Annotated in this window: 46 protein-coding genes and 1 pseudogene (1 of these 47 running past the window's edge); 21 read left to right on the top strand and 26 right to left on the bottom strand. The window is 71.5% G+C overall.

Annotation, left to right across the window (positions count from 1 at the left end):
• Positions 1-55: 55 nt before the first annotated feature.
• From ACZ69Q_RS20190 to lipB, 4 genes are all read right to left on the bottom strand, one after another.
• The gene (locus ACZ69Q_RS20190) at positions 56-757 is read right to left on the bottom strand and encodes a DUF4191 domain-containing protein (RefSeq protein WP_471043519.1); all 702 of its coding nucleotides are present in this window, start codon (positions 755-757) and stop codon (positions 56-58) included.
• A 51-nt stretch (positions 758-808) separates the two neighbouring features.
• Positions 809-1,009: an SCO2195 family GlnR-regulated protein gene (locus ACZ69Q_RS20195; RefSeq protein ID WP_471043522.1), complete on the bottom strand. Its 201-nt coding sequence runs from the start codon at positions 1,007-1,009 to the stop codon at positions 809-811.
• A 256-nt stretch (positions 1,010-1,265) separates the two neighbouring features.
• The gene (gene lipA, locus ACZ69Q_RS20200) at positions 1,266-2,231 is read right to left on the bottom strand and encodes a lipoyl synthase (protein ID WP_471043526.1); all 966 of its coding nucleotides are present in this window, start codon (positions 2,229-2,231) and stop codon (positions 1,266-1,268) included.
• Between the two features lie 105 nt (positions 2,232-2,336).
• Positions 2,337-3,134, bottom strand: coding sequence for a lipoyl(octanoyl) transferase LipB (gene lipB / locus ACZ69Q_RS20205; RefSeq protein ID WP_471043528.1), 798 nt, complete (start codon positions 3,132-3,134; stop codon positions 2,337-2,339).
• 279 nt (positions 3,135-3,413) lie between these two features.
• On the opposite strand from lipB, the gene ACZ69Q_RS20210 reads away from it, so the two are divergent.
• Positions 3,414-4,853: a regulator gene (locus ACZ69Q_RS20210; RefSeq protein WP_471043530.1), complete on the top strand. Its 1,440-nt coding sequence runs from the start codon at positions 3,414-3,416 to the stop codon at positions 4,851-4,853.
• Positions 4,854-4,962: 109 nt separating this feature from the next.
• On the opposite strand, the gene ACZ69Q_RS20215 is transcribed toward ACZ69Q_RS20210, so the two are convergent.
• On the bottom strand, positions 4,963-6,345 hold the full coding sequence (locus ACZ69Q_RS20215; RefSeq protein ID WP_471043533.1) for an NAD(P)/FAD-dependent oxidoreductase: 1,383 nt from the start codon (positions 6,343-6,345) through the stop codon (positions 4,963-4,965).
• 171 nt (positions 6,346-6,516) lie between these two features.
• The gene (locus tag ACZ69Q_RS20220; protein WP_471043535.1) at positions 6,517-7,422 is read right to left on the bottom strand and encodes a TIGR01777 family oxidoreductase; all 906 of its coding nucleotides are present in this window, start codon (positions 7,420-7,422) and stop codon (positions 6,517-6,519) included.
• A gap of 70 nt (positions 7,423-7,492) precedes the next feature.
• Here ACZ69Q_RS20220 and ACZ69Q_RS20225 point away from each other — a divergent pair, with 70 nt between their 5' ends.
• Positions 7,493-7,993: a GNAT family N-acetyltransferase gene (locus tag ACZ69Q_RS20225; RefSeq protein WP_471043538.1), complete on the top strand. Its 501-nt coding sequence runs from the start codon at positions 7,493-7,495 to the stop codon at positions 7,991-7,993.
• A 25-nt stretch (positions 7,994-8,018) separates the two neighbouring features.
• Here ACZ69Q_RS20225 and ACZ69Q_RS20230 read toward each other — a convergent pair whose 3' ends face one another.
• Entirely contained in the window at positions 8,019-9,203 is a 1,185-nt protein-coding gene (locus ACZ69Q_RS20230) for a MarP family serine protease (protein WP_471043541.1), read from the bottom strand.
• A 1,276-nt stretch (positions 9,204-10,479) separates the two neighbouring features.
• Here ACZ69Q_RS20230 and ACZ69Q_RS20235 point away from each other — a divergent pair.
• Positions 10,480-11,205 (top strand): peptidoglycan recognition protein family protein, encoded by a 726-nt coding sequence (locus ACZ69Q_RS20235; RefSeq protein ID WP_471043543.1) that lies wholly within the window; start codon positions 10,480-10,482, stop codon positions 11,203-11,205.
• Positions 11,206-11,445: 240 nt separating this feature from the next.
• On the opposite strand, the gene ACZ69Q_RS20240 is transcribed toward ACZ69Q_RS20235, so the two are convergent.
• Positions 11,446-12,585 (bottom strand): lipid II:glycine glycyltransferase FemX, encoded by a 1,140-nt coding sequence (locus ACZ69Q_RS20240; protein ID WP_471043545.1) that lies wholly within the window; start codon positions 12,583-12,585, stop codon positions 11,446-11,448.
• A gap of 206 nt (positions 12,586-12,791) precedes the next feature.
• Between ACZ69Q_RS20240 and ACZ69Q_RS20245 the strand changes: the two genes are divergently transcribed.
• Positions 12,792-12,995: a hypothetical protein gene (locus ACZ69Q_RS20245; RefSeq protein ID WP_471043548.1), complete on the top strand. Its 204-nt coding sequence runs from the start codon at positions 12,792-12,794 to the stop codon at positions 12,993-12,995.
• A gap of 39 nt (positions 12,996-13,034) precedes the next feature.
• Here the strand turns inward: ACZ69Q_RS20245 and ACZ69Q_RS20250 are convergent, their stop codons facing one another.
• The 7 genes from ACZ69Q_RS20250 to ACZ69Q_RS20280 form a co-directional block, all read right to left on the bottom strand.
• Complete coding sequence (locus ACZ69Q_RS20250) at positions 13,035-13,553, bottom strand: DUF4240 domain-containing protein (RefSeq protein ID WP_471043731.1); 519 nt, start codon at positions 13,551-13,553, stop codon at positions 13,035-13,037.
• 64 nt (positions 13,554-13,617) lie between these two features.
• Positions 13,618-14,601, bottom strand: coding sequence for a helix-turn-helix transcriptional regulator (locus tag ACZ69Q_RS20255; protein WP_471043550.1), 984 nt, complete (start codon positions 14,599-14,601; stop codon positions 13,618-13,620).
• A gap of 132 nt (positions 14,602-14,733) precedes the next feature.
• On the bottom strand, positions 14,734-17,436 hold the full coding sequence (aceE, locus tag ACZ69Q_RS20260; protein ID WP_471043552.1) for a pyruvate dehydrogenase (acetyl-transferring), homodimeric type: 2,703 nt from the start codon (positions 17,434-17,436) through the stop codon (positions 14,734-14,736).
• A gap of 286 nt (positions 17,437-17,722) precedes the next feature.
• Complete coding sequence (locus ACZ69Q_RS20265; protein WP_471043554.1) at positions 17,723-18,352, bottom strand: GntR family transcriptional regulator; 630 nt, start codon at positions 18,350-18,352, stop codon at positions 17,723-17,725.
• 284 nt (positions 18,353-18,636) lie between these two features.
• Complete coding sequence (gene sucB, locus ACZ69Q_RS20270; protein WP_471043557.1) at positions 18,637-20,421, bottom strand: 2-oxoglutarate dehydrogenase, E2 component, dihydrolipoamide succinyltransferase; 1,785 nt, start codon at positions 20,419-20,421, stop codon at positions 18,637-18,639.
• Between the two features lie 59 nt (positions 20,422-20,480).
• Positions 20,481-21,869: a dihydrolipoyl dehydrogenase gene (gene lpdA, locus ACZ69Q_RS20275; protein ID WP_471043560.1), complete on the bottom strand. Its 1,389-nt coding sequence runs from the start codon at positions 21,867-21,869 to the stop codon at positions 20,481-20,483.
• Positions 21,870-22,254: 385 nt separating this feature from the next.
• Positions 22,255-23,802: a leucyl aminopeptidase gene (locus ACZ69Q_RS20280; RefSeq protein ID WP_471043562.1), complete on the bottom strand. Its 1,548-nt coding sequence runs from the start codon at positions 23,800-23,802 to the stop codon at positions 22,255-22,257.
• Positions 23,803-24,155: 353 nt separating this feature from the next.
• Between ACZ69Q_RS20280 and ACZ69Q_RS20285 the strand changes: the two genes are divergently transcribed.
• The 4 genes and pseudogenes from ACZ69Q_RS20285 to ACZ69Q_RS20300 all read left to right on the top strand — a co-directional run bounded on the left by ACZ69Q_RS20285 (position 24,156) and on the right by ACZ69Q_RS20300 (position 29,917).
• Positions 24,156-26,189 (top strand): hypothetical protein, encoded by a 2,034-nt coding sequence (locus ACZ69Q_RS20285; RefSeq protein ID WP_471043563.1) that lies wholly within the window; start codon positions 24,156-24,158, stop codon positions 26,187-26,189.
• 115 nt (positions 26,190-26,304) lie between these two features.
• Positions 26,305-27,825 (top strand): annotated as a pseudogene (gene pelF / locus ACZ69Q_RS20290) (GT4 family glycosyltransferase PelF).
• Positions 27,822-29,270 carry a hypothetical protein gene (locus ACZ69Q_RS20295; protein WP_471043565.1) on the top strand — a complete coding sequence of 483 codons (1,449 nt, stop codon included), beginning with the start codon at positions 27,822-27,824 and terminating at the stop codon, positions 29,268-29,270. The pseudogene pelF and the gene ACZ69Q_RS20295 overlap by 4 nt, the downstream one beginning before the upstream one ends.
• A complete protein-coding gene (locus tag ACZ69Q_RS20300; RefSeq protein ID WP_471043566.1) occupies positions 29,267-29,917 on the top strand; it encodes a spherulation-specific family 4 protein in 651 nt (216 codons plus the stop codon). The genes ACZ69Q_RS20295 and ACZ69Q_RS20300 overlap by 4 nt, the downstream gene beginning before the upstream one ends.
• A 21-nt stretch (positions 29,918-29,938) precedes the next feature.
• On the opposite strand, the gene cobS is transcribed toward ACZ69Q_RS20300, so the two are convergent.
• Complete coding sequence (gene cobS, locus ACZ69Q_RS20305) at positions 29,939-30,718, bottom strand: adenosylcobinamide-GDP ribazoletransferase (RefSeq protein WP_471043733.1); 780 nt, start codon at positions 30,716-30,718, stop codon at positions 29,939-29,941.
• A 73-nt stretch (positions 30,719-30,791) separates the two neighbouring features.
• On the opposite strand from cobS, the gene ACZ69Q_RS20310 reads away from it, so the two are divergent.
• The gene (locus ACZ69Q_RS20310; protein ID WP_471043568.1) at positions 30,792-31,556 is read left to right on the top strand and encodes a hypothetical protein; all 765 of its coding nucleotides are present in this window, start codon (positions 30,792-30,794) and stop codon (positions 31,554-31,556) included.
• Here ACZ69Q_RS20310 and ACZ69Q_RS20315 read toward each other — a convergent pair.
• The gene (locus ACZ69Q_RS20315; RefSeq protein WP_471043571.1) at positions 31,496-32,200 is read right to left on the bottom strand and encodes a hypothetical protein; all 705 of its coding nucleotides are present in this window, start codon (positions 32,198-32,200) and stop codon (positions 31,496-31,498) included. The genes ACZ69Q_RS20310 and ACZ69Q_RS20315 overlap by 61 nt on opposite strands.
• Before the next feature lie 77 nt (positions 32,201-32,277).
• Complete coding sequence (gene cobT, locus ACZ69Q_RS20320; RefSeq protein ID WP_471043573.1) at positions 32,278-33,387, bottom strand: nicotinate-nucleotide--dimethylbenzimidazole phosphoribosyltransferase; 1,110 nt, start codon at positions 33,385-33,387, stop codon at positions 32,278-32,280.
• A gap of 214 nt (positions 33,388-33,601) precedes the next feature.
• On the opposite strand from cobT, the gene ACZ69Q_RS20325 reads away from it, so the two are divergent.
• Positions 33,602-34,408 carry a class I SAM-dependent methyltransferase gene (locus ACZ69Q_RS20325; protein ID WP_471043576.1) on the top strand — a complete coding sequence of 269 codons (807 nt, stop codon included), beginning with the start codon at positions 33,602-33,604 and terminating at the stop codon, positions 34,406-34,408.
• A 148-nt stretch (positions 34,409-34,556) separates the two neighbouring features.
• On the opposite strand, the gene ACZ69Q_RS20330 is transcribed toward ACZ69Q_RS20325, so the two are convergent.
• Positions 34,557-35,759, bottom strand: a complete 1,203-nt coding sequence (locus ACZ69Q_RS20330) for a bifunctional adenosylcobinamide kinase/adenosylcobinamide-phosphate guanylyltransferase (protein WP_471043579.1) — start codon at positions 35,757-35,759, stop codon at positions 34,557-34,559.
• A gap of 172 nt (positions 35,760-35,931) precedes the next feature.
• Between ACZ69Q_RS20330 and ACZ69Q_RS20335 the strand changes: the two genes are divergently transcribed.
• Complete coding sequence (locus ACZ69Q_RS20335; RefSeq protein ID WP_471043581.1) at positions 35,932-36,141, top strand: hypothetical protein; 210 nt, start codon at positions 35,932-35,934, stop codon at positions 36,139-36,141.
• A gap of 49 nt (positions 36,142-36,190) precedes the next feature.
• Here the strand turns inward: ACZ69Q_RS20335 and ACZ69Q_RS20340 are convergent, their stop codons facing one another.
• The 3 genes from ACZ69Q_RS20340 to ACZ69Q_RS20350 all read right to left on the bottom strand — a co-directional run bounded on the left by ACZ69Q_RS20340 (position 36,191) and on the right by ACZ69Q_RS20350 (position 38,804).
• The gene (locus ACZ69Q_RS20340; RefSeq protein ID WP_471043583.1) at positions 36,191-37,285 is read right to left on the bottom strand and encodes a S1C family serine protease; all 1,095 of its coding nucleotides are present in this window, start codon (positions 37,283-37,285) and stop codon (positions 36,191-36,193) included.
• A gap of 56 nt (positions 37,286-37,341) precedes the next feature.
• Positions 37,342-38,082 carry a class I SAM-dependent methyltransferase gene (locus ACZ69Q_RS20345; RefSeq protein ID WP_471043586.1) on the bottom strand — a complete coding sequence of 247 codons (741 nt, stop codon included), beginning with the start codon at positions 38,080-38,082 and terminating at the stop codon, positions 37,342-37,344.
• An 83-nt stretch (positions 38,083-38,165) separates the two neighbouring features.
• A complete protein-coding gene (locus ACZ69Q_RS20350) occupies positions 38,166-38,804 on the bottom strand; it encodes a DUF3043 domain-containing protein (RefSeq protein ID WP_471043735.1) in 639 nt (212 codons plus the stop codon).
• A gap of 301 nt (positions 38,805-39,105) precedes the next feature.
• Here ACZ69Q_RS20350 and ACZ69Q_RS20355 point away from each other — a divergent pair, with 301 nt between their 5' ends.
• The 6 genes from ACZ69Q_RS20355 (at position 39,106) to ACZ69Q_RS20380 (ending at position 48,050) form a co-directional block, all read left to right on the top strand.
• Entirely contained in the window at positions 39,106-39,873 is a 768-nt protein-coding gene (locus ACZ69Q_RS20355) for a PspA/IM30 family protein (RefSeq protein ID WP_260609300.1), read from the top strand.
• Positions 39,874-39,915: 42 nt separating this feature from the next.
• Positions 39,916-40,194: a PspA-associated protein PspAA gene (gene pspAA / locus ACZ69Q_RS20360; protein WP_471043739.1), complete on the top strand. Its 279-nt coding sequence runs from the start codon at positions 39,916-39,918 to the stop codon at positions 40,192-40,194.
• 156 nt (positions 40,195-40,350) lie between these two features.
• Entirely contained in the window at positions 40,351-41,568 is a 1,218-nt protein-coding gene (locus tag ACZ69Q_RS20365; RefSeq protein WP_471043588.1) for a sensor histidine kinase, read from the top strand.
• Positions 41,569-41,650: 82 nt separating this feature from the next.
• Positions 41,651-42,331, top strand: a complete 681-nt coding sequence (locus tag ACZ69Q_RS20370; RefSeq protein ID WP_471043590.1) for a response regulator — start codon at positions 41,651-41,653, stop codon at positions 42,329-42,331.
• A 197-nt stretch (positions 42,332-42,528) separates the two neighbouring features.
• The gene (locus ACZ69Q_RS20375) at positions 42,529-45,663 is read left to right on the top strand and encodes an efflux RND transporter permease subunit (protein WP_471043593.1); all 3,135 of its coding nucleotides are present in this window, start codon (positions 42,529-42,531) and stop codon (positions 45,661-45,663) included.
• 128 nt (positions 45,664-45,791) lie between these two features.
• Complete coding sequence (locus ACZ69Q_RS20380; protein WP_471043596.1) at positions 45,792-48,050, top strand: protein kinase domain-containing protein; 2,259 nt, start codon at positions 45,792-45,794, stop codon at positions 48,048-48,050.
• A gap of 21 nt (positions 48,051-48,071) precedes the next feature.
• Here ACZ69Q_RS20380 and nadA read toward each other — a convergent pair whose 3' ends face one another.
• On the bottom strand, positions 48,072-49,256 hold the full coding sequence (gene nadA / locus ACZ69Q_RS20385) for a quinolinate synthase NadA (RefSeq protein WP_471043599.1): 1,185 nt from the start codon (positions 49,254-49,256) through the stop codon (positions 48,072-48,074).
• A 327-nt stretch (positions 49,257-49,583) separates the two neighbouring features.
• On the opposite strand from nadA, the gene ACZ69Q_RS20390 reads away from it, so the two are divergent.
• On the top strand, positions 49,584-49,940 hold the full coding sequence (locus tag ACZ69Q_RS20390) for an iron-sulfur cluster assembly accessory protein (RefSeq protein ID WP_471043602.1): 357 nt from the start codon (positions 49,584-49,586) through the stop codon (positions 49,938-49,940).
• Positions 49,941-50,032: 92 nt separating this feature from the next.
• Here the strand turns inward: ACZ69Q_RS20390 and ACZ69Q_RS20395 are convergent, their stop codons facing one another.
• Positions 50,033-52,000, bottom strand: a complete 1,968-nt coding sequence (locus ACZ69Q_RS20395; RefSeq protein ID WP_471043604.1) for a hypothetical protein — start codon at positions 51,998-52,000, stop codon at positions 50,033-50,035.
• Between the two features lie 180 nt (positions 52,001-52,180).
• Positions 52,181-52,390, bottom strand: coding sequence for a hypothetical protein (locus tag ACZ69Q_RS20400; protein WP_471043607.1), 210 nt, complete (start codon positions 52,388-52,390; stop codon positions 52,181-52,183).
• Between the two features lie 131 nt (positions 52,391-52,521).
• Here ACZ69Q_RS20400 and ACZ69Q_RS20405 point away from each other — a divergent pair, with 131 nt between their 5' ends.
• Positions 52,522-53,496: a carbohydrate kinase family protein gene (locus tag ACZ69Q_RS20405; RefSeq protein ID WP_471043610.1), complete on the top strand. Its 975-nt coding sequence runs from the start codon at positions 52,522-52,524 to the stop codon at positions 53,494-53,496.
• 80 nt (positions 53,497-53,576) lie between these two features.
• Here the strand turns inward: ACZ69Q_RS20405 and ACZ69Q_RS20410 are convergent, their stop codons facing one another.
• Positions 53,577-54,953: an aminotransferase class V-fold PLP-dependent enzyme gene (locus ACZ69Q_RS20410; protein ID WP_471043612.1), complete on the bottom strand. Its 1,377-nt coding sequence runs from the start codon at positions 54,951-54,953 to the stop codon at positions 53,577-53,579.
• A 265-nt stretch (positions 54,954-55,218) separates the two neighbouring features.
• Between ACZ69Q_RS20410 and ctaC the strand changes: the two genes are divergently transcribed.
• Positions 55,219-56,184, top strand: coding sequence for an aa3-type cytochrome oxidase subunit II (ctaC, locus tag ACZ69Q_RS20415; protein WP_471043615.1), 966 nt, complete (start codon positions 55,219-55,221; stop codon positions 56,182-56,184).
• On the top strand, positions 56,181-57,671 hold the 5' portion of the coding sequence (gene ctaD / locus ACZ69Q_RS20420; protein ID WP_471043617.1) for an aa3-type cytochrome oxidase subunit I. It continues 246 nt past the right edge of the window; 1,491 of the gene's 1,737 nt are visible here — the first part of the coding sequence; it begins with the start codon at positions 56,181-56,183; its stop codon lies off the right edge, out of view. Before ctaC ends, ctaD begins: the two co-directional genes overlap by 4 nt.

Here is a 57,671-nt window from a genome sequence, read left to right on the forward strand (position 1 = left end):
CGACGAAGGGGGCGCCCGGTTCACACCGGGCGCCCCCTTTCTCGTACGAGGGTGGTCAGCGAGCCTTCGGCCCGCCCTTCGGCAGCTTCATTCCCTTGGGCATGGGGCCCTTCGGCAACGGCATGTTGGTCATCAGGTCGCCCATGGCCTTGAGCCGGTCGTTGGTGGCGGTCACCTGGGGGCCGGTCAGCACGCGGGGCAGCTTCAGCATGGTGGTCCGCACCTTCTTCAGCGCCACCTGGCCCTCGCCCGTGCCGACCATGATGTCGTGCACCGGCACGTCCGCGACGATGCGGTTCATCTTCTTCTTCTCGGCGGCCAGCAGGCTCTTCACCCGGTTCGGGTTGCCCTCGGCGACCAGGACGATGCCGGCCTTGCCGACCGCCCGGTGCACCACGTCCTGGCTGCGGTTCATCGCCACCGCGGGGGTTGTCGTCCACCCCCGGCCGATGTTGTCCAGCACGGCCGCTGCCGCGCCCGGCTGGCCCTCCATCTGACCGAATGCGGCCCGCTCGGCCCGGCGCCCGAACACGATCGCCGTCGCGAGGAAGGCGAGCAGCAGGCCCAGGATGCCGAGATAGATGGGGTGACCGATCAAGAAACCGATCGCGAGGAAGACACCGAAGGTGACGATTCCGACAGCCGCGAGTACAAGACCGATCTTCTTGTCGGCCCTGCGGGTCATCTTGTAGGTAAGAGCGATCTGCTTGAGTCGCCCGGGGTTCGCAGCGTCCGCTGCCGTGTCCTTCCTCGCCATGCCACGAAGTCTACGTGGCCCTGGAAGCGGCGACGACGGCAGTGCCGGGACTCAGGTGCGGACGGTGGTGACCTGGTCCAGGACGCGCTGCGCCTCGACCCGGTCCTTGGCACGGCGGCGGTCCTCCAGCACGGACGTCCAGGCGTTGCGACGGGCGGTGCGCTGGCCGCTGCTCATCAGCAGCGACTCGACGGCACGCAGTGCAGTGGTGAACGACGGGATGGCGGTGGCGCGAACGGGCGCGGCCTGCATGGTGGAGGTCCCCCCTCGGGATGGCGGCTTTGGTGATTGGTGCACGGGGTGTACAACCAGGGTCACTGATTGGTGTTACCAGGGCGTGACCGACCGGTCAAACACCAATGAAGCCTTAATGCGCCGTCCGGAAAACTTGACGCGGCCCTGATGAGGCCCCCATCTGCGGGGACGTCCAGGGCCGCGTCAATCGGCTTCCGCCGAGGGGCAGTTGCTTGTGCGCAGATTCACATGCGCCGAGTGGCACTCCGTGCCATCAGACGGCCTGGGAAGCGACGTACGCACCACGCTTCTCGACGGCCATCTGATACAGCCGCCCGGCGCGGTAGGAGGAGCGCACCAGCGGGCCGGACATCACGCCGGAGAAGCCGATCTGCTCGGCCTCGTCCTTCAGCTCCACGAACTCGTGCGGCTTGACCCAGCGCTCCACGGGGTGGTGGCGCACGCTCGGGCGCAGGTACTGCGTGATGGTCACGAGCTCGCAGCCGGCGTCGTGGAGCTGCCGGAGAGCCTCGCTGACCTCCTCGCGGGTCTCGCCCATGCCGAGGATCAGGTTGGACTTGGTGACCAGGCCGTAGTCGCGGGCCTCGGTGATGACCTTCAGGGAGCGCTCGTAGCGGAAGCCGGGGCGGATGCGCTTGAAGATCCGCGGCACGGTCTCGACGTTGTGCGCGAAGACCTCGGGGCGGGAGGCGAAGACCTCCGCCAGCAGTTCCGGGACGGCGTTGAAGTCCGGGGCGAGCAGCTCGACCTTGGTGTGGCCGCCCTCGCGGCCGGCGGTCTGCTGGTGGATCTGGCGCACGGTCTCGGCGTACAGCCAGGCGCCGCCGTCCTCCAGGTCGTCGCGGGCGACGCCGGTGATGGTGGCGTAGTTCAGGTCCATGGTGACCACGGACTCACCGACGCGGCGCGGCTCGTCGCGGTCGAGGGCCTCGGGCTTGCCGGTGTCGATCTGGCAGAAGTCGCAGCGCCGGGTGCACTGGTCGCCGCCGATGAGGAAGGTCGCCTCGCGGTCCTCCCAGCACTCGTAGATGTTCGGGCAGCCGGCTTCCTGGCAGACCGTGTGCAGACCCTCGCTTTTCACGAGGCTCTGCATCTTCGTGTACTCGGGACCCATTTTCGCCCGGGTCTTGATCCACTCGGGCTTGCGCTCGATGGGGGTCTGGCTGTTGCGGACCTCCAGGCGCAGCATCTTGCGTCCGTCCGGTGAGACTGCGGACACGTCGGCTCCCTGTGCTTCGATTCGTCGGCGTACACCAGGGTACGCCCGTGTTTACTCAGCCCTGCCGTCAGGCCAACCCCATGACTTCCGGGCTGATTCCCTTCCTCAGGCGGTCGCGGTCTCGATCTCCCGCGGCTTCAGGTCCGCGTTCTCCAGTACGTCCGCCAGGTGCCGCTCGACGACCGGCAGTACCTCGTCGATGGTGACGTCCCGGCCGAGCTCGGCGGCCAGCGAGGCGACCCCCGCGTCCCGGATCCCGCACGGGATGATCCGGTCGAACCACTTGTTGTCCGGGTTCACGTTCAGCGCGAAGCCATGCATGGTCACGCCCTTGGCGACCCGGATCCCGATCGCCGCGATCTTGCGGTCCTCGCGCCGCTGGCCGGCGTTGGAGGGCGCGTACTCGGGGCCGTTCAGACGCGGGTCGAACTCCTCGTCGGTGAGCCGGGGGTCGAAGTCGAGGGCCAGTCCTCCGAGTGCGGGGCGCTGCTCCACCGGGTCGCCGAGCACCCACACACCGCTGCGGCCCTCGACCCGGGTGGTCTCCAGGCCGAACTCCGCGCACGTGCGGATCAGGGCGTCCTCCAGCCGCCGTACATGCGCAACGACGTCCACCGGGCGCGGAAGCTTCTGGATCGGGTAGCCCACGAGCTGGCCCGGGCCGTGCCAGGTGATCTTGCCGCCGCGGTCCACGTCGATGACCGGCGTGCCGTCCAGGGGCCGCTCGTTGTCCGCCGTGCGCCGGCCCGCCGTGTAGACCGGAGGGTGTTCGAGCAGCAGGACCGTGTCGGGGATCTCGTCCTCGAACCGCGCCGCGTGCACCCGGCGCTGCTCGTCCCACGCCTGCTGGTACTCGACGGCGTCCGCACCGAATCCCATGCGGACGAACCGCAACTCACTCACGGCAAGCCTCCCTGGAAGAGCCCAGAACGTCGTAAGGCACAAAGCGTGCCTACGCCACTGTACGACCGGCCCGTTCGAGTGCGATCCCGCGGCCCGCGTCAGCCCGGTAGGGCAATCCTCACACGATCGGATGAATGGGCGCCGAAATGTGCGATCGGCTGCTTACTCTCCGCTACATTCGCGCCGTTCGAGAGGCCAAAATGGCTGCTCACCGGCAATCCGGGCACTCGCCGGCCATATGGCCCCGCGAGGCCCGAAAGGCAGGAGACCGCACCGCAGATGACGGAACGACCCGCGCAGCGCACTCCCAACCGCCAGCTCGCCGCGCTCATCGCAGAAGCGGGATTCTCCAACGCGGGTCTAGCCCGCCGGGTGGACCAGCTCGGCCTCGAACACGGGCTTGATCTGAGATACGACAAGACATCGGTCACCCGCTGGCTGCGCGGACAGCAGCCGCGCGGCACGACCCCCGCCCTGATCGCCGAGGTCTTCACCCGACGCCTGGGCCGCCGGCTCAGCGCCCAGGACCTCGGTCTCGACGCCTGTGCGCCCGTGTACGCCGGGCTGGAGTTCGCCGCGACCCCCGAGGAGGCCGTCGACATCGTCAGCGGCCTGTGGCGCAAGGACTCCGGCAGCCACGCCGAACTGCGCAAGATCGCCTTCACCCCGGCCGGGCTCGTCGTACCCAGCCGGGACTGGCTGATCGGCCGCGCCGACGAGAAGGTCGCCCGCGGCGAGCCGCTGGCCCGCATCCCGGCCCAGGGCCGGCCCGGCGTGGTGCCCCGCCAGCGCACCCAGGCCGAGCGCGGCCCCGGACAGAAGGTCACCGGCGGCGACATCGCCGCCCTGCGCTCGGTCGGCGAGCTGTTCCGCTCCCTCGACGACATGTACGGCGGCGGCCACGCCCGGCAGGCGCTGGTGCGCTACCTGGAGCACGAGTGCGAGCCGATGCTGCGCGGCACCTACGGCGAGCAGACCGGCCGGCGCCTGTTCGCGGCCGCCGCCGACCTGACCCGGCTCGCGGGCTGGACGTCGTACGACATCGCGGCGCACGGACTCGCGCAGCGCTACTTCGTGCAGTCGCTGCGGCTCGCACAGGCCGCCGGGGACCGGCCCTACGGCTCCTACGTCCTCGTCACGATGAGCCGCCAGGCCGTCTACCTCGGGCACGGCCGGGAGGCCGTCCAACTGGCGCGGGTGGCCCAGCAGGGCGTGGGCACGAGCGCGCCGCCGATCGTCCAGGCGCTGCTGCACGCGTGCGAGGCGCGCGGGCACGGCGTACTGGGCGAGGTGCGTGCCTGTACGGCCTCGCTGGTCCGGGCCGAGCGCTCGCTGGAAGCGGCCCGGCCCGGCGACGACGTCCCGTACTGGGCCCGCTTCTTCGACGAGGCACAGCTCGCCGACGAGTTCGGGCACTGCCACCGGGACCTGCAGCAGTTCCGCGCGGCGGCCCAGCACGCCGAGCGGTCCCTGCAACTGCGTGCTCCCGCCTACGCCCGCAGCCGCCTGTTCAGCCGGGTCGTCCTCGCCTCCGCCCGGCTCGGGCTCGGTGAGCTCGACCAGGCCTGTGCGCTGGGCGCGGAAGCCGCGGGCGCCGCGGCGGAGATGCGGTCGGTGCGGGCGGTCGAGTATGTGCGGGACTTCGAGCGGAGGTTGGAGCCGTATCGGGATGCGGCGCCGGTGCGGGGGTATCGGGACAAGGTCGCGGCGTTGGGGTAGGGGGCATCGCCGTAACTCCGACCGGAGGTGTGCCCTCTGCGGCCGTGTTGTGGCTGGTCGCGCAGTTCCCCGCGCCCCCGGAAGAGGGGCGCGGGGGGTCCCCCGAGGCCTATGCCGCTGCCCGTAACGGTTCCGCGCGGTGCAGGGAGCCTGCCGCTCCCAGGTCCGTCAGGATGGCCGCCGCCGCCCTGTGGGCCGAGTGGAGGGCGCCCTGGACCGTGCTGGTGTCGCGGTGGTCGCCGCAGACGTACAGGCCGGCCAGGAGGCGCACGGGGCGGCGCAGGTCGTGCGGCGGGCGCATCGCCGGGACGGCCTCCGGCGTGTGGTGCACGGCGAGCGTCTCCCAGCGTGCCGTGGAGGTGCCGTAGAGACGGGAGAGGTGCATCCGTACGGCCGTGTCGATGTCGGGCGGCGGGGTCCCCAGGACCGTCGAGGAGATCAGGGCCCGGCCCGCCGGTGCGCGGGTCGGGTCGACCTGGCTGATCAGCGCCGTGTGGGCGACCGGACCGCCCCGGTCGGCGTCCAGGAGCAGGGACGCGCCGGTCGCCGGCGGCTCGTCGGTCGTGTGGTGGACGACGGTGATCGGGTGGAAGTCGGGTACCCGCAGGCCCGGCAGCAGCTCGGCGGCGGTCCGCGCGTCCGTCGCCAGCAGCACGGCCCGGCACCGTATCTCGCCGTGCTCGGCGGTGGTCACGGACGTCGTGGCGATGGACGTCACCCGCACCCCGGTGTGCACCGTGCCCGGCGGCAGCGACCGGGCGAGCAGCTCCGGCAGGGCCTCGGCGCCGCCCTCGGGCACACACAGCCGTCCGCTCGCGAAGGCGCGCAGTGCGAGGTCCGCGCACCGGCTGGACGTAGACAGCTCCGGATCGCACAGCAGCGCGGCCAGCAGCGGCCGCAGGAAACCCTCGATCGTCCGCGCCGGAACCCCTCGCTCCGCCAGGGCCCGCCCGGCCGGCAACTCCGGCCGGGCCAGCAGTCGTTCGACCGGAGAGGAGGCGAGCCGGGCGAGCGCGGCACCGAGCCGGGCCTGGTCGACGGCGCTGCCCAGCGGGGCACCCGCGCGCACCCGCGGGATGGAGGTCTGGCCCGGGCCGCCGCGCGCGGCCCCCGACCTGGGGGCGCTTGCCAGGGCGCGCACCGCATGGAGTGCGCCCCTCGCGCGCCTTGCGCCCATGGCGCTCGGCACCGCGCCCGCGCGCTGCCGGCGTCCGTCGCTGTGCAGCAGCACGCCCGGGGCGAAGGGTCGCAGCGCGAGTGCGTCCAGTCCTGGGGTCAGACGTAGTTCGGGGTACGACGTCGACAGGAGTTGGCCGATCCGGTCGAGCCGGAAGCCGTCGACCTTCTCGGTCGACATGCGGCCGCCCGGGTAAGGGGCGGCCTCCAGGACTGCGGTCGTAACTCCTGCGCTGGTCAGCCGGTGCGCCGCGGAGAGTCCGGCTACCCCGGCTCCCACGATGACGACGTCCGCCTGGTACGCGGGCTCAAGCACGTGCCCCTCCTCGAGGTTGCGCGGCCGGTGGAGACGTGATGCCCCCAACAGGCTCCGGGGATACCCGAGTTCGGGACGAGGTTAGGGCCGTGATCGGTCAGGAACAGTCGCGCATCGACAGAGCACGGTCGCACAGTGGTCGCATACGGACCCCGGTGTCCGCCCGGTCTGCTACCCGACGGCCGCCCGGATCGCCCCCTCGATCTCCGGGAACGCGAAGGTGAACCCCGACTCCAGCAGCCGCTTCGGCAGCACCCGCTGACTGCCCAGCACGTCCCCCGCCATCTCGCCGAGCACCGTCCGCAGTACCGGAGCGGGGACCGTGAACAGGGTCGGCCGGCGCAGCACACGGCCCATGGCCTCGGTGATCTCACGGTTCGTCAGCGGCTGCGGCGCCGTCACGTTGAACGGCCCCGACAGACCGTCGGTGTCGATCAGATGCCGGATCGCGGCCACCTCGTCGTGCAGCGAGACGAACGACCAGTACTGCCGCCCGTCGCCCATCCGCCCGCCGAGCCCCGCCCTGAACAGCGGGAACAGCCGACCCCAGGCCCCGCCCTCGCGGGCCACCACCAACCCCGTGCGCGGGAACACCGTCCGTACGCCCGCGTCCTGGGCCGGGGCCGCCGCGCCCTCCCACTCGACGACCAGCGAGGGCAGGAAGCCCTCCCCTGCCGGGGCGCTCTCGTCGACGGCGCGCTCACCGGTCTCGCCGTAGTAGCCGATCGCGCTGCCGCTGACGAAGACCCTCGGCCGCTCCTCGGGCCCCAGCGACGCGATGGCCCGCGCCAGCGCCGCCGTGCCCAGCACCCGGCCGCACCGGATCTTCGCCTTGTAGGCCTCCGTCCAGCGCCGCGAACCCACGTTCGCCCCGGCCAGATTGACGACCGCGGCGCACCCGGCGAGCCCCGCCGCGTCCACCGAGCCGCCCTCCGGATCCCAACGCACCTCGTCCCTGGACCGAGGTGCACGGCGCACCAGCCTCACGACCTCGTGTCCGTCGGCGGTCAGGGAGCGCACGAGTGCCCCGCCGATGAGGCCGGAGGAGCCCGCCACCGCGATTCTTGAAAGTTCCATAACCTCATCCTGCCTCTGACCACATAAAAGCCCGGTCGGGTTCTCGTGTCCCGGACTTAGGGTGGCGCTCATGCCTGAGCCCCACCAGACGCCGTACATACGCATCGCCCTGCCGGACGACGACGAGGAGCTGGCCCTCCTCGACCGTGGCACGTGGTCGCATCTGCACGCGGTCACGCCGCGCCCGCAGCCGCCCTACCCGCCGTTCTTCGACGGGCGCCACGCCCCCGGCGACCATCTCGTCGCCGAACTCGACCGCCGCATCGTCGGCTACGTCCGCCTCGCCTTTGCCACCCCGCTCGCCTCGAACGCGCATGTGCGCCAGATCCAGGGCCTCGCCGTCGCCGACGAGGCACGGGGGCGCGGGGTCGGCCGGGCGCTGATCCGCGCGGTCGTCGAGGAGGCCCGCCGCAGGGGAGCACGCCGGCTCACCCTGCGCGTCCTCGGCCACAACACACCGGCCCGCAAGCTGTACGAGTCCGAGGGGTTCGTGGTCGAAGGCGTGCTGCCCGAGGAGTTCTTCCTGGACGGTCAGTACGTGGATGACGTGATCATGGGACGCGGGCTCTGACGGCGGGGTGCCGGACCGGGCGGGCTCACGAGGTGACGAGCTCGCCCGTGTCCACCGGCTCGGTCGCGTTCGCCGCGCGCCGGGCGTCGGAGGCGACCTCGGCCGCGGTCAGGACGTAGCCCGTCTCGTCGTCGGAGGTGGAGCGGGCGAAGACCACGCCGAACACCTTGCCGTCGGTGGTCAGCAGCGGGCCGCCGGAGTTGCCGGGGCGGACGGTGGAGCGGATCGAGTAGATCTCGCGGGTGACGGTGTCGTCGTTGTAGATGTTCTGGCCCGTCGCCTGCACGCGGTTGGCGACGGTCGCCGCCTGGAGGTTCAGGTCGCCGTCCTCCGGATAGCCCGCCACGACGGCCGAGTCGCCGCGGGTGGCCTCGTCGTCGAACGGCAGGACGGGGGCGCGCAGTTCGGGGACGTACAGCACGGCCACGTCCCGCTCCGGGTCGAAGAGCACCACCCGGGACTCGTACGAGCGCCCGACGCCGCCGACGCGGACGCTCGGCTCGTCGATGCCAGCCACCACGTGGGCGTTGGTCATCACGTGCTGCGGGGTGTAGACGAAGCCGCTGCCCTCGCGGCCCTGGGTGCCCGAGACACCCTCGATCTTGACGGTGCTGAGCTTGGCGGCGTTCGTCGCGGCGGCCGTGACGTTGTCCCCGGAGGGCTTGGCGACCTCGGCCGTCGATTCGTTCTCGAAGGGGTTGAAGACCTGTGGGAAGCCGGCCTCGGTGAGGGCGGAGGTGGCGCGCGAGAACCAGGCCGGGGTGGTTTGCGGCATGGCGTCCTGCACGGTGCCGAGCAGACGGGACTCCCGGATCGCCGAGGTGAGCGCCGGGGAGGAGGAGGCGGCGAGGACGCTGGCCGCCACCCAGGCCACGATCAGCACGGCCACCGAGTTGGCCACGGCCCCGCCGACGCCGTCGGCCACCCGGAGCGGGCCGCGGTCCAGCTCCCGGCGCAGCCGCAGGGCCAGCCGGCCCGCCAGCTCGTGCACCGCCACGGCCGGGACCAGCACCGTGAGCACCGCGGTCACGGTCGCCTGCGTCGTGCCCGGTGTGACCAGGTCCATCACCCACGGCAGGATCCATACGCCGATCACCGCGCCGCCCACGAAACCGGCGAGCGAGACGCAGCCGGCGACCAGGCCGCGGCGGTAGCCGGACGCCGCGTAGGCCAGGATCACCAGCAACAGCAGGATGTCGAGCAGGTCCACAGAGCCGCCTTTCCCTAGGACCTTTTAGTACGCGCGGAAAGCCCCCGTTGATCAGCACACACGCCCGCGCCGCCCGGAACCGGCCACGCCGCGTGCACCTGGAGAAACGCCCCGGACCGGGACGATGGTTCCACTGCGTGTGACACCACACATCGCGGGCGGACCGGATCCGTCGGACAGTAGGACCATGTCTGTCTTCCGACGGGTCACCCGAAGGGTCTTCCGCCGAACACGGGGGAGACGAAGACCTCGCGCCGTACGAATACCGTGGGCTGCGCGGATACGGGGGGTGGGGCGGGCTGCGCGGACAGGGGCCGACGGGGCGGCGGGGAGCGCGGCCGCGCGGGATGAGGCGGCGGGGGTTGTGCGTGGTGCGGCGGGGCCTGCGCGGGCCGGTTCCGACGGGGCCGGAGCGGGTGCGCGGGCCGAGGCGACCGGGGCTGCGCGGGCCGAGGCTTCGGGGGCGGAGAGAGCGTGTGAGAGGGCGCGTGGGTCGGGGGTGGGGCGTGTAGAGCGGGCGGCGCGTGAGGCGGGCGCCGCGCCGGTGCAGGGGCCCGTGGGGGAGCCGGTACCGCACGAGCTGCCTGTGGTGCGGGATCGGGCGGCGGTGTGGGACGGGGCTGCCGAGGGGGCGGGATTTGGCCTGCGGGAGCCGTCCGTCGATCCAGCACGGCCGGGGCATCAGGCGCAGCGGCCGGTCGTGCAGCAGGACGTTGCGGCCGCGCAGGACGGTTCCGCAGCGTCCGCTGTCGGCGCGGCGGCGTCCGGTGCCGGTGCCGAGAGGCGGGCCAGGCGGCGAGTTCTTCGCGGGCGGAGCCGGACCCCGGCTGAAGCCCTTCGTGGCCGGAGCCGGACCCCGGCCGAGAGGGCGACCGGCGCTCAGGGGGCGGCCCAGGATCCGTGTCTGTCCCAGGACCGGAGCAGGGCGACCGGTGCTCAGGGGGCGGCCCTGGATCCGTGTCTGTCCCAGGACCGGAGCAGGGCGACCGGTGCTCAGGGGGCGGCCCAGGATCCGTGTCTGTCCCAGGACCGGAGCGGGGTCCGCGATCAGCGGTCGGCTCATGATCAGCGGCCGGCCCCTGCCCGCCGGTCCTCCCATGCTCGCCGTCGGCTGCGGGCCGAGAGGTGGGTCCGGATCCGGGGGCAGTTCCGTGGCGCGGGGCAGCGACGAGGCGGAACGCAGGGGCGTGCCCGGTTTCGGCCCCTCGTCCGCCGGCGCGGCCCTGCGTGGTGGGAGGGGCGGGTCACGGGAGTGCCGCTCGTGTTGCTGGCCTGTATGCCCGGGCTTGCCGCCGCTGTGGCGTTGCTGCTGTGCGCCCGAGGGGTCGAGCGGAGTGTCGCCGAGGAGGAGCGGCCCGTCGCGGCCCGGCCCGCCGGGGCGGCGTATCACGCGGCTCGGCCGGAGATCGTGCCGAGGTCCGTCTGGCTGGACGGTGAGGTCCGGCGCGCCCAGCCGCCCCCGCGGTACGACGACAAGGTCGTCGCCGTGTTCGTCCATCACACCGACTCGCCCAACGGGTACGACTGCGCCGACGCGCCTCGCATCATCCGCTACCTGTACGCGGGCCAGACCGGCTCCCGGGACTGGGACGACATCGGCTACAACTTCCTCGTCGACCGGTGCGGCACGATCTACGAGGGCCGTGCGGGCGGCGTCGACCGTGCCGTCACCGGCGCCCACACCCAGGGCTTCAACCACCGCACCACCGGCATCGCCGCCCTCGGCACCTTCACCGCCGGCGTGCCCGTCCCCAAGGCCATGACCGACGCCATCGCCGCGATCGCCGCGTGGAAACTGGGGCTCTCCGAGACGGACCCCCGTGCGACGGTCCCGCTGACCTCCAGCAACAACCTCAGCCGCTACTCCGCCGGCACCACCGCCACCCTCCCGGCCGTCGCCGGCCACAACGAGGGCTACATGACGAGCTGCCCCGGCGCCGCCCTCAGCGCCCGCCTCCCGGAGATCAGGGAGACGGCCGCCCGGCTGCAGGGCAGACACTGACCGCGCACCGACGAGTCCCTCACCTGCGCCCGAGCAGTGGCCGCCGATCACATGCCGCTCTCACCCCGACGGGTCCCTCACCTGCGCCCCAGCGGGCGCCGCCGATCACATGCCGCTCTCACCCCGACGGGTCCTCCACCGGCGCCCCCGACCACATGCCGCTCCCGGACCGACGGGACCTTCACCTGCGCCCCTGAAGTCGCAGGCGCCCCCAACCGCGCGTGCCCCGGGCCACGGTCCTCACCGCCGCCCCAGATAAACCCCCACCGCCCGCTGAAGCGCCTTCCCCTGAGTGCCCACCGGGCGTTCCCACTCGCCGAGGTACTCCACCGCCCGGCCGCCCGCCCCCGTCTTGAACAGCAGTCGGCCGAGCAGCCGGTCCTCGGTCAGGCTGGGTGTGATGGAGCGCAGGTCGTACGTCCGTGCCCCCGCCTGCCGGGCGTCACCCAGCATCCGCCACAACAGCGCGCTGCTCGGCCGCAGTTCCCGCCCCCGGCGCCCGGACGCGGCGTAGGAGTGCCAGACCCGGGAGCCGACGCTGATCATGAGCGCAGCGGAGAGCACCTCACCGTCGTACTCGGCGAGGTAGACCCGCACCCGGTCTCCGTCCACGGCGTTCAGTGCCGCCCACAGGCGCTGGAAGTAGACCAGGGGCCGGGCCCGGAACCCGTCGCGTTCGGCGGTCGCTGTGTACAGCCGGTAGAAGTCGGGCAGGTCGGCCGCCGTGCCCCAGGACACCAGGACCCCCGCCCGCTCGGCGATGCGCAGGGACTGCTCCCAGCGCGGCGCCAGGGCGTCCCGCAGATCGTCGATCGAGCGGCCCGCCAGCGGCACCTGGCAGCCGTAGCGCGGCTGTCCGAGGCCGAAACCGCTGCCGCTGCCGTCCGCGCACCGCCGCCACCCGAGCCGCCCCAGCCGCTCCGCGAGGTCCAGCGCGTATCCGTCGATGCCGTCCGCGGGCAGGTCGTGCAGATCGCGTACGTCGGGGTCGGCGACGCCCGCCGCGACGGTGTCCGCCTCCCAGTGCCGTACGACGAGGGGCGGCCCCATCCGCAGCGAGAACGCCCCGCGCCGCTCCACATGGGCGACCAGGGCGTCCAGCCAGCGGTCCACACGCGGCGCCTGCCAGTCGATCCCGGGTCCGTCGGGGAGGTAGGCGAGGCAGCGCCGGGTGCCGGGCAGCGGGCGGTACAGGACGAGCGCCGACGCGATCAGGACCTCCCCGGCGGGCCCGTCCTCGAACCAGCCGACGCTCTCAGCCCGCCAGTCGGGCTTCACATCGCCCCACTCGGGAATCTGGAGATGGCTCGCGTCGGGGTACAGCCGCAGATGGGACAGATGGTCCTCGCGCGTGATCTCCCGTACGTACGGGCTGGTCATGGACTGGATGCTCCTGTTCGGGGCGGCCACCGTAAGCCGCAGATCACGCAACGGGTCAAGAGACGGTGGATGAACCTTCACGACCCGTACGGTGACCTGGGTCACGGTGCGGGAAGAGGCTCACAGCTTTCTCGCAGGCGGCTCACGGATCTCACCGAGACGACCTCCCTATGGTCATGGACACGCACTGACCGGAGGTGGGGATCATGAGCAGCAGCAACAGCGGACGCGGCGGCGGGCGGGTCTGGACGGTCGTCTGCGCGGTCGCGACCGTCGTCCTCGGCCCGGCCGCCGTCACGGCGTCCGCGCTGGACCAGGCCAACAAGGCGCCGATGTACCACGCGGTGAAGGCCGATCAGACGCAGGCGTACATTCCGTCGGACCCCGGCCGCAGAAGGGCCGTGGCCTGAGATACCGGGATTCACGCCCTGAGATTCCAGGGCTCGGGCTCAGTCCTTGAACCGCTCCCACAGTTTCGGGAATCGCTCGGCCAGCACCCGCTCGCTCTCGAAGTCGACCGGGGTGCCCTCCGGTTCCGGGGGCGCGGGCGGGAGGCCGAGGTCGGGGGCGACCGTGCCGGTGAGCTGTTCGTAGGCCTCGTCCGCAGCGTAGCCGAGCTCCTCGCCGTCGCCGTCGAACTCCTCGTCGAAGTCGTCCAGCAGGTCCGCCAGCGAGTCGGGGTCGTGCACCCCGCCCTCGTACACCTCGCGGCCCTGGCCGATCAGCCAGCACCGGAAGAAGTCGAACGCGTCGTCGCTGGCCCCGTCCAGCAGGACCCAGGCGGCACCCCACAGGTCCCAGGTGTACGCGCGGTTGTAGCGGGCCTCGAAGTGACGGGCGAAGTCGAGCACCGCGTCGGGGTCCAGTTGGAGCAGCCGGTCGACGAGCAGGTCGGCCTGCTCCTCGGGGTCACCCTCGGCGCCGTCACGCGCACCGTCCACCAGCTCCCAGAACTCCGTCTCGTCCATCACGGGACAAGCATCGGCCCTGGGAGGGTGGGGCGCACGTGGAGTGTGGCGGATTGTTATGCGCTTACGGCTCATCCGCGTACAGCGATGCCAGCCGTATCGCGTCCCCCGCGAAGCGCTTGCGCAGCGACGAGGGCTCCAGCACCTCGATCTCCGGCCCCAGCGAGGCGAACTGGGTGTGGGCGACCTCCTCGGACTCCACCGGGAGCGTCAGCGTCACCCAGCCGTCCTCGTCCGGGGCGCCCGCCGCCTCCAGCGCCTGCCGCGCGGACTGCGGATCGACGGTGTACGGCAGCCTGCGCACCCCGCCAGGCGAGACCCGGACGACGGCCTCGGCCCGCAGAATGGACCGCGCGAACTGCTCGGCCCGCTCGTCCCAGAACGCCGGCAGGTCGAACTCCTCGTCCCGCTCGAACCGGTCGCCGGTGGCTTCCACGGCCGTGAACCGGTCGATGCGGTACACCCGGTACGACCCGTGCCCGGCGACCCGGGCGCACAGGTACCAGACCCCCGCCTTCAGCACGAGCCCGTACGGCTCCAGCTCGCGTTCGGCCTCGCCCTCCTCCGCACGCCGGTACCGGGCCACGATCCGCCGGTCGTCCCACACCGCGTCCGCGACGGCGGGCAGCAGCTCGGGGGTCTTCGGTTCCCTGAACCAGTTCGGGGCGTCCAGATGGAAGCGCTGGGCGGCCGTACGGGAGGCGTCGCGGACGGAGGGCATCAGGGCGGCCGACACCTTCAGCCGGGCGGCGGATGCGGCGTCCTCCAGCCCCATCTCCCGCAGCGCTCCCGGCACCCCGGACAAGAACAGCGCCTCGGCCTCACTGCGCCCGAGCCCCGTCAGCCGGGTCCGGTACCCGCCGATCAGCCGGTACCCGCCGGCCCGCCCCCGGTCCGCGTACACCGGGACACCGGCCTCCGACAGCGCCTGCGCGTCCCGCGTGACGGTCCGTTCGGACACCTCCAGCTCACGCGCGAGTTCGGCGGCGGTCATGGAGGGCCGGGACTGGAGCAGCAGGACCATCTTGATGAGCCGGGCAGCACGCATAGGGCCATCATGGTGCGTGTCCGGGTGCGGAGTGGCTTTTGGGGGCGCGGGGAACTGCGCGAAAAGCCCCCACCGGTCCGCAGTCGACGAACGACCGGGAACCGGTGAGGGCCGCAGACCCTTCAGGCCGTACTACAGCCCGTACTTCTCCCGGGCTTCCTTCACCGCCGTCGCCTTGACCTCGCCCCGCTTCGCGAGCTGGGCCAGGGCCGCCACGACGATCGACTCGGCGTCGACACCGAAGTGGCGGCGGGCCGCCTCGCGGGTGTCGGAGAGGCCGAAGCCGTCGGCGCCGAGGGAGGAGTAGTCCTGCTCGACCCACTGCGCGATCTGGTCCGGGACCTGGCGCATGTAGTCGGAGACCGCCAGCACCGGGCCCTCGGCGCCCTGGAGCGCCTGACGGACGTACGGGACGCGCTCCTCGCCGCGCAGCAGGGCGGCGTCCGCCTCCAGGGCGTCGCGGCGCAGCTCCGTCCAGGACGTCGCAGACCAGACGTCGGCGGCCACGCCCCACTCCTCGGCGAGCAGCTTCTGCGCCTGGAGCGTCCAGTGGATCGCCGTACCGGAGCCCAGAAGCTGGATGCGCGGGGCGTTCGCGACCGGGGTGAGGCCGGCCGACTCCGCCGTGTTGAAGCGGTACAGGCCCTTGACGATGCCCTGGTCGACCCCGTCCGCCGCCGGCTTCGCGGGCTGCGGCATCGGCTCGTTGTAGACGGTCAGGTAGTAGAAGACGTTCGGGTCCTCGCCCGGTGCCGCCTCGCCGTACATCCGGCGCAGACCGTCCTTGACGATCGCCGCGACCTCGTAGGCGAAGGCCGGGTCGTACGTCAGCGCGGCCGGGTTCGTCGCGGCGATCACCGGCGAGTGACCGTCGGCGTGCTGCAGGCCCTCGCCCGTCAGCGTCGTACGGCCCGCCGTGGCGCCGACGAGGAAGCCGCGGCCGAGCTGGTCGCCGAGCTGCCACATCTGGTCGGCCGTGCGCTGCCAGCCGAACATCGAGTAGAAGATGTAGAACGGGATCATCGCCTCGCCGTGCGTCGCGTACGCGGTGGACGCGGCGATGAAGTCGGCCATCGAACCGGCCTCGGTGATCCCCTCGTTGAGGATCTGGCCGTTCTTGGCCTCCTTGTAGTACATGAGCTGGTCACGGTCGACCGGCTCGTACGTCTGGCCCTTGGGGGAGTAGATCCCGAGGGACGGGAAGAGCGACTCCATACCGAAGGTGCGCGCCTCGTCGGGGACGATCGGCACCCAGCGCTTGCCCGTTTCCTTGTCGCGGACCAGGTCCTTGATCAGGCGGACGAAGGCCATGGTGGTGGCCACGTTCTGCGAGCCGGAGCCCTTGTCGAAGGAGGCGAACGCCTTCTCCGCGGGGGCGGGCAGCGGGGCGGAGGCGTACATGCGGCGGGCCGGGGCCGGGCCGCCGAGGGCCGCGCGGCGCTCCTGGAGGTAGCGGACCTCGGGGGAGTCGGCGCCCGGGTGGCCGTAGGGGACCTGGCCGTCGACGAACTGGCTGTCCGAGATCGGCAGCTCCAGCAGGTCACGCATCGTCTTGAACTCGTCCACCGTCAGCTTCTTCATCTGGTGGTTGGCGTTCTTCGACGCGAAGCCCTCACCGAGGGTGTGGCCCTTGACCGTCTGGGCCAGGATGACCGTCGGCGCGCCCTTGAACTCCACGGCGGCCTTGTAGGCGGCGTAGACCTTGCGCGCCTCGTGGCCACCGCGGGAGAGGTGGAAGCACTCGAGGATCTTGTCGTCGCTCAGCAGCTTCGCCATCTCGACGAGCGCCGGGTCCTTGCCGAAGAAGTCCTCGCGGATGTAGGCGGCGTCGCGGGTCTGGTACGTCTGCACCTGCGCGTCGGGTACCTCGCGCAGCCGGCGCAGGAGCGCGCCGGTGGTGTCGAGCTGGAACAGCTCGTCCCACGCCGTGCCCCACAGCGTCTTGACGACGTTCCAGCCGGCGCCGCGGAACTGCGCCTCCAGCTCCTGCACGATCTTGAAGTTCGCGCGGACCGGGCCGTCGAGGCGCTGGAGGTTGCAGTTGATGACGAAGGTCAGGTTGTCCAGGCCCTCGCGGGAGGCAAGTGCGAGTGCCGCCGTGGACTCCGGCTCGTCCATCTCGCCGTCGCCGAGGAAGGCCCAGACGTGGGAGTTCGAGACGTCCTTGATGCCGCGCGCCGTGAGGTAGCGGTTGAAACGCGCCTGGTAGATCGCCGACAGCGGGCCGAGGCCCATCGACACCGTCGGGAACTCCCACAGCCAGGGCAGCCGGCGCGGGTGCGGGTACGACGGCAGGCCGCCGCCGCCCGCCTCCTGGCGGAAGTTGTCGAGGTGCTGCTCGGTGAGGCGGCCGTCGAGGAAGGCGCGGGCGTAGATGCCGGGGGAGGCGTGGCCCTGGATGTAGAGCTGGTCGCCGGACCCGTCGGCCTCCTTGCCCTTGAAGAAGTGGTTGAAGCCGGTCTCGTAGAGCCAGGCGGCGGAGGCGAAGGTGGCGATGTGGCCGCCGACGCCGTACTTGGATCCGCGGGTCACCATCGCGGCCGCGTTCCAGCGGTTCCACGCGGTGATACGGCGCTCCATCGCCTCGTCACCGGGCACGGACGGCTCGGCGGCGGTCGGGATGGTGTTGACGTAGTCGGTCTCGAGGAGCTTCGGCAGCGCGATGCCGCCCGCCTCGGCCCGCTCCAGCGTGCGGCGCATCAGGTATGCGGCGCGGTGCGGACCGGCCGCCTTGGCGACCGCGTCCAGCGAGGCCTGCCATTCGGCGGTCTCCTCCGGATCACGGTCGGGGAGCTGGTCGAGCGCGCTCGGCTGGATGGCTTTGGGGTCGGTCATGTCGCCGCCTTCCTCAGTCGAAGGGGGTTCCCTCATCGGCAGGGTTCGGGGGTGCCCTAGGTCTTTGGCAGGACAGGGCGAGGGCCTCGGTGTGGTGACACCATGCGGCTGCCGCCGCTTGGCCCGTCGGCGACAATAACTCGCTGATCGATGATCGATCAAAGGGTTGAGGGCGAAAACCTCTTGATCACGAGAAAGTCGGCACGCGGTGCCTTTCGGGCAGGCACCGGGTGCCTCGATTTTCCAGGGTTTTCGCAGGTGGGGCTACGTTTGAGCGGGGCCGCGCTCAGGACTCGTGCCGCGGGGCACAGCCGAGCACATGCGCCTTGACGATCTCGGCGATCCTCGGGTCCCGGCGCCGGAAGGCCGCCACCAGCTCCTCGTGCTCCTCCGCGTACGACTGCTGCACGGTCCCCAGCCAGCGGATGGACAGGGCGGTGAAGACCTCGATGCCCAGGCCCTCCCAGGTGTGCAGCAGCACGGAGTTGCCCGCCGCGCGGACCATCTCGCGGTGGAAGGCGACCGTGTGCCGTACCTGGGCCGTGCCGTCGGCGTTGCGGTCGGCCTCGTACAGGGCGGTGACGTGCGGGTCGAGGGCGGAGCAGTTCTCCGCGAGGCGGTCGGCCGCGAGCTCAGCGGCGATGGCCTCCAGGCCGGCCCGGACCGGGTAGCTCTCCTCCAGGTCGGCGGCGGTCAGACTGCGGACGCGTACGCCCTTGTTCGGCGCCGACTCGATCAGGCGCAGGGACTCCAGCTCGCGCAGGGCCTCCCGTACGGGGGTCTGGCTGACCTCCAGCTCGGTGGCGATGCGTCGCTCGACGATCCGCTCTCCCGGCTGCCAGCGCCCGCTGATGATCCCCTCCAGGATGTGCTCGCGGATCTGTTCGCGCAGCGAGTGGATGACGGGGGCGGTCATGAGGGCTCCTTTGGGCGCGTTGACGTTTAGACAATACGGCCGTAGCGCTCCGCTGGGAGGGCCGACAGGGGGGCTTTGGTGCAGGTGAGACGAGACTTACACGGCGTGGGCGGACAGGGGCGCCCAGTAGCTCGGTGCGCTGTGTCGTCGGGCGGCTGCGGGTTCGTCGTGGCTCGTCGCGCAGTTCCCCGCGCCCCTGAGGGGGTTGCGGCCGGCCTGCGTCGAAAAGCCGACGCCCCGTCCGGAGGGGCTCCGGACGGGGCGTCGTACCTGCTGATCGGCGATTACAGGCCGAGCTCGACCTCGAACTCGCCTGCCTCCAGGATCGCCTTGACCGCCGTCAGGTAACGGGCCGCGTCGGCGCCGTCCACCAGGCGGTGGTCGTAGGAGAGGGTCAGGTAGGTCATGTCGCGGACGCCGATGACCGTGCCCTCCGGGGTCTCGATGACCGCCGGGCGCTTGACCGTGGCACCGATGCCGAGGATCGCGACCTGGCCCGGCGGCACGATGATCGTGTCGAAGAGCGCACCGCGCGAACCGGTGTTGGAGATGGTGAAGGTCGCGCCGGACAGCTCGTCGGGCGTGATCTTGTTGGCGCGGACCTTGCCGGCCAGGTCGGCCGTGGCCTTGGCGATGCCGGCGATGTTCAGGTCGCCCGCACCCTTGATGACCGGGGTCATCAGGCCCTTCTCCGAGTCCACCGCGATCCCGACGTTCTCGGAGTCGAAGTAGGTGATCGTGCCCTCGGCCTCGTTGATCTTGGCGTTGATGACCGGGTGGGCCTTCAGCGCCTGGGCCGCCGCCTTCACGAAGAACGGCATCGGGGAGAGCTTGACGCCCTCGCGCGCGGCGAACGAGTCCTTGGCCTGCGTGCGCAGACGCATCAGGCGGGTCACGTCGACCTCGACGACCGAGGAGAGCTGCGCCTGCTCGTGCAGCGCCTTGACCATGTTGTCGCCGATGACCTTGCGGATGCGCGGCATCTTGACGGTCTGGCCGCGGAGGGGGGAGACCTCCAGGGCCGGCGCCTTCTTGGCGGCCGGGGCAGCGGCGGCAGCGGGCGCCGGAGCGGCGGCCGCGGCCTTCGCGGCCTCGGCGGCGGCGATGACGTCCTGCTTGCGGATACGGCCGCCGACGCCGGTGCCCTTGACGGCGGCCAGGTCGACGCCGTTCTCGGCGGCGAGCTTGCGCACCAGCGGGGTGACGTAGGCGCCCTCGTCGGTCGCCTGGGCGGCGACCGGTGCGGCCGGAGCCGGGGTGACCGGGGCCGGCGCGGGGGCCGGAGCCGCGGGGGCGACCGGAGCCGGAGCGGCAGCGGCGGGCGCGGCCGGGGCGGCGGGGGCAGCCGGAGCCGCGGGAGCGGCCGGGGCGGCAGCCGGGGCGGCCGGAGCCGGGGCAGCGGCGGCGGGGGCCGGAGCCGCCGGGGCCGGGGCGGCCGCCGGAGCGGCACCCGCGACACCGATGACGGCCAGCTTGGCGCCGACCTCGGCCGTCTCGTCCTCGCCGACCACGATCTCCAGCAGCGTGCCGGAGGCGGGGGCGGGGATCTCGGTGTCGACCTTGTCCGTCGACACCTCCAGCAGCGGCTCGTCGGCCTCGACGCTGTCACCGACCGACTTCAGCCAGCGGGTGACGGTGCCCTCGGTGACGGACTCGCCGAGCGCGGGCAGGACCACGTCCGTGCCGGACGCGCCACCGGCCGGAGCGGCGGGGGCGGCGGCAGCGGGAGCCGGGGCGGCCGGGGCCTCGGCGACCGGCGCCGGGGCGGGCTCGGCGGCCGGGGCCGGAGCCTCGGCGGCGGCCGGGGCCGGAGCGGCAGCGGGCGCGCCCGTGCCGTCGTCGATGACGGCCAGCTCGGCGCCGACCTCAACGGTCTCGTCCTCGGCGACCTTGATGGAGGCCAGGACACCGGCGGCGGGCGAAGGGATCTCGGTGTCGACCTTGTCGGTCGACACCTCGAGCAGCGGCTCGTCGGCCTCGACGCGCTCGCCCTCGGCCTTCAGCCAGCGGGTGACAGTGCCCTCGGTGACGCTCTCGCCGAGCGCCGGAAGGGTTACGGAAACCGCCATGGTTTCGGTTGCTCCTTACGAATTGCGGAAGTCTGTGTCGTCGCTTCGTCGACCGAGGGTCAGTCGTGCGCGTGGAGCGGCTTGCCGGCCAGGGCCAGGTGGGCCTCGCCGAGCGCCTCGTTCTGCGTCGGGTGGGCGTGGATGAGCTGGGCGACCTCGGCCGGCAGCGCCTCCCAGTTGTAGATCAACTGGGCCTCGCCGACCTGCTCGCCCATACGGTCGCCGACCATGTGGACGCCGACCACCGCGCCGTCCTTGACCTGGACGAGCTTGATCTCGCCCGCGGTGTTGAGGATCTTGCTCTTGCCGTTGCCCGCCAGGTTGTACTTCAGAGCGACGACCTTGTCCGCACCGTAGATCTCCTTGGCCTTGGCCTCGGTGATGCCGACGGAGGCGACCTCCGGGTGGCAGTAGGTCACGCGGGGGACACCGTCGTAGTCGATCGGGACGGTCTTCAGACCGGCCAGACGCTCCGCAACCAGGATGCCCTCGGCGAAGCCGACGTGCGCGAGCTGGAGCGTGGGAACCAGGTCACCGACGGCGGAGATGGTCGGGACGTTGGTGCGCATGTATTCGTCGACGAGGACGTAGCCGCGTTCGATGGCGACGCCCTGCTCCTCGTAGCCGAGGCCGGCCGAGACCGGGCCGCGGCCGACGGCGACCAGCAGGACCTCGGCCTCGAACTCCTTGCCGTCGGCGAGGGTGACCTTGACGCCGTCGGCGGTGTACTCGGCCTTGGAGAAGAAGGTGCCCAGGTTGAACTTGATGCCGCGCTTGCGGAACGCGCGCTCAAGAAGCTTGGAGGAGTTCTCGTCCTCGACCGGGACGAGGTGCTTCAGGCCCTCGATGACGGTGACCTCGGAGCCGAAGGACTTCCACGCCGAGGCGAACTCGACGCCGATGACGCCGCCGCCCAGGATGATCGCGGACTTGGGCACGCGGTCCAGGACGAGGGCGTGGTCGGAGGAGATGATCCGGTTGCCGTCGATCTCCAGGCCCGGCAGCGACTTCGGCACGGAGCCGGTCGCCAGCAGGACGTGGCGGCCCTGGATCCGCTGGCCGTTCACGTCGACGGAGGTCGGGGAGGACAGGCGGCCCTCACCCTCGATGTACGTCACCTTGCGGGAGGCGACGAGACCCTGGAGGCCCTTGTACAGACCGGCGATCACGCCGTCCTTGTACTTGTGCACACCGGCGATGTCGATGCCCTCGAAGGTGGCCTTCACACCGAACTGCTCGCTCTCACGAGCCTGGTCGGCGATCTCGCCCGCGTGAAGCAGGGCCTTGGTGGGGATGCATCCCCGGTGCAGGCAGGTGCCGCCGACCTTGTCCTTCTCGATCAGGGCGACGTCCAGGCCGAGCTGGGCCCCGCGCAGGGCCGCGGCGTAACCACCGCTACCACCGCCGAGGATCACTAGGTCGAAAACGGTGCTGGCGTCGTTCGCCACGTCACGTCCTCCATGCATGTGCGCCGTACGCCGGTCAGCGTTGACCGGGCGGCGGCTGGTGTCCGGCCGCTCTTTCTTCGGCCCTGTGGTGGGGGCCCTGTCCTGCCGAGCCCCATCTTCGCACTAGTCGATGGTGAACGAGACGCCGGGCTGCTGTGTGAGACGCCCCACTGCAACGCCCGAGGGGCGCGGGGCCGCGTCGATTTGCGGCTCTGCCGCGCGGGCGCGACTGCTGCAACGCCTCAGGGGCGGGGCTGTGTCGATGTGCGGCTCTGCCGCGCGGGCGCGACCACGGCAGCGCTCGGGGGCGCGGGGAACTGCGCGACCAGCCCCCACGCCCCCGCAGTCGCGACTCAACAGATCGGACCGGGCTAGCGGGCGACGGTCACCCGAGATCACCCGCGGCCGTCAGCTCGGCCAGCCTGACCAGCGTCCGCACCGCGGACCCCGTACCACCCTTGGGCGTGTACCCGAAGGGACCGCCCTCGTTGAACGCCGGGCCCGCGATGTCCAGGTGCGCCCAGGTGATCCCCTCGCCCACGAACTCCCGCAGGAACAGACCGGCGACCAGCCCGCCGCCCATGCGCTCGCCCATGTTGGCGATGTCGGCGGTGGGCGAGTCCATCCCCTTGCGCAGGTACTCCGGCAGCGGCATCGGCCACGCGGGCTCCCCGACCTCCTCGGCGGCCTCCACCACCGCGGAGCGGAACGCGTCGTCGTTGGCCATCACACCGAAGGTGCGGTGGCCGAGCGCCAGCACCATCGCGCCGGTCAGCGTCGCCACGTCCACGATCGCGTCCGGCTTGTCCTGCGAGGCCGCCCACAGCGCGTCCGCCAGCACCAGCCGGCCCTCCGCGTCGGTGTTCAGCACCTCCACGGTCTTGCCGCTGTACATGCGCAGCACGTCTCCGGGGCGGGTGGCGCTTCCCGAAGGCATGTTCTCGGCCAGCGCCAGCCAGCCGGTGATGTTCACCTGGAGCCCGAGCCGCGCGGCGGCGACCACGGTGGCGAACACGGCGGCCGCGCCGCTCATGTCGCACTTCATCGTCTCGTTGTGCCCGGCCGGCTTCAGCGAGATGCCGCCCGAGTCGTAGGTGATGCCCTTGCCGACGAGCGCGAGGTGCTTGCTCGCCTTGGAGTGCGTGTACGACAGCTTCACCAGCCGCGGACCCGCCGCCGAGCCGACGCCGACGCCGAGGATGCCGCCGTAGCCACCCTTGGTCAGTGCCTTCTCGTCGAGCACCTGCACCTTGATGCCGTGCTCCTTGCCGGCCGCCGTGGCAATCGCGGCGAACGACTCGGGGTTGAGGTCGTTGGGCGGGGTGTTGATCAGGTCGCGGGCGCGGTTGAGCTCCTCGGAGACGGTCGTGGCGCGCTCGATCGCGGCTTTCTGCTCCTTGTCGCGGGGCTTGCCGCCGAGCAGCGCGGCCTCGGCGAGGGGGCCCTTGCCGTTCTTCCTGCCCTGCGCGCCGGAGTCCTTGCCGTTCTCCTTGTAGACGTCGAAGGCGTACGCCCCGAGCAGCACGCCCTCGGCGACGGCGCCGACGGCGGCGGAGTCGCCCAGCGGCAGCGCGAACGCGGCCTTCTTGGAGCCGGCGAGGGCGCGGGCGGCGACACCGCCGGCCTTGCGCAGCACCTCGGCGTCGTAGTCGGCGTCCTTCTCGGGCTCGGCGCCCAGCCCCACCGCCACCACGAGCGGGGCCTTGAAACCGGCGGGTGCGGGGAGCTTCGTCACCTCGCCCTCGGCGCCGGAGGCACCGAGGGTCTCCAGGACGCCGGCGAGCCTGCCGTCGTACGCCTTGTCCACGGCCTCGGCGCCCGGTGCGACGACGAGTCCTGCGGACTTGGACGCAGCGCCCTTGGCGACACCGATCACGATCGCGTCGGCCCGCAGGCCGGGCGCCGCGGCGGTGCTGAGAGTGAGAGCAGTCACGGTGGTGAAATCTCGCTTCCGATGTGAAGTTGCGATGGCCGAATCGTGTGGGTCGACCGGGCCCGACGGCCGACCCTAGTTCCGACCTATGGGTGCGGTGGCAGCGGGGCCTTCCCCGGTACGGCGAACACTCGGGTCGAGCCTACGCTCGTGTGAGCGTTCGCTCATTCCTACGGACGTTCACCTGTCAGTGGCGTCGCGGCCATTTCCTGATTCTCGCCACCGGTGAGCTGAGTCACACTCGTCTGGTTCCGGCGAGCCGTTCGCTTGCCGCTTTGCATGATTTCCACGGATCCTCCGCCGATTCACCGCAAGCGGCCACATGGGGATCTTCTGGGGGGAAGGGACTTTCAATGGCGCAGATTGCGCACAGATGGAGAAACACGGCCGCTGTCGCGGCGGCCGCCGGTCTGCTCACGCTGGGCCTGTCGGTGCCCGGCGCCGCGGCCGCCGAGGAACCGCGCGTCGATCTCAGGGTGCTGGTCGTGGACAACGGCGACAGCTCCGTCCGGGCCATCACCGACCAGCTCAAGAGCACCGGCATCCCGTACACCACCGTCGACCTGAACGACGCCGCCCGCCCGGCCATCACCGGCGCGTTCCTCAGCGACACGGTCAACGGCAGGCCCCGCGCCAAGTTCCAGGGCGTCGTGCTGCCCAACGAGGCCCCGTTCGGGGCGGGTTCCGCCGAACAGACCGCGCTGGAGAACTACGAGCGGACCTACGGCATCCCGCAGGTCGACGCCTACACCTGGGCCCACCCCGGCGTCGGCCTCGACTACACCACTGAGGGCGGCTGGGCGGGCTCCCTCGACGGACACGAGGCGTCCGTGACGACCGAGGGCAGGGCCGGGACCTTCGGCTATCTCGACGGCGCCTTCGCCTTCGAGGACAACGACCCGTCCGTACCGGAGAGTTACGGCTACGCGGCCCGCCCCCGCGCGGGCTTCACCAGCTACGTCGACGTCCCCGTGCCGGGCGGCTCCGGGCGCGGCAGCCTGGTCGGCGAGTACAGCCACGACGGGCGCCGCGAGCTGGTGGTGACCTTCGCCTACAACCAGTACCAGCAGCAGTTCCGCGTCCTCGCCCGCGGCATCGTCGAGTGGCTGACCCAGGGCATCCACCTCGGCCAGGCGCGCAACTACTTCGCGGTGCACGTCGACGACGTCTTCGCCCCCGACGCCCGCTGGGACACCGAGCGCAACTGCACGCCCGGTGACATCGACTGCGTCGGCGGTGGCGGCCAGGAGGCCACGCCGATCCGGATGACCGCCGCGGACGCGACGTACGCCGCCCAGTGGCAGCGCGAGCACGGCTTCAAGCTGGACATGGTCTACAACGCCGGCTCCGGCGAGGAGTGGAAGAGCGAGAACGGCGGCACCGACGCCCTCGCGGACCGGCTGCTCGCGGACAAGGCGCAGTACCGCTGGGTCAACCACACCTACACGCACCCGTTCCTCGGCTGTGTCCAGGACACCTCGACCGTGCCGTGGAGCTGCGCCAAGAACGCCGACGGCTCGACGCGGTACATGAGCCGCTCGGAGATCTCGGCGCAGATCAGGGACAACCACAACTGGGGTGTGGGCAAGGGGCTCCCGCTCGACCGCACGGAACTCGTGACCGGCGAGCACTCGGGCCTGAAGACTTTGCCGCAGCAGCCCGCCGACAACCCCAACCTCGCCGGCGCCCTCGCCGACAACGGCGTCAAGTGGATCGCCTCGGACAACTCCCGTGAGCCCGCGCAGCGTTCGGTCGGCGCCGCGCTCACCGTGCCCCGGTACCCGATGAACGTGTACTACAACACGGGCACCGAGCAGGAGATGGCCGACGAGTACAACTGGATCTACACCTCGACGGCCGACGGCGGCAGCGGCATCTGCGAGACCAACCCCGCCTCCACCTGCCTGGCCGAGCCGCTGGAGACCGCCACCGGCTACGACGGCTACATCGTGCCGCAGGAGGCCCGCATCGCCCTCGGGCACGTGGTCTCCAACGACCCGCGTCCGCACTACGCCCACCAGTCCAACCTGGCCGAGGACCGGATCCTGTACCCCGTCCTGGACCGGGTGCTCGCCGACTACCAGGCGCTCTTCGCCGCCAACACCCCGGTGGAGAACCTCGCGCAGAGCGCCATCGGCACCGAGCTCCAGCGCCGTGCCGCCTGGCAGAACGCCGTCGCGAAGGGCTCCGTCACGGCGTACCGCATCGGCAAGACGGTGACCGTCAACGCCCCGTCCGGGACGCAGATCCCGGTGACCGCACCGGAAGGCACGGTCAGACAACTCCTGCTCGGCACCTCCGCGTTCGGGACACCGTATGCGGGCAAGCGCTCGGCGTGGACCACGCCGGGTCTGCTCCAGTCCGCGGTCACGCTCAGACTGCCGTAGCGACAACCCCCTAAGGGGCGCGGGGAACTGCGCGACCAGCCCACGAAGGACCCGCAGCCGGGGTCCGGGCGGCAGTTCCCCGCACATCATCCGCACATCAGGGGGGAGCGCAGGGATGCGCACTGGCCGTCAGGTCACCATGCTCACCGAAGGCACCTATCCGCATGTCCACGGCGGGGTCAGCACCTGGTGCGACCAGCTCGTCAAGGGCATGCCGGAGGTCGGCTTCCACATCGTCTCGCTCACCGGAACCGGCCGCGAACCCGTCACCTGAGAGCTGCCGCCGAACGTCCACCGGCACACCTGCGTACCGACCTGGGGACCGCGCCCGGGGCGGGGGCGAGCGCCGTACGGCCGGGCCCGTCGCCGTTTCACCGACTCCTACGAGCGGTTCCTGCTCTCCTTCCTCGACCCCGAGGCGGACTGCGACTTCGGCGAGGCGCTGGACGAGCTGGCCGGACTCGCCCGCGACGGGCGCCTGTCGGCGGCGCTGCGCTCCGAGTCGGCGCTCAGGTCGCTGATGTGGATATGGACGATGCCGCACCTGCCGACCGCGGCCGCCCGTCCCACCGTGCACGACGCCCTGACCGCGACCGACCTGCTCGAACACGCCCTGCGCCCGCTCGGGATCCGCATCGCCGAGGACTGTGTCGTCCACGCCGTCAGCAGCGGCCTCGCGACCCTCCCCGCCCTCGCCGCCCGCAGACTCGACGGCGTGCCCTTCCTCCTCACCGAGCACGGCATCTATCTGCGAGAGCGCTACCTCGGCTACCGCAGCGAGGCCCAGCGCTGGCCCGTGAAGGCGTTCATGCTCGGCTTCTACCGCGAGCTGAACTCGCTCGGCTACCGCACGGCCGACCTGATCACCCCGTGCAACCAGTACAACCGGCGCTGGGAGGAGCGCGGCGGCGCCGACGCCGACCGGATCCGCACCGTCTACAACGGCGTCGACCCGCACGCCTTCCCGCACGCCGGCCCCGAGCCGGACGTCCCCACGCTCACCTGGTGCGGCCGCGTCGACCCCATCAAGGACCTGGAGACCCTGCTGCGGGCCTACGCCATGGTCCGCGCCGAACTCCCCGAGACCCGGCTGCGGTTGTTCGGCCCGGTGCCGCCCGGCGGCGAGGCCTACCGCACCAAGCTGGAGAAGCTCGCCGCCGAACTAGGCGTGACGGACGGCCTGACCTTCGAGGGCCGCATCAGCGAGGTCTGGCGCGCCTACGCCGCAGGGCACCTGGTGATGCTGTCGTCGATCTCCGAGGGCTTCCCGTTCTCCATCATCGAGGCCATGTCCTGCGGCCGTACGACCGTCTCGACGGACGTCGGGGGAGTGCGCGAGGCCGTCGGCGACACCGGCCTCGTGGTCCCGCCGCGTGAACCGGAGAAGATGGCCGCGGCCGCCCTGACCCTCCTCAAGGACGACGAACGGCGCCTGGAATTGGGCGAGTTGTCCCGCCAGCGCGTCATCGACCGCTTCACCCTGCGCCGCTCCGTGGACCATTTCCGGACCATCTATGAGGAGCTCGCCGGCAGCGCCGAGGTGTACGAGCCCACGCTGGAGACGGTCGCCGACTGGACCCTCGAACTGCGCGACCCCTGGTACGAGAAGGTCGCGACGGACGGAACCGGCTGGTGAGCGGAAGCCTCTGGATGCCGCCCGGCTCCCACCCAGACACCCTGCCCGCCATCCCCCGCCAGCGCGCCAGTCCGAGCTGGGCACGGCCCGACCCGGTCGACGAACTCGCCGAGCGCCTGGAGGACTTCATAGCCGCGGCCGTCCACCCGGACGAGATCGCCGCGCTGCTGGAGTCCGACGGCATGTCGGACGACCGGATACGCGAGCGCTACGGCGTGAAGAACTCCTTCGCCCTCGCCGAGGAGCTGTACGAACGGGTCGAGCGCCGCTACCCCGAGCCGGAGGGGCCGGCCCACGACCCGTGGCGGGCCGGCCTGCTCGGCTGCCTCCTACGGGGCCTGCTCTTCGCCCTGCCCGGCCTCGGGTACGTCCTCGGTGCCCCCTTTCTCGCCGGCCCGCACGACGACTTCGGCCTTCCCGCGGGTACCGTCCCGCTGCTGGCCGGAGCCCTGGTCGGCTGGACCTGGAACCAGGGGCTGGCCCATCGGGCGTACTCCTGGCTGGGGTTGGGGGATCGATCGGCCGCCCGCCGTGCGCTGCTGTTCGGCGCGCCGGTGGGTGCCCTGCTGGGGGCCCTGGTCGCGTCGGCCGTGGCCGGCCCGGCCCGGCCGGCGGCGGTCGCCTTCGCCGCCGCGCAGTCCTGCTACCTCGGTGCCGCCACGGTCCTGCTCGTCTTGGGCCGCGAACGCGCCCTGCTGGCAGCGTTGTTGCCGATGGCGGCCGGCGCGGTGCTGGCGCTTGTGCATCCGGTGCCGGACGAAGCGAGGCTGATCCTGCTGCTGGGCTCGCTGACGGTGGTGGCACTTCTTGGCCTACGTGAGGTAGCGCCCCGCAAGGGGCGCGGGGCTGTTCTGAAGCCGCGCAGCCGGGACACGGCAATGGCCCCCCGTCTCTCCGCATCCCTCCCGTACGCCCTGTTCGGCCTCGCCACCGGCGTCCTGGTGCTCCACGCGGCACTCGGCGACGCCCTCTCCGGCGAGGGAACCGTCGCCCTCACCCTCAGCATGGGGCCCGCCGAATGGCTGCTCTACCGCTTCCGCAGCGGCAGCCTGACCGGCCTGCGCTCCACCAGCACGCCACGGGCGTTCCGGCGGACGACGGTGCGCAGGGTCGCGGAGTGCCTGGCCGCCTACCTCGCCGCCCTGCTCGCGCTCGGCCTCGCCACCTCGGCACTGTGGCCCGGCGCCCCCGGAATCACCGGTGTCCGCCTCGCCGGTCTCCTCCTCCTCGGCGTGGTCCTGTGGACGGGCCTGCTGCTCCAGTCCTTCGGCGCGGTGCTCGGCACGACCGCGATCTGCTGCACGGCGGCCCTCGCCCAGACGCTCGCGCTTGTCACCCATACGGGCAGCCCGCACTGGACCGGCCCGATCGTCCACGGGGCGGCGGCGCTGGCCCAGGCGGCCCTCGTCTGCGTCCTGCTGGGGAGGGCGACCGCGCACCGATGAACGACCTGCTGATCCCCTACTACGAGCACCCGCGGATCCGCCCCGCCGAATGGGACGCGATCATCGCCGCCGCGCCCCGGCTCTACGGGGTCGTACTGAACCCGGCCAGCGGCCCCGGCGACGCGCCCGACCCGGCGTTCGCCGAGGTCGCGGCCCGGCTGACGAGCGCGGCCGTGCGGGTGCTCGGCTACGCCGACACCGACTACGGCCGCCGGCCGCACGCCGAGGTCGTCCGCGACATCGCCCGGCACCGCGACTGGTACCGCGCCGACGGCGTGTTCCTCGACCAGGTCGCGGCAAGCCGCGCGCAGTTCGCGTACTACCGGCGGCTCGCCACGGCCGCCTGGGGAGCCGGCTGCGGCACGCTCGCCCTGAACCACGGCACGGAACCGGACCCGTCCTACGCCCGGATCGCCGACCTCCTGGTCACCTTCGAGGGCCCCTACGCCTCGTACACCCGGCTCGTCCGGCAGCACCGGCGGGAGTCAGGCGGAGCGCGGCTGTGCCACCTGGTGTACGGCGTCCCGGCGGGCGTCGACCTGACGGGGACGGCCCGGTCGCACGGTGCCTCGGTGCACTGCGCGGTGCCGGGCGGGGGCGACCATCCGTGGGGCACGCTGCCGCACGCCGTGGAACGCCCGCAATGAGCCGTTCCGGCGCGACCCCGCTTAGCCCAGACAGAGCACGACGAGCGAGGTCGTCGCCGCCGTCTCCGCGAGGCCGCCGAAGACATCGCCGGTGACGCCGCCGAAGCGGCGCGTGCAGTGCCGCAGGAGGAGTTCGGCGGCGGCGAGTGCGGTGAGGACCGCGAGTGCGGTGCGGGCGAGGTCGTCCGTCCCGAGCAGTGCTCCCGCCGCGGCGGCGGCCCCGGTCACGGCCAGGACGACGGCCGCCGCACCCCGTACCGGAACGACCCCGGCCACCGCGGCCCCCAGCCCCTCCGGCCGGGCGGCGGGCACGCCGGCCCGCGCGGCGAGGGTGAGGGCGAGGCGGGCGGCGACGGCCGCGACGACGGTGGCGAGGGCACCGCGGACCCACGAGTCGTCGTACAGCCGCGACAGCGCGGCCACCTGCGCGAGCAGTACGAACACGAGGGTGATGACGCCGAACGGCCCGATGTCCGACTGCTTCATGATCCGCAGGGCGTCCTCGGCGGGCTTGCCGCTGCCGAGCCCGTCGGCGGTGTCGGCGAGCCCGTCGAGATGCAGCCCCCGGGTGAACGCCGCGGGGACGGCGGCGGCCGCGACGGCGGCCAGGAGAGGGCCGGCGCCGAGGAACAGCAGCACCAGCGCGAGAAGGGCGGCGGCGCAGCCGAGGACCACCCCCACCAGCGGGGCGCAGAGCATCCCGCCGCGCGCCGCCTCCCGGTCCCAGCGGCTCACCTTGACGGGGATCACGCTGAGGGTGCCGAAGGCGAAACGGAGACCGTGCAGGTGCGGCGGGGTCATGGACACGCCCGCAGAGTAGCCCGGACGTCGCCTCCGCCAGGCAGCCCGCCCCTGCCGGGAAGAGACTGAGAACATGGGTGACTGGTGGCAGCGCAACATCATCGAGCCGGGCAAGCTCCCACTGCTGCTCGCCCTGACCGCATTCGTGGTCACCTTCCTCGTCACCCGCCTCATCACCCGCATGATCCGCGCGGGCAAGGGGCCCTTCCGCAACATCGAGACCGGCGCCGTCCACATCCACCACGTCGTCCCCGGAATCGTCCTCACGATCATCGGCGGCTTCTGCGCGGTCGCCGGCGGGCAGCGCGGCTTCGGGTCGGCGTCGGCCGCCGTGATCTTCGGGATCGGCGCGGGCCTGGTCATGGACGAGTTCGCGCTGATCCTGCACCTGGACGACGTCTACTGGACGGAGGACGGCCGCAAGAGCGTCGAGGTGGTCGTGCTCACCGCCGCCCTGGTCGGCCTGCTCCTGCTCGGCTTCGCGCCCTTCGGGGTCAACGACCTCAACGACGACGAGATGCAAAATCGCGGCACCTTGCTCACCACGATCGGCGGGAACTTCCTGATCGCCCTGATCGCCCTGTTCAAGGGCAAGCCCAAGATGGCGCTCTTCGGGGTGATCATCCCCTTCGTGGCCCTGTTCGGCGCCATCCGGCTGGCCCGTCCGACCTCCCCCTGGGCGAAGCGCTTCTACCGCCGCCGCCCGCGCGCCCGCGCCAAGGCGCAACTGCGCTCCTACCACCACGACAAGCGCTGGCTGGGACCCAGCCGCAGGCTTCAGGACTGGATCGGCGGCGCGCCCGACGTGGAACCGGCGCGGGCCCTGGAACGGCGCTGACGCACCGTCGACACCGCACACAGCACCAGCACCGCCGTGATGGCCGCGAGGTGCTCCTTCCCGGCGAGGTTCGGCTTCAGCGCGACCTCGACGACCATCGCCGCGATCACCGCACCGGCCGTGACGTACGCCCCGTAGCGCCACCCGAGGAACACGGCCAGCCCCACGACCGCCGCCGACGGCCCCGTGTCCACGACCCGGGCGTCCGAGGCGGGCACCCCGAACGGGCTGTCCGGGCCGAGTGCGACGGCCACGCGCGCGTACAGGGTTCCGGCGAGGGTCGCGACGTAGGCGATGACGAGCGTGCGCCACCAGCCCAGGCACATCTCGGCGATCCCGAACGCGATCAGGAGCTGCGCGAGCGCACCCCACACCGGCAGATCGAGGGCGGGCACGAACAGCGACAGCGGCGTCCGCAGGAGCGCCTGCCACAGCGGGTCCTCGGCCCGTACGGCGCCGAGATCCTGGACGATCCGGTACCCCCAGGTCCGGTTCTGCACCACCTGTGTGATCCCGGTCAGACACACGGCCCCGACCGTCATGGGCGCGGCCTTCCACCGCCGCTCCACCGCGGCCCCCCGCACGGCGAGGTACAGCGCCCCCCACTCGGCGCGGGCCCAGCGACCGAGGGTGTCAACTGTCACAAGTTGTGATCATATGTCCACCCTCGTGGTGCTTCCCGCTGTGCCGGCCGGCGGCGCCCTTCGTCCGGCGCGGCCCGCTATCCGGCTTCCGGCGACTCGAAATCCGCCGGCTCCTCCGGCTCCTCGGGCTTCTGCGGCTCTTCCGGCTTCTCCGGCAGCTCCGCCGCCAGCGCCGCGGCGGCCTGGACCGTCGGCAGCGCCAGCAGGCCCCCGGCGCCCTCGCCGACCCGCACACCCTGGTCGAGCACCGGCTCCAGGGCCATCCGGTCCAGTGCCTTGGCCTGCCCCGGTTCCCCGCTGTCGTGCGCGGCCAGCCACCAGTCCGGCGCCCGGAACGCGATCCGCTGTCCCACCAGCGCGCAGGCGGCCACGACGACGCCGTCCAGCACCACCGGGAGCTTGCGCACGGCGCTCTGCAGCAGGAACCCGGTGATCGCGGCGAGGTCGGCCCCGCCCACGGTCGCGAGCAACTGGAGCTGATCCCCGAGCACCGGCCGCGCCCGCCGCAGCGCGTCCCGGATCGCCGCGCACTTGCGCATCCACGCGAGGTCGTCGATGGCGAGCCCGCCCCGCCCGGTCACCACGGACGCGTCGGTCCCGCACAGCGCGGCGACCAGCACCCCCGCGGCCGTGGTCCCGCCGACGCTCACATCGCCGAGCACCACCAGATCCGTACCGGAGTCGGCCTCCTCGTCGGCCACCGCGACCCCGGCCCGGAAGGCCGCCTCGGCCTCCTCCGGCGTCAGCGCGTCCTCGATGTCGATACGTCCGCTGCCGCGCCGCACCCGATGCCGTACGACCGCCTCCGGCAGCGACCCCGGGTCGCAGTCCAGCGCCATGTCGACGACCCGCACAGGAACCCCGAGCCGCCGCGCGAGCACCGACACCGGCCGGCCGCCCTCCAGGATCTCCCGCACCAACTCCCCGGCGCCGCCCGCGGGCCGCGCCGACACGCCCAGCTCCGCGATGCCGTGGTCGCCGGCGAACAGTACGACCCGAGGCCGCTCGATCGGCCGTACCGGCACCGCGGACTGCGCCGCCGCCAGCCACTCGCCCAGTTCGTCGAGGCGGCCCAGCGCCCCGGGCGGCACGATCTGACGCTCACGGCGCGCCTCGGCGTCACGGCGCACCCCACCGTCGGGGCGCTCGATCAGGTCGGAGAAGTCGTCGAGATTAAGCGAGCTCATTCGCCGAACAGTACCGGCACCGGTCGAACAGAACGGCGCCACATGGCCACCGCGGGCTTCGCCACGGCACCCCCGTATCCACGCGACGTCGTTGCACCCAAGATCCTCATCCCATACGTTCCGTTTTGCAGTGGATTGTCGGGGCATGCTCGGACCGTCTCGCAGAGCCTGTGCCGTACGCCCCTCTCGTACGCCCCCACGCCCGGGAGCCACCATGACCGCGACCGCACCCCCCGAACGCCCCCGCGCCGACTGCGCGTTCACACCCGCCGGGTGTCGGGAGCACACCTATGTCCCGCGCCACCTGGGGCTCACCCGGCGCGGCCCGCGCCGGCTGCGCGCCGCGGCCCGCCTCGCGCTCGCCTTCCCCGAGCCGGAGAGCTGGCTGGATGTGGGCACGGGGTACGCCCGCTTCCCGGAGACGGCGAAGGAACTCTTCCCCTACACGGCGTTCGACGGCCTGGACCCGACCTACCGGGTCCTGCACGGGCGCGTGGCCGAGCGGGTGGAGGAGGCCCACGTCGGCAGCCTCACCGACCCGCGCGTCACGGCCCGCCTGCGCGCCCGCTACGACGTCGTCAGTATGTTCCGCCACCTGGAACACGCCCCCGACCCTCGCGAGGCACTGCGCGCGGCCCTCACCGTCCTGCGCCCCGGCGGCCACCTCGTCCTCGAACTTCCCAACCCGCGGTGCCTGTTCGCCGGGCTGCTCGGCAGACTCTGGGTCCCGCACAGCCCCCCGGGCCATCTGCACCTGATGCCCATGGACACCCTGTGCGAGGAACTGCGGGCCCAGGGCTGCACGGTCGTGCGCACGGACCACCACACCGCGCACATCCCCTACGACCTCGCGGCCGCGACCTCACTGGTGCTGTCGTACCTGCTGCCGTCGCTGCTCTCGCCCCTGGGCTCACCCCTGGTGGCCGTCGCCTGGACCCTGGACCACCTCCTGGCCCCGTTCCTACGGGCCACCCGCTTCTCGAACGCCTACAGAGTCATCGCCCGCAAGGAACCGACCTGACTTCTTGAACGCCGCCGGCTGGGGCGCCCCTTCAGGGGCGCGGGGCTGTTTCGATTTGCGGCCCCGCCGCGTGGGCGCGACAAGCCACGACGCAGCCGCAGACGCACCACAACAATCCGCGGCACTCTCATCGGCGGACGCGGCGAAGTCACCCGCGAAGCACCACCGCCTGCCCAGCCACCACCAGAACAACCTGCTCACACTCACCCGCAAAGGCAGCATTAAGCCGCCCGAGCTCATCCCGATACCGCCGCCCCGACGCCGTGGCCGGCACAATCCCCGACCCCACCTCGTTGGACACGGCAACCACGGTCCGCCGCGTCTGACGGACCGCCTCCGTAAGCTCGCGCACGCGATCCCGCAACGCCCGCTCCCCGCCATCCGCCCACACCGCGTCGTCCCACGCCCCGACGGAGTCCATCGCGTCCGTCAGCCACAAGGACAGACAGTCGATCAGCAACGGCGCCCCGCCCTCGGAGAGCAACGGCACCAGGTCGCACGTCTCCGCCGTACGCCACGACCCCGGCCGCCGCTCCCGGTGCACGGCGACCCGTGCCGCCCACTCGTTGTCGCCGCCCCGGGTGCCCCCGGTCGCCACGTACAGCACGTCCGGGAAGGACTCCAGCCGCCGCTCCGCCTCGACCGACTTGCCCGACCGGGCGCCGCCCACCACCAGGGTCCGCCGCGGCACGTCCGGCACGTCCTCGTACGCCCCCACCACCAGCGTCGTCCCGTCCGGCACGGCCCGCGCGCCCGCCGCGGCCAGTTGCCGCCGCAACTCGGCGCCCGGCGCGGCGTCATGGTCCAGATGGACGGCGATGACATCCGTCGTCGGCCCGACGGCCCCCACCGCCCGCAGCTTGGCCAGGGCGTCCGGCCGCCCCACCACATCGGCGACCACCATGTCGTACATCCCGTCGGCCCCGTTCTCCAGCCCGGCCGGCGCACCCCCGGGCGGCAGGTACAGCAGGCGCTGCCCGTCCGGCCCGGTCACCGCGTACCCGGTGCCCGGCGCGTCCATCGCCACCGCCCGCACCCGATGTCCCGTCAGCAGCGCCAACTCCCGCCCGTCCGGCACCCGCCCGGGCTGCGGCAGTCCGGCCGGCACCTCGACGGCGGGCCCGTTGTGCGGATGCGTCAGCAGCACCTGCCGTACGTTCCCCAGTGAACGCCCGGCCCGCGCGGCCGCGAACGCCGCCCCGGGCGTCAGATCGAGCAGCAGCGCCCCGTCCACGAGCAGCGCGGTGGCCGCCCGCGCATCACCACCGAGCGCACTGGCACACGCCGCGCACGGACAGTCGGGGCGGGGGAGTCCCGCGGGGGCACCGGTGCCGAGAAGAGTCAGTTCCACGCACTGATTTTCGCCGCTCGCCGCCCGTCCCGCGTGATGGAGGCCCCCTTAGGAGCGCGCGGCGCCGCGTCGGCGGCCCGGCCGTCGAGTCGGACCGGCCCCCGCCGAGCAGCAGACGCACACGAACCGCATACGCTGTTGCACTCAACGTGCTGACACCTTGGAGGCGTACATGGCGGCATGGACGTGGCGGTTCGAGAAGGCCGACGGGGCGGAGGTCCAGCCCGCGGTACAGCCCGAGGAGTTCACCACCCAGGGGGACGCCGAATCCTGGATCGGGGAGTACTGGAAGGCACTTCAGGAGGGCGGCGCGGACCAGGTGCGGCTGTTCGAGGACGCCACGGAGGTCTACGGGCCGATGAGCCTGCACGCCGAGGCGTGACCGGACGGGGGGCGAGGGGCATACCCCGTCCCGTATCCCTTCGCCCCCGTCACTGCTCACCCAGCGTCACATCGGTCTTCTTCGTGTCGCCGTCGCGGGTGTAGGTCACCGTCGTCCGGTCTCCCGGCTTCTCGCCGGCCAGCGCCTCGGACAGCGAGGTGATGGTGGTGATCTCCGTGTCCCCCAGGCGGGTGATGATGTCCCCGGGCTCCAGACCGGCCTCGTCGGCCGCCCCGCCCTCCTGCACCTCGACCACGGCCACGCCCGCCGCCTGGTAGTCGTCGTCGACGACCGTACGGCCGGTGATGCCGAGTGCCGCCCGGCCCGAGTCGGTGACCCTGCCGTCCTCGATGATCTGGTCGGCGATGTTGCGCACCGTCGACGCCGGGATCGCGAACCCGATGCCGGGCGCCGCACTGTCCCCGACGTCGGGGTCGATGGCGGCCAGGGTCGGCACGCCGATGATCTCGCCGTCGAGGTTCACCAGGGCGCCGCCGCTGTTGCCGGGGTTGATGGCCGCCGACGTCTGCACCATGTTGGCGATCGTCGCGCCCGTACCGCCGTCGCCGCCCTCGGTGACGGTCCGTCCGGTCGCCGAGACGATGCCCTGCGTCACGCTGGACGACAGCCCGAGCGGCGAGCCCATCGCCAGCACGATCTGCCCCACCTCGACCTTCGAGGAGTCCCCGAACTTCGCCGCCTTCAGCCCGTCCGGCGGGTCCTCCAGCTTGACGACGGCGAGGTCCTGCTGCGGGTAGGAGGACACGAGCTGTGCGGTGAGCTCGTTCTCGCTGTTGGCGGTCGTCACGCGGAAGGTCTTCTCGTCGCCGACGACATGAGCGTTGGTGACGATGTGCCCCTCGCCGTCGTAGACCACGCCCGACCCCAGGTCACGTCTGCCCTGGATCTGCACGACCGACGGCAGCACGTTCTTGATCACCTTCAGATAGCCGTCCTGAAGGTCGTCCACCGCCCGGACCGTCTTCGGCCAGGCGGCCTGGGTCGTCGAGGCCCCCTCGTCACGCGACGACGAGGAGGAAGCCGATGAAGGGGAGGACGAACAGGCGGAGAGGAGGCCGAGGCAGCACAGGAGGGCGAGGACCGCGACGACCGGACGCCGGGTACGCAAACGGCGAGCATCCATGCCCCGAGTCTCGCCGCGGGGCATGCGCCCGGCGCGTACTGCTCACCCGAACGGGATCAGCCGCGCACTCCGCACAGGTGCAGCAGCGCCGCCACGCTCCGATAGGGATCGGCCTTCCCGGCGCGTTCCTCGACCGCCAGCAGCGCCTCGACGTCCGCCGGGATCCCGGCCGCGTCCGCAGCCGTGTCGGTGAACACCCGCACCCCGTACCAGGTGTGCAGCGGCGCCCCGATCCCCGCGAGCGTCGCCGTCAGGTCCGACAGCCGGTCGGCCCGCACGTCGACCCCGGGCCGGACCGGGCTACCGCCGTCGTCCGAGGTGCTGCGCGGATGGGGCAGATGGGCGGTGGCGTCGAAGGCGGACAGCGCCGCGGACCAGTCCCCGGCCAGCCCGGGCCGCATGGCGAGCGCGTCGCCGTTGCACACCAGCAGCGACAGCAGTCCGCCCGGGGCGAGCATCCGGGCCAACCCGGCCAGCATCGGGTCGGGCTCCTCGACGTACATCAGCACGCCGTGGCACAGCACGACGTCGAAGCTGCCGGGCAGAAAGTGGACGCCGGTGTCCCGCCCGTCGCTCTGGACGAGCCGCACCCGCTCCCGGATCCCCTCCGGCTCGCCGGCCAGCTCCTCACGGGCCGCGGCGATCAGCTTCGCGTCCTGCTCGACACCGGTCACCTGGTGCCCGGCGCGGGCCAGCCGCAGCGCCTGCGTGCCGCCGCCCATCCCGACATCGAGCACGCGCAGCCGCTGCCCGACCGGGAACCGCCCGGCTATCTGCTCGTCGAGCTGCCGGGTCACCAGCTCCTGTCGTACGACTTCACGCAACCCGCCCGGCCCACTGAGCCGGGCATCGGTCGCACCCCCGGGGACAGCCGCTGCGCTCAGGGCCGCTCTCCGCGCTTGACCTGCGGCTTCGGCAGCCGGAGCCGGCGCATCTGGAGGGAGCGCATGAGCGCGTAGGCGACGGCGCCGCGCTTGTTGTCGTCGGGGAAGCGCTCGGCGAGCCGCTTCCTCATCCGGAAGCCGGTGACGATCGAGTCCAGCACGATGAGGACGATCACGATCAGCCACAGCAGCAGCGCGATGTTCTGCAGCGCGGGCACCTGCACCAGGCTCAGCACGAGGATGACCACGGCCATCGGCAGGAAGAACTCGGCGATGTTGAAACGCGAGTCGATGAAGTCACGCGCGAACTTGCGGACCGGACCCTTGTCGCGGGCCGGCAGATACCGCTCGTCGCCCCCGGCCAGCGCCTGGCGCTGCTTCTCCAGGGCGGCACGGCGCTCCTCGCGCCCGCGCTTGGCGGCATCCTTGCGCGTCATCGACGTGTTGGCCACGCTTCGACGCTGCGACTGGGCCTCACTGCGCTTGGGCGTGGGGCGGCCCTTGGGGGCCTCGGGGTGACGGGTCTCGTTGGAGTCGGTCACCAGCGCCTTGTCGGCGGCTTGGGCCTTCTCATCCTTGGCACGGCTTCGGAACACAAAACCCAAGGGTACGGGGTGGCCGGGGTTGGACCCCAGCCCCGTGGGGAACGATCCGGCAACACCAGTCGTCGTAAGGGGACAGAGGGGACGTCGCAGACGGTTCGTCCGGCGGCCACGGGGGAGGCACGTGGGCGGCACCGGGTGGGCACCCGGGAGTCACCTACTCCTTACGCCGGAGCGCGATCGTAGGCAGTCGTCCTTGGGGATGAGCGCATCCGTCCCCGAACAGTGCGTCAATGGATGCAGGGCCCGTACTGTGGGTTCTGTCGCAGAGCTGGAGCTGGACGTCAGAAGGGGGCGCGCGAAGCCCATGAGCGGTGTCATGAAGCGTATGGGGATGATCTTCCGCGCGAAGGCGAACAAGGCCCTTGACAGGGCCGAGGACCCGCGCGAGACCCTCGATTACTCGTACCAGAAGCAGTTGGAGCTGCTCCAGAAGGTGCGCCGCGGCGTCGCCGACGTCGCCACCTCGCGCAAGCGCCTGGAGCTCCAGCTCAACCAACTCCAGCAGCAGTCGTCGAAGCTGGAGGACCAGGGCCGCAAGGCGCTCGCGCTGGGCCGCGAGGACCTGGCCCGCGAGGCGCTCTCGCGCCGCGCCGCCCTCCAGCAGCAGGTGACGGACCTGGAGACCCAGCACGCGACCTTGCAGGGCGAGGAGGAGAAGCTCACCCTTGCGGCCCAGCGGCTTCAGGCCAAGGTCGACGCCTTCCGCACGAAGAAGGAGACGATCAAGGCCACCTACACCGCGGCCCAGGCCCAGACCCGGATCGGCGAGGCGTTCTCCGGCATCTCCGAGGAGATGGGCGACGTCGGCCTGGCGATCCAGCGTGCCGAGGACAAGACGGCCCAGCTCCAGGCGCGCGCCGGAGCGATCGACGAACTGCTCGCCTCCGGTGCCCTGGACGACCAGTCCGGTATGCACAAGGACGACATCCAGGCCGAGCTGGACCGGCTCTCCGGTGGTACGGATGTAGAGCTGGAACTGCAGCGCATGAAGGCGGAGCTGGCAGGAGGCCCGTCGGCGGGCCAGCAGGCCATCGAGGGCGGCTCGGGCCAGCAGTCCCAGCAGCAGCCGCAGGACACCCCGCGCTTCGACAAGCAGTAGCCGACGGCCGGGGCCCACGCCTAGGAGGGCGCGATGGGCGACATGATCGTCCGGATCATGGGTGAGGGGCAGGTGAAGCTGTCCGACAGCCACCTGCCCGAGCTGAACAAGCTCGACGACGAGCTCCTGGCCGAAATGGAGAACGGCGACGGCCCCGGTTTCCGCCGCACCCTCACCGCACTCCTGTCCAAGGTCCGCGAACTGGGCACGCCCCTGCCCGACGACTCCCTCGAACCGTCGGAACTGATCCTGCCGTCCCCGGACGCCACCTTGGAGGAGGTCCGGGACCTGCTGAGCGACGACGGCCTGATCCCCGGGTGACGCGGGGCACCACGAAGCGCGGTGCATGCAATGCCGGCCCGTCCGGCGTTTGAGGACGAGGCCCGTCCAGGACCGGGGCCTGGGGCCGCAGGCTGTGAGAAAGCTCCGGTCGGCCCCCGTTCCAAGCCCCGCAGGGACGTCGTACCGTAATCAAGCGTGAGCACCCTCGAACGCGCCCGGCGACATCTCAAGGCGCACCCCATGGCGCTGGACGCGGCACTGGCGGTGGGCGTGCTCGCGTGCACGGTGGCCGGTTCCTTCGTGGACCCGCACGGGCAGAACGGCGTCACCTGGGCCCTGCGCACCCCGGACGTGCTCAGCCTCGTGCTCATCGCCATCGGCGCCGCCGCCCTGGTCTTCCGCCGCCGCGCCCCCATGACGGTCCTCGCCGTCACCGGCGCCGTCTCCCTCGTCGAGTGCGTCAGCAGCGACCCGCGCGCCCCGGTCGCCATGTCCGCGGTCATCGCCCTCTACACCGTCGCCTCGACCACCGACCGCACCACCACCTGGCGCGTCGGCCTGCTCACCATCACCGTGCTGACCGGTGCGGCGATGCTCGCCGGCCCCCTGCCCTGGTACGCCCAGGAGAACCTCGCGATCTTCGCCTGGACCGGCATCGGCGCCACCGCGGGCGACGCGGTGCGCAGCCGCCGCGCGGTCGTCGCCGCCATCCGTGAGCGCGCCGACCGGGCCGAGCGCACCCGGGAGGAGGAGGCCCGCCGCCGCGTCGCCGAGGAGCGGCTGCGCATCGCCCGGGACCTGCACGACGTCGTCGCCCACCACATCGCCCTGGTCAATGTGCAGGCCGGCGTCGCCGCCCACGTCATGGACAAGCGGCCCGACCAGGCCAAGGAGGCCCTCGCCCACGTACGCGAGGCGAGCCGCTCCGCGCTGAACGAACTGCGGGCCACGGTCGGCCTGCTGAGGCAGTCCGGCGACCCCGAGGCGCCCACCGAACCCGCCCCCGGCCTCGACCGCCTCGACGAGCTCGCGGGCACCTTCCGCAGCGCCGGCCTCCCGGTCGAGGTGGCCCGCGCCGACCAGGGCACCACCCTCCCGGCCGCCGTGGACCTGGCCGCCTACCGGGTCATCCAGGAGGCGCTCACCAATGTGCAGAAGCACGCGGGCACGGAGGCCAAGGCCGAGGTGAGCGTCGTGCGCGTGGGACCGAACGTCGAGATCACCGTTCTGGACAACGGCGCCGGCGACGACGACACGACCGAGGGCGGCGGCCACGGTCTGCTCGGCATGCGCGAACGCGTCACCGCCCTGCGCGGCACCCTCACCACCGGCCCCCGCTACGGAGGCGGCTTCCGCGTCCATGCGATCCTGCCGGTCAAGAGCCGTACCCGCGCCGCGGAGGACGCCGTATGACGACGCCGCGGAACCAACGAGCCCCCCGCGGCAGTTGTCGTATCACCAAGCCGTCCACCCCGTGCCCCGCTGAGGACTCCGCATGACCATCCGCGTCCTGCTCGCCGACGACCAGGCCCTGCTGCGCAGCGCCTTCAGAGTGCTGGTCGACTCCGAGCCCGACATGGAGGTCGTCGGTGAGGCGTCCGACGGCGCGGAGGCGGTGCGGCTGGCCAAGGAGCGCGGCGCGGACGTCGTCCTGATGGACATCCGGATGCCCGGCACCGACGGCCTCGCCGCCACCCGCATGATCAGCGCCGACCCGGCCCTCGCCCATGTCCGCGTCGTCATCCTGACCACCTTCGAGGTCGACGACTACGTCGTGCAGTCCCTGCGCGCCGGCGCCTCCGGCTTCCTCGGCAAGGGCTCCGAACCCGACGAGCTCCTCAGCGCCATCCGCGTCGCGGCCGGTGGCGAGGCGCTGCTCTCCCCGGCCGCCACCAAGGGCCTGATCGCCCGCTTCCTCGCTCAGGGCGACGGCGCGGACGACCGCGACCCCGCCCGCGCCGAGCGGCTCGACGCCCTCACCGTCCGCGAGCGCGAGGTCCTGGTCCAGGTCGCCGGCGGGCACTCCAACGACGAGATCGCCGAGCGCCTGGAGGTCAGCCCGCTGACCGTGAAGACGCACGTCAACCGGGCCATGTCCAAGCTCGGCGCCCGCGACCGGGCCCAGCTCGTGGTGATCGCGTACGAGTCCGGGCTGGTACGTCCAAGGGTGGAGTGAACTCGAGCGCGCATACTGCGCCCGGAGTATGCGCCGTATAAGGAAATGGACCTGGGGTCTACGAAACGGGGCTTGTCGATGGCTCAGGGTGTAGGGGCGGGCGCTCATCCGCGCCACATACGCGTGCCGCAGGCCGCGCCCGCGTGCCACAGACGCCCTTGCCGCTTCTGCCGCTCACAGAAGAGAGACCCTCACCCATGTCCTGGCTGTCCCGATTCAGCCTCGCCCAACGCGCCCTGATAGGCCTGATCTCGATCATCACGATCGCCTTCGGCGCGATCGCGATACCTCAGCTCAAGCAGCAGCTCCTGCCCTCCATCGAACTGCCCATGGTGTCCGTCCTCGCGCCGTACCAGGGCGCGTCGCCGGACGTGGTCGAGAAGCAGGTCGTCGAGCCGATCGAGGACAGCCTCGAAGCCGTCGACGGCATCACCGGCGTCACCTCCACGGCCAGCGAGGGCAACGCCGTGATCATGGCGTCCTTCGACTACGGCCCCGACACCCAGCAGCTCGTCGCCGACGTCCAGCAGGCCGTCAACCGGGCCCGCGTCCAACTGCCCGACGACGTGGACCCGCAGGTCATCGCCGGTTCCACGGACGACATCCCGACCGTCGTCCTCGCCGTGACCTCCGGCAAGGACCAGCAGGCCCTGGCCGACCAGCTCGACCGCACCCTGGTGCCGGACCTGAAGGACATCGACGGCGTCGGCCAGGTCACCGTCGACGGTGTGCGCGACCTCCAGGTCACCGTCACGCCCGACGACGCGAAGCTGGCGAAGGCCGGCCTGACCTCGGCGGCCGTCTCCCAGGCTCTTCAGGCGGGCGGCGCCACCGTGCCGGCCGGCTCCTTCGACGAGGACGGCAGCAACCGCACCGTCCAGGTCGGCGGCGGCTTCACCTCGCTGAAGCAGATCGAGGACCTGATGGTGACGGGCGAGCCCGGCGCCGGGAAGCCGGTCCGCCTCGGCTCCGTCGCCTCCGTGAAGCAGGAGCAGGCCCCGGCCGACTCCATCACCCGCACCGACGGCAAGCCGTCCCTCGCGGTCTCGGTCACCATGGACCGCGACGGCAGCGCGGTCGCCATCTCGGACGCCGTCGAGGACAAGCTCCCGGAGATCCGCAAGGACCTCGGCTCGGACGCGACGGTGACCGTGGTCAGCGACCAGGGCCCGGCCGTGAAGAAGTCCATCGACGGTCTGACCACGGAGGGCGCGCTCGGTCTGCTCTTCGCGGTGCTGATCATCCTGGTCTTCCTGGCGTCGATCCGCTCGACGCTGGTCACGGCGGTGAGCATCCCGCTCTCCGTCGTCCTGGCCCTGATCGTCCTGTGGACCAGGGACCTCTCCCTGAACATGCTGACGCTCGGCGCGCTCACCATCGCCATCGGCCGGGTCGTCGACGACTCGATCGTGGTCCTGGAGAACATCAAGCGGCACCTCGGCTACGGCGAGGAGCGCGAGGACGCCATCATCAAGGCGGTCCGCGAGGTCGCCGGCGCGGTGACCTCCTCGACGCTCACCACGGTGGCCGTGTTCCTGCCGATCGGCCTGGTCGGCGGCATGGTGGGCGAGCTGTTCGGCTCGTTCAGCCTGACGGTGACGGCCGCGCTGCTGGCGTCGCTGCTGGTGTCGCTGACGGTCGTACCCGTCCTGTCGTACTGGTTCCTGCGCGCCCCGAAGGGCACCCCGGAGGACGCCGACGAGGCGCGCCGGATCGCGGAGGAGAAGGAGGCGAAGAGCAGGCTCCAGCGCATCTACGTCCCCGTCCTTCGGTTCGCGACGCGGCGCCGGCTGACCAGCGTGCTGCTGGCGATCGTCATCCTCGTCGGCACGTTCGGCATGGCGCCGCTGCTGAAGACGAACTTCTTCGACCAGGGCGAGCAGGAAGTCCTCACCGTCAAGCAGGAGTTGAAGCCCGGCACCAGCCTGGCCGCGACCGACGAGCAGGCCAAGAAGGTCGAGGGGCTGCTCGCCGAAACCAAGGGCGTCAAGGACTACCAGGTCACCATCGGCTCGTCCGGCTTCATGGCGGCCTTCGGCGGCGGTACCGACACCAACCAGGCGTCGTACCAGGTGATGCTGGAGGACTCGGCGTCCTACGACGACGTCCAGGACCGTATCGAGGCGGGCCTGAAGAAGCTCGACGGCATCGGCACCACCACGATCGCCGCCGGTGACGGCTTCGGCGCCCAGGACCTGAGCGTCGTCGTGAAGGCGGCCGACGGGGACGTGCTGCGCAAGGCGTCCGAGCAGGTCCGCGAGGCGGTGGCAGGACTGGACGACGTCACCGACGTCACCAGCGACCTGGCGCAGAGCGTGCCGCGCATCTCGGTGAAGGCCAACGACAAGGCGGCCGCGGCGGGCTTCAACGACCAGACCCTCGGTCTCGCCGTCGCCCAGGCGGTGCGCGGAAACACGGCCGCCCAGGCGACCCTGGACGACACCGAGCGCGACATCGTCATCAAGTCGGCGAAGCCGGCCACGACGCTGAAGCAGCTTCAGGGTCTGCGCCTGGGCCCGGTGAAGCTCGGCGACATCGCGGACGTGAAGCTGGTGGACAGCCCGGTCTCGATGACCCGGATCGACGGCCAGCGCGCGGCCACCATCAGCGCGAAGCCGACCGGCGACAACACCGGCGCGGTGAGCGCGGACCTTCAGTCCGAGATCAACTCACTGACGCTCCCGGCGGGTGCGACGGCCTCGATCGGCGGTGTCTCCGAGGACCAGGACGACGCGTTCGCCAACCTGGGCCTGGCGATGCTGGCGGCCATCGCGATCGTCTTCATGCTGCTGGTCGCGACCTTCCGCTCGCTGGTCCAGCCGCTGATCCTGCTGGTCTCCATCCCGTTCGCGGCGACGGGCGCGATCGGCCTGCTGATCGCGACCGGCACCCCGATGGGCGTCCCCGCGATGATCGGCATGCTGATGCTGATCGGCATCGTGGTGACGAACGCGATCGTGCTGATCGACCTCATCAACCAGTACCGCAAGCAGGGTTACGGCGTCGTCGAAGCGGTGATCGAGGGCGGCCGGCACCGGCTGCGCCCGATCCTCATGACGGCCCTGGCGACGATCTTCGCCCTGCTGCCCATGGCCCTGGGCGTGACCGGCGAGGGCGGCTTCATCGCCCAGCCGCTGGCCGTGGTGGTGATCGGCGGTCTGATCACCTCGACCCTGCTGACCCTTCTCCTCGTCCCGACGCTCTACGCGATGCTGGAGCTGCGCAAGGAGCGCCGGGCGAAGAAGCGGGCCGCCAGGCGGGCGAAGAAGGCGGGGCTGTCCGAGCAGTCGGCGAAGGACGCCCCGGAGGAGGCGGAGCCCGCGTCCGTCTGATCGGCTGACCGAGTGACCCGCGGTGGCCGGGTCCCGAACCGGAAAATACGGTTCGGGACCCGGCCATCAACGTTTGCGCGTTACGTATCCTGAGCCTCGGACTGCATCACGGGGGAGGGGTACCGGGCGTGCCGCTGAACAAGGACGACCCGAAGTCGGTCGGCGGGTACAAGCTGGTCGGCAGGCTCGGATCCGGGGGCATGGGGGTCGTCTACCGGGGCAGGTCCCGCTCGGGGCGTGAGGTCGCCGTCAAGGTGGTGCACGCCCAGTACGCCGAGGACGCGGTCTTCCGCGCCCGCTTCCGGCAGGAGATCGAGGCCGTCCGCAAGGTCAGCGGCGCCTTCACCGCCCCGGTGCTGGACGCCGACCCGGAGGCGGTACGGCCCTGGATGGCCACCCAGTACGTGCCGGGCCCCGCGCTCTCCGCCCTGATCCGCGACGGGGGCCCGCTGAAGGGAACCGAACTTCGGCGGCTGGCCCTCGGGCTGGTGGAGGCGCTGCGGGACATCCACCGCGCGGGGGTGGTCCACCGGGACCTCAAACCCGCCAACGTCCTGATGGCCGAGGACGGCCCCCGCGTCATCGACTTCGGTATCTCCCGTGCGGCGGAGAACCACAACACCCTGACCGAGACCGGCCAGATGATCGGCACCCCGCCCTTCATGTCCCCGGAACAGCTCACCGACGCCCGCTCGGTGGGCCCCGCCTCCGACGTCTTCTCCGTGGGCGCCCTGCTCGTCTACACGATCACGGGCCGCGGCCCCTTCGACGCGGACAGCCCTTACCTGACGGCGTACCAGGTGGTGCACGACGCCCCCGTCCTGGACGGCGTGCCGCAGCCGCTCCACGCGATCCTGGCGCGCTGCCTCGCCAAGAAACCCGCGGACCGGCCCGAACTGGACGAACTGGCACGAGAGTTCGTGGCCGCGCTGCCGGAGACGGGTGCGGACGACGAGCCCACCGTGACGCTGCGCTCGGACGAGGTCGCCGTGGTCCGGACCCGGCCCGCCGCGGGCCCCCGTCCCGACACCGAGGCCCCAGTTCGGCGCCGCAGCCGGGTCCGCCCGCTGTGGGCCACGGCCGGCACGGTCGGCGCTCTCGCCCTGGGCCTCACCGGATACCTGCTGCTCGGGCCCGGACAGACGGACGACGGCGGCCCGGCGCGGGCGAATCCCGGCGCGTCCGCGCCCTCCCGGTGGCCGGCGCTGCCCGCAGGCTGGAAGCCCTGGCAGACGACGGTGTACGCCACCGCCGCGCAGGGCGTGAAGAAGGGGCGCGGAGTCGCCGAGGCCGGCTCGCAGGGCTTCGGCCCCAGGTGCGAGATGTACAAGGGCGCCGTCTACTGTGCGGGTGACGGGGTCCTGCCCATGCGCGTCGACGGGCTCACCGGAAAGACCGTCTGGCGCGCCGACGTGTTTCCGCCCGGCAAGGGCAAGGGGTCGTACACCTTCTCGGTCCTCGGCGTCGCGCAGGACGCGATGCTGGTCGAGCAGACGTACAGCCCCGACTTCGGCGACGACGTCGTGGTCTCGGTCGCCGCCCTCGACCCGGGGACCGGAAAGCGGCTCTGGCATCGCACGGTGAACGTCGACGCGGTCCGCGCGCATTTCTCCGGTGATCTCGTGATCGTCCCGGACGACGGCGGCCGTTCGGTGACCGCCCGCTCGCCGCGCACCGGCGCCGAGCTCTGGACGGCACCACTGCCCAAGGGGCAGTACTGCCGGTCGGCGAACACCGGCGAGGACCTCCTCCTGCAGTGCGCCCCGGACATGACGCCCTCCGACGACATGCTGCTTCTGGGGCTGGACCGAGCCGACGGCTCGACGCGACGCCTGACGGTGCCCAACCGCGGAACCCTCGCCGGGATGTACGACGGCCGTCTGCTCTTCCTCGACCCGGCCGAGGACGAGAACGGGAACGTCCCCGGCGACGAGGAGGGGCCGTTCTCCCGGATCCGGCTGGTGGACCCGGTCACCGGTCAGGGCAGCACGACGGAACTGGCCGAGGAGTTCGAGGGCAACGCGACCCTGTCGGACGGCACCCTGTGGTTCGCCAGGTCCTCCGGCCAGGTCACCGCCGTGTCGGCCCGGACGGGTGAGCGGCTGTGGCAGACCCGGACGAGCCTGGAGAAGCCGAGCAGCGTCGCATACGACCCCCGCGCCCACGCGGTCTACATGTCCACCGCCAGCGGCCGGGTCGCCGCCCTCGACACGCGGAAGGGCACACTGCTGTGGGAGACCCTGCCGCGCACCCAGCGGGTGATCAGCCAGGGCTGGTCGGCGTCCGAGGTGCTGCTCCACAAGGGTGCCCTGATTGTCGCCACCCGGGACGGCGACGTCTTCACCCTCGACCCGGCCCACCCCGACCGGAAACCCGTGTCGGGGTGAGTACCGGGTCGGCGCCGATGCCTACGGCAGCGCCAGCATCCGCTCCAGCGCCAGCTTCGCGAACGCCTCGGTCTCCTTGTCGACCTCGATCCGGTTGACCAGGTTGCCCTCGGCCAGCGACTCAAGGGTCCAGACCAGGTGCGGCAGGTCGATGCGGTTCATGGTCGAGCAGAAGCAGACCGTCTTGTCGAGGAAGACGATCTCCTTGCCCTCGGGCGCGAAACGGTTCGCCAGCCGGCGGACCAGGTTCAGCTCCGTGCCGATGGCCCACTTGGAGCCGGCCGGGGCGGCCTCCAGGGCCTTGATGATGTACTCGGTCGACCCGACGTAGTCGGCGGCGGCGACGACCTCGTGCTTGCACTCGGGGTGCACCAGGACGTTCACGCCCGGGATGCGCTCGCGCACGTCGTTCACCGACTCCAGGCTGAAGCGGCCGTGCACCGAGCAGTGGCCGCGCCACAGGATCATCTTCGCGGCGCGCAGCTCGTCGGCCGTGAGCCCGCCGTTCGGCTTGTGCGGGTTGTAGACGACGCAGTCCTCGAGCGACATGCCCATGTCGCGGACCGCGGTGTTGCGGCCGAGGTGCTGGTCCGGCAGGAAGAGCACCTTCTCGCCCTGCTCGAAGGCCCAGTCCAGGGCGCGCTTGGCGTTGGAGGAGGTGCAGATCGTGCCGCCGTGCTTGCCCGTGAACGCCTTGATGTCCGCGGACGAGTTCATGTACGACACCGGCACGACCTGCTCGGCTATCCCGGCCTCGGTCAGCACGTCCCAGCACTCGGCGACCTGCTCGGCCGTCGCCATGTCGGCCATCGAGCAGCCGGCGGCGAGATCGGGCAGGACGACCTTCTGGTCGTCGGAGGTCAGGATGTCGGCGGACTCCGCCATGAAGTGCACGCCGCAGAACACGATGTACTCGGCCTCCGGGCGCGCTGCCGCGTCCCGGGCCAGCTTGAACGAGTCACCGGTCACGTCGGCGAACTGGATGACCTCGTCGCGCTGGTAGTGGTGGCCGAGCACGAAGACCTTGCTGCCGAGCTTCTCCTTGGCGGCTCGGGCACGCTCGACCAGGTCCGGGTCGGACGGCGAGGGCAGGTCGCCGGGGCACTCGACGCCGCGCTCGCTCCTCGGGTCGGCCTCACGGCCGAGGAGCAGCAGGGCGAGGGGCGTCGGCTGTACGTCGAGCTCCTGGGTCTGGGCGGTGGTCACGACACGCACCCTTTCTGTTCTGCGGCTCGCCGGGACCGGAGGATCCGGACCCGGCGGGTCAAGCGGGACACCTTCAACGACTTCTCGTCGGATTGACGCTATCTATCATAACCGGTTCACGTCAGTTTGACGATGGCCATCGTGTCGATGTGACGTGAATCCCGGTGGGCGGCTCGCGCATTCCCGAATGAGGCGTTTTCCGCTTCGCGTGCCGTGTGCGAGCATGAAGGAGGACCGAAAGACAAGCATCCGGCCCGGAATGAATCCGCCGACCCGCCGGTTGCAATGGTCGGCAAGCAGTCTCCGTACAACCCGGGAGAGATGTAGATGTCCGTATCGGACGAGACCAGCACCGCCACCGACGGCATCCTTCTGAGCGACGCCGCCGCGGCCAAGGTGAAGGCCCTGCTCGACCAGGAAGGCCGTGAGGACCTCGCGCTGCGTGTGGCCGTTCAGCCCGGTGGCTGCTCGGGCCTGCGCTACCAGCTCTTCTTCGACGAGCGTTCGCTCGACGGGGACGTCGTCAAGGACTTCGGCGGGGTCAAGGTCGTCACCGACCGCATGAGCGCTCCGTACCTGGGCGGCGCGTCCATCGACTTCGTCGACACCATCGAGAAGCAGGGCTTCACGATCGACAACCCGAACGCGACGGGCTCCTGCGCCTGCGGCGACTCCTTCAGCTAACCAAGCGAGCGTTCGGCCGATCCCGGCCGGACGACGCGAAAAGGCGGCGACCCCCTCCGACGGGGCCGCCGCCTTTCCTTGTCCGCGGGCCCCTACCGGGCCCCGGACGTCTGCGGTGCGTCCGGGAGTGTCCCGGGCTTCTCCAGCGGGACCGCCTGGCCGTCCGTGCCCACGACCTTCCGGTCCCCGAGCGGCTTGTCCAGTTGCACGGTCTTGTGGAACACCTTGGCGATCAGGATGCAGACCTCGTCCGGCTGTGAGGTCTCCGTCACACGGACCGTCACCTCGTCGCCGTTCTCGCTCGCGGTCACCTTGTAGTCGGCGCACACGCCGCCGGTGAAGGCGACGGTCAGCTCCGAGCCGTCGGCCGTGTAGCCGTCCACACCCACGTTCCGGGTGACCGGCGAAGCCGTCGAGTCGTCCTTCGGCCCGGACGGCCGAGGGCTCGGCTGCCCGGACGGCTCCTGCGAAGGCGTGGACGAGGCCAGGAACTCCGGGTCGATCGCCGGGTACGTCACCGTGAAGCTGTCCTGCGCGCCCTGCGTCCGCACCTCGAACAGCCACGACGGCACCAGCGCCTGCCGGGTGTCCACGTAGTGCGAGGCCAGCCCGAACACCGCCTTCTCCACGGTGATGGTGTCCTGCTCCGGGGGCGCACCCGTCGACCCGGACGCCGACATCGACGCCTCGGCACCGCAGGGCGCTTCCATACGGTCCTTCAGCGGTACGGGGCTGGCGCAGCCGCCGATGCCCATGCGGTGGTCGGCCTTCGGCGCCGCGTTCATCAGCCCGAGCGTCTTCTCGGCGCTCAGCACGGGGTACGTGTCCCCCTTCACCGGCGCCTTCAACTGGCCGCTTCCGCCGACCACTTCGCCCTGGGCGTTCACGGTCACCCCGGTCGTCCAGCCGTACGTGGGCAGGCCGCCGACCACGGGATCGGCGTTCACCACCCGCTGGGCGCCCATGACCTGGCCCGCGTCGAGCTTCGCGTCATCCTGACCGACCGCCTTGAGGACCGGCGCGGCGGCCTTCTTCGCGACGTCCTCGCTCACCGGATCGCCGGTCCCGCCGGCCGGGCCCTTCGCGCAGACGGTGGTGCTCTGGCAGTCGTCCGTGCCGGGCGCGTACCGGTAGAAGGTCCAGGTCCCCGGTGCCTGCTTGTTCACCTGAAGGCTGGGCCCGGCCCCGTCCGACGCGCCCACCTTCCAGGTCTGCCCCTGCGCCACCGGCGTCCCGTCCACCCCGAGCGCCTCGGCCAGTCGGGCCACCTCGTCCGCGCCGACCTCACCGCCGGCCCGGTACACCGCCGCCGACCCGGGCCCGTCCGGCAGATCGCCGTCGGCCTTGTAGGTGGCGCCGTAAGGATTGGGCTCGCCGGGCGCGATGCCGCCGGTGCCGTTCCCGCCGCCCTCGGTGTAGCCGTCGAGGTGCAGCGGCGGGGGAGTGTCACCGCCGGACGCCCCGGACGACGTACCGCCGTCCGACCCGCCGGACGCGTTCGCGGCGAGATATGCCCCACCGCCCCCGACGAGCAGTACGGCCGCGGCGACGGAGGCGATGATCGCGGGGGAGCGGCGACGGGCACCGCCGTGCAGGTCGTCCGGCTCGTGGCCGGGGGTGGCGTCGCCGTGCACCTCGGCGGCGGGCGGGACGGGAGCGTCGGGCGCGGATGCGGCACCTTCGGCGTCCTGCGAGGCGCTCACCTCGTCCGGGTCACTCTTCTGGCCGGAAGGGGACTCCTGACCTGAAGCAGCCCCCTCGCCCGAGGCGCCCGCGTCACGCGACGCCCCCTCGTCCTCGGCGGCGGTCTCGTCGGCCCGGTCGGCCCCCTCGGCCCCAACGTCGGCAGCCTCGTCGACCCGGTCGGCCCCTTCGGCCCCAACGGAGGCAGCCTCGTCGGCCCGGTCGGCCCCTTCGGCCCCGCCGTCGGCAGCCTCGCCTGCCGTCCCGCTCCGCGCGGCGAGCTCGTCGGCACCGGCAGCGGCCTGCTCCGCCCGTGCCTCCTCCGCGTCCTTGCCGGAGGCGCCCGCGTCGTCGTTGTCGGGTCGCTCGGTGTTCACCGCATCGCTCCTTCGGCTGCGCACATGTCCCATGACCCTGACCCGACCCTGTCAAAAGGCCGGTCTGCCGGGTCGTATCCCGCATCCCCTTTACGGGGGACGCCGATGGGACGCAGCGGGGGAGCGCACGGTTCCCCGAAAGGCGCCGATCGAGCCGCCGGAGTTCGATCGGCCTCCCGGTCAGTCCCCGTAGTCGGACATCGCGTCCAGCAGTCGCGCCGACTTCGACGGCACGGTCACCCCGTGGATGCGTGAAGGGGAGACCGGACGGGAAAGGACACGGTCGGGAACGGCCCAGTGCGGAGCCATCCGCGCACAGTCACCCAGCAGTGACGCCAGGTCGGCCTCCAGGTCGGCCGGGACAGGGGCGCGGACCTCGAATTTCGTCATAGCCGCACCGTATGCACGCCAGAGCCCGCGAAGAAAGATCTACTATCAGGTAGTTTTGGCCGCTTCTGCGCGCCGGTCACGAACGGTAGCGTGGAATGTCAATCAAACCTCCCCGCAGGAGACTCCACGCCGTGCGCATCGCAGTCACCGGCTCCATCGCCACCGACCACCTCATGACCTTCCCCGGCCGCTTCGCCGACCAGTTCGTAGCGGACCAGTTGCACACGGTCTCGCTCTCGTTCCTGGTCGACAACCTTGACGTACGCCGAGGCGGCGTAGGCGCGAACATCGCCTTCGGCATGGGTCAGCTCGGCACGAAGCCGATCCTGGTCGGGGCCGCGGGCTCCGACTTCGACGAGTACCGGGCCTGGCTCGACCGGCACGGCGTCGACACCGGTTCGGTCCGAATCTCAGAGACCCTGCACACCGCCCGCTTCGTCTGCACCACCGACGCCGACCACAACCAGATCGGCTCCTTCTACACGGGCGCGATGAGCGAGGCCCGGCTGATCGAGCTGAAGACCGTCGCGGACCGCGTGGGCGGCCTCGACCTGGTCCTCATCGGCGCCGACGACCCCGAGGGCATGCTCCGCCACACCGAGGAGTGCCGCTCCCGATCGATCCCCTTCGCCGCCGACTTCTCCCAGCAGATCGCCCGGATGAACGGCGACGAGATCCGGATACTGCTGGACGGCGCCACCTACCTCTTCTCCAACGAGTACGAGAAGGGGCTCATCGAGTCCAAGACCGGCTGGTCGGACGAGGAGATCCTGTCCAGGGTCGGCCACCGGGTCACCACCCTCGGCTCGCGGGGCGTGCGCATCGAGCGGGCCGGCCACGACCCGATCGAGGTCGGCTGCGCCGAGGAGGAGCGCAAGGCCGACCCCACGGGCGTCGGCGACGCCTTCCGCGCCGGTTTCCTGTCCGGACTGGCGTGGGGTGTGTCCCTGGAGCGTGCCGCGCAGGTCGGCTGCATGCTGGCGACGCTCGTCATCGAGACGGTGGGCACACAGGAGTACCAGCTTCGGCGGGCGCACTTCATGGACCGGTTCACCAAGGCGTACGGGCACGACGCCGGCGAAGAGGTCCGGGCTCACCTGACCTGAGGTCCGCCTCGGCGGGTTCGCCGTCGGCTGCGGGCGCGTGGGGGCTGTTCGCGCAGTTCCCCGCGCCCCTGGAGGGGCGTTCAGCTCACCCGGCGCACGACGTACGCCGTCCCCCGCTCCGCCGGCTCCTCGCCCACGTACTCCTGCCCCCGCATCTCGCACCACGCCGGGATGTCGAGGCGGGCCGCCTCGTCGTCGGCGAGGACGCGGACCAGGCCGCCGACCGGCACGTCGCCGATGACCTTGGCGAGCTCGATGACGGGAAGCGGGCACAGCTTGCCCAGGGAGTCGACGACCAGGACGTCGTCCCGCACGGTCGTCTCGGTGACCGGCGCCCCCAGCTTCTCCCGCACCCCGGCCACCGCCCCCGGCAGCACCTGAAGGAACCGCTCGACGTCCTCCTCCGGCGTCCCCGGCGGCAAGGACACCCGCACGTTCCCCTCGCTCAGCACCCCCATCGCCTTCAGTACATGGCTGGGCGTCAGCGTGCTGCTCGTACAGGACGAACCGGACGAGACCGAGAACCCGGCACGGTCCAGCTCGTGCAGCAAAGCCTCCCCGTCGACATAGAGACAGGAGAAGGTGACGATCCCGGGCAGCCGCCGCGCCGGATCGCCGACCACCTCCACATCCGGCACCAGCTCCGGCACCCGGGCCCGGATCCGCTCCGTCAGCTCCCGCAGCCGTACCGCCTCTTGGGCCGCCTCCGCCCGCACCGCCCGCAGCGAGGCCGCCGCGGCGACGATCGCCGGGATGTTCTCGAACCCGGCCGCCCGCCCCGACTCCCGCTCGTCCGCAGGCCCTTGCGCGGCGAACCGCACCCCTTTGCGTACGACGAGCAGCCCGACCCCCGAGGGACCGCCCCACTTGTGGGCACTCCCGGTCACCACCGACCAGTCGCCCTCGACACGCCCCCACCCGAGTGACTGCGCCGCGTCCACCAGCAACGGCACGCCCGCCTCCCGGCACACGGCGGCCACCTCGGCCACCGGCTGCTCGGTGCCCACCTCGTGGTTGGCCGACTGGAGGCAGGCGAGCGCGGTGTCCGGACGCAGGGCGTCCGCGTACGCCCCCACGTCCACTGCGCCGCCCCGGCCCACCGCCACCTGAGTGACCGAACCCCCGTCGGCCTCGTGCGCGTCAGCCGCATGGAGCACAGAGGAGTGTTCGACGGCGGACACGATCAGGTGACGCCCGACCCGCCGCCGCCCGGCCAACACCCCGGCGACACCCGAGTGGACGGCCCGCGTCCCCGATGAGGTGAACACCAACTCATCGGCTCTGCACCCCACGGCCTCGGCGGTAGCCTCCCGAGCCGCGTCCAGCAGCAGGCGCGCCCGCCGCCCTTCTCGATACAGACGTGCCGGATCGGCCCACCCTTCATCAAGGGAGGCCTGAAGAGCCTGCCGGGCAACGGGATGCAGAGGAGCACTGGAAGCAGCGTCGAAGTAGGCCACACAGCAACGCTAGACGTCCGGCCACGGCAACGTCCTTTTAGGGGCGCGGGGAACTGCGCGACCAGCCACAAACAGCCCGCAGCCGCCAAACCAGCGAACCACCCCACCCCATAGGCACCCCTCCCCGCGAACCCCCGGAGGGCGTCGGCTAGGGTTTGGTCCGCATAAACATCCAAACCCCTGCCCGACGCAGGGCGGCGACCGACCAGCGAGAAGGCCAGGCCGCAGCCGATCCGCGCGGGCGAGACTCTCGGGAAGGCGCTACGTGAGTCCCAACGGCTCCGACCGCTCGCCGCGGCGCCCGATGCGGCGGAAGCTGCTGCAGGCAATGACCGCGGGCCTGGTCCTGGCGACAGCCACCGGTTGCTCGTACAACTGGGAAGACTTCCCCCGCCTTGGTATGCCCACCCCGACCACGGAAGAGGCTCCGCGGATCCTCTCCCTGTGGCAGGGTTCCTGGGCGGCTGCGCTCGCCGTCGGCGTGCTGGTGTGGGGTCTGATCCTGTGGAGCGCCATGTTCCACCGGCGCAGCCGCACCAAGGTCGAGGTACCTCCGCAGACCCGGTACAACATGCCGATCGAGGCGCTGTACACGGTGGTCCCGCTCATCATCGTCTCGGTCCTGTTCTACTTCACGGCCCGCGACGAGTCGAAGCTCCTCAGCCTCAAGGACAAGCCCGACGTCACCGTCAACGTCGTCGGCTTCCAGTGGAGCTGGTGCTTCAACATGATCGCCGACGTGGAGGGCTCCACCGGCGACGCCAAGACGTCCAAGGAACTGGCCGCGATCCCGGACCGGTTCAAGGAGGACTTCCCGGCGAACGCCGGCGGCGTGTACGACTGCGGCACGCCCGGCACCCGCAACCCCCAGACGGGCAACCCGGGCCCCACCCTGTGGCTGCCGGAGGGCAAGAAGGTCCGCTTCGTCCTCACCTCTCGTGACGTCATCCACTCCTTCTGGGTGGTGCCGTTCCTGATGAAGCAGGACGTCATCCCGGGCCACACCAACGCCTTCGAGGTGACCCCCAACCGTGAGGGCACCTTCCTGGGCAAGTGCGCCGAGCTGTGCGGCGTCGACCACTCCCGGATGCTGTTCAACGTGAAGGTCGTCTCCCCCGAGCGCTACGAGCAGCACCTCAAGGACCTCGCCAAGAAGGGGCAGACCGGTTACGTTCCCGCCGGCATCGCGCAGACGAGCCACGAGAAGAACCGGGAGACGAACAACCTGTGAGCATCCTCAACGAACCCCAGGGTGCCGCGGCGGCTGAGGACTCGTACGAGAACGAGCTGCCGGTCCGGCGCAGGCAACCCGGCAACGTCGTGGTCAAGTGGCTCACCACCACCGACCACAAGACGATCGGAACGCTGTACCTCGTCACGTCGTTCGCGTTCTTCGTGATCGGCGGCGTGATGGCGCTGCTCATGCGCGCCGAGCTCGCCCGGCCCGGTCTTCAGATCATGTCGAACGAGCAGTTCAACCAGGCGTTCACGATGCACGGCACGATCATGCTGCTGATGTTCGCGACGCCGCTGTTCGCCGGCTTCACGAACTGGATCATGCCGCTGCAGATCGGCGCACCGGACGTGGCCTTCCCCCGGCTGAACATGTTCGCCTACTGGCTGTACCTGTTCGGCTCGCTCATCGCGGTGGGCGGCTTCCTCACCCCGGACGGCGCGGCCGACTTCGGCTGGTTCGCCTACAGCCCGCTGTCGGACGCGGTCCGCTCGCCGGGCATCGGCGCCGACCTGTGGATCATGGGCCTTGCCTTCTCCGGCTTCGGCACCATCCTCGGCTCGGTCAACTTCATCACCACCATCATCTGCATGCGTGCGCCGGGCATGACGATGTTCCGCATGCCGATCTTCGTGTGGAACGTGCTGCTGACCGCGGTGCTGGTCCTGCTCGCCTTCCCCGTCCTCGCGGCGGCGCTCTTCGCGCTGGAGGCGGACCGCAAGTTCGGCGCCCATGTCTTCGATGCCGCGAACGGCGGAGCGTTGCTATGGCAACACCTGTTCTGGTTCTTCGGGCATCCAGAGGTGTACATCATCGCGTTGCCGTTCTTCGGCATCATCAGTGAGGTCATCCCGGTCTTCTCCCGCAAGCCGATGTTCGGCTACATGGGTCTGATCGCGGCGACCATCGCCATCGCGGGTCTGTCCGTGACGGTGTGGGCCCACCACATGTACGTCACCGGCGGTGTACTCCTGCCGTTCTTCTCCTTCATGACGTTCCTCATCGCCGTACCAACGGGCGTGAAGTTCTTCAACTGGATCGGAACGATGTGGAAGGGCTCGTTGTCCTTCGAGACACCGATGCTCTGGGCGGTCGGCTTCCTCATCACCTTCACCTTCGGTGGTCTGACGGGTGTCATCCTGGCCTCGCCGCCGATGGACTTCCACGTGTCCGACTCGTACTTCGTGGTGGCGCACTTCCACTACGTCGTCTTCGGCACCGTCGTGTTCGCGATGTTCTCCGGCTTCCACTTCTGGTGGCCGAAGTTCACGGGCAAGATGCTCGACGAACGGCTCGGCAAGATGACCTTCTGGACGCTGTTCGTCGGCTTCCACGGCACCTTCCTGGTCCAGCACTGGCTGGGCGCCGAGGGCATGCCGCGTCGTTACGCCGACTACCTCGCGGCCGACGGCTTCACCGCCCTGAACACGATCTCGACGATCAGCTCGTTCGTGCTCGGCGCGTCGCTGCTGCCGTTCTTCTAC

It is taken from the genome of Streptomyces sp. NPDC036764 (assembly GCF_055609385.1).

Coding starts and splice junctions, on each gene's coding strand:
- ACZ69Q_RS20190 (WP_471043519.1), bottom strand. CDS start 757: ATGGCGAGGAAGGACACGGCAGCGGACGCTGCGAACCCCGGGCGACTC.
- ACZ69Q_RS20195 (WP_471043522.1), bottom strand. CDS start 1,009: ATGCAGGCCGCGCCCGTTCGCGCCACCGCCATCCCGTCGTTCACCACT.
- ACZ69Q_RS20210 (WP_471043530.1), top strand. CDS start 3,414: ATGACGGAACGACCCGCGCAGCGCACTCCCAACCGCCAGCTCGCCGCG.
- ACZ69Q_RS20220 (WP_471043535.1), bottom strand. CDS start 7,422: ATGGAACTTTCAAGAATCGCGGTGGCGGGCTCCTCCGGCCTCATCGGC.
- ACZ69Q_RS20225 (WP_471043538.1), top strand. CDS start 7,493: ATGCCTGAGCCCCACCAGACGCCGTACATACGCATCGCCCTGCCGGAC.
- ACZ69Q_RS20235 (WP_471043543.1), top strand. CDS start 10,480: ATGCCCGGGCTTGCCGCCGCTGTGGCGTTGCTGCTGTGCGCCCGAGGG.
- ACZ69Q_RS20240 (WP_471043545.1), bottom strand. CDS start 12,585: ATGACCAGCCCGTACGTACGGGAGATCACGCGCGAGGACCATCTGTCC.
- ACZ69Q_RS20245 (WP_471043548.1), top strand. CDS start 12,792: ATGAGCAGCAGCAACAGCGGACGCGGCGGCGGGCGGGTCTGGACGGTC.
- ACZ69Q_RS20250 (WP_471043731.1), bottom strand. CDS start 13,553: ATGGACGAGACGGAGTTCTGGGAGCTGGTGGACGGTGCGCGTGACGGC.
- ACZ69Q_RS20255 (WP_471043550.1), bottom strand. CDS start 14,601: ATGCGTGCTGCCCGGCTCATCAAGATGGTCCTGCTGCTCCAGTCCCGG.
- aceE (WP_471043552.1), bottom strand. CDS start 17,436: ATGACCGACCCCAAAGCCATCCAGCCGAGCGCGCTCGACCAGCTCCCC.
- ACZ69Q_RS20265 (WP_471043554.1), bottom strand. CDS start 18,352: ATGACCGCCCCCGTCATCCACTCGCTGCGCGAACAGATCCGCGAGCAC.
- sucB (WP_471043557.1), bottom strand. CDS start 20,421: ATGGCGGTTTCCGTAACCCTTCCGGCGCTCGGCGAGAGCGTCACCGAG.
- ACZ69Q_RS20285 (WP_471043563.1), top strand. CDS start 24,156: ATGGCGCAGATTGCGCACAGATGGAGAAACACGGCCGCTGTCGCGGCG.
- ACZ69Q_RS20300 (WP_471043566.1), top strand. CDS start 29,267: ATGAACGACCTGCTGATCCCCTACTACGAGCACCCGCGGATCCGCCCC.
- cobS (WP_471043733.1), bottom strand. CDS start 30,718: ATGACCCCGCCGCACCTGCACGGTCTCCGTTTCGCCTTCGGCACCCTC.
- ACZ69Q_RS20310 (WP_471043568.1), top strand. CDS start 30,792: ATGGGTGACTGGTGGCAGCGCAACATCATCGAGCCGGGCAAGCTCCCA.
- cobT (WP_471043573.1), bottom strand. CDS start 33,387: ATGAGCTCGCTTAATCTCGACGACTTCTCCGACCTGATCGAGCGCCCC.
- ACZ69Q_RS20325 (WP_471043576.1), top strand. CDS start 33,602: ATGACCGCGACCGCACCCCCCGAACGCCCCCGCGCCGACTGCGCGTTC.
- ACZ69Q_RS20335 (WP_471043581.1), top strand. CDS start 35,932: ATGGCGGCATGGACGTGGCGGTTCGAGAAGGCCGACGGGGCGGAGGTC.
- ACZ69Q_RS20340 (WP_471043583.1), bottom strand. CDS start 37,285: ATGGATGCTCGCCGTTTGCGTACCCGGCGTCCGGTCGTCGCGGTCCTC.
- ACZ69Q_RS20355 (WP_260609300.1), top strand. CDS start 39,106: ATGATCTTCCGCGCGAAGGCGAACAAGGCCCTTGACAGGGCCGAGGAC.
- pspAA (WP_471043739.1), top strand. CDS start 39,916: ATGATCGTCCGGATCATGGGTGAGGGGCAGGTGAAGCTGTCCGACAGC.
- ACZ69Q_RS20370 (WP_471043590.1), top strand. CDS start 41,651: ATGACCATCCGCGTCCTGCTCGCCGACGACCAGGCCCTGCTGCGCAGC.
- ACZ69Q_RS20375 (WP_471043593.1), top strand. CDS start 42,529: ATGTCCTGGCTGTCCCGATTCAGCCTCGCCCAACGCGCCCTGATAGGC.
- ACZ69Q_RS20390 (WP_471043602.1), top strand. CDS start 49,584: ATGTCCGTATCGGACGAGACCAGCACCGCCACCGACGGCATCCTTCTG.
- ACZ69Q_RS20400 (WP_471043607.1), bottom strand. CDS start 52,390: ATGACGAAATTCGAGGTCCGCGCCCCTGTCCCGGCCGACCTGGAGGCC.